The following is a 57,671-nucleotide window of genomic DNA, read 5'->3' as shown; positions in this document are numbered from 1 at the left end:
GCGTGCAGCTCGGACTGGAGCCTGGCCTGCTGCTCGGCGTGCTCCTGGAGGATGCGCTGGGTCTGCGCACGGGCCTCGCGCAGCTCCCGCTCGGCGTCCGCGCGCAGCTGGTCGGCCTGGACCTGGGCGTTACGGAGCATCTGCTCGGCCTGATAGCCGATGTCCGCGCTGTCGTAGGCAGGGCGGGACGCGAGGTTGCGGCGCGCCTCGTGCAGCTTGGCGCGCAACACCTCGACCTGGTAGCCGAGGTCCTCGGCGTGCTGAACGGCCTTCTCCCGATCAGTCTTCAGCCGGTCCATCTCGGCCTCGAACCGCGAAAGACTGTCGGTCTCAGCCCGCGAGCTCTCTTGGCGTTCGTAGCCCCGCACTGCGCGGTCCCATCCGTCCCCTGGTCGAAGTCTCCAACGAGCCTCGTTCATCCGCCGAACGAGGCCCCCGGGGGAATGGTGTCAGATCAACGGCGGAGCATGGGTTGCTGCCCCGACGCTCGTCCCCCGAAACCCGGACCCCGGCACGCGGCCGCCCAGCCTTCGGACGGCCTGCCGCCCCGACTTCGGACGGCCAGGCGCTAACCCTACCGGCCCGGATATACGGAGGTCAGTGCTCCTGGGACTCGGAGGGCGCCGAAGTGACGAGTTCGGTGAGGACACCGTGGCAGTCCTTGGGGTGGAGAAACGTGATCCGCGACCCCATGGAGCCGGTCCGCGGCTCGTCGTAGAGGACCCGTACGCCCTTGTCCTTGATCGCGGCGGCGTCGCCGTCCACGTCCGCGGTGCCGAAGGCGATGTGGTGCACGCCCTCGCCGTTCTTGGCCAGCCATTTGCCGACCGCGGAGTCGTCGCGGGTCGGTTCGAGCAGTTGCAGGTAGGAAGCGCCTCCGTCACTCGTCTCGTTAATCTTGAGCATGGCCTCCCGCACGCCCTGCTCCTCGTTGACTTCGGTGTGGAAGACGGTGAACCCGTACGTCTCCCGGTAGAACTCGACGGTCTTGTCGAGGTCGAAACAGGCGATCCCGATGTGATCGATTCGCGTCAGCATGTTTCAAGTGCAGCGCCTCGCACGGTGATTACGCAACGTGCGCGCGATCACACTCGTCGGCCGGTGACGGGCGGGGTACCGCTCAGTACATTCAGATAAACCCTCGTTAACTTCTCCTCCCAAGGGGCCGTGGCACATGTCTGGAACGACCGGTACCACCTCAGTGATCGTCGCGGGCGCGCGCACGCCCATGGGCCGCCTGCTCGGCTCCCTGAAGTCCTTCTCCGGCGCCGATCTGGGCGGCTTCGCGATCAAGGCCGCGCTGGACCGCGCCGGCATCGGCGGCGACCAGGTCCAGTACGTGATCATGGGCCAGGTGCTGACGGCCGGGGCGGGGCAGATCCCGGCGCGCCAGGCGGCGGTCAAGGCCGGCATCCCCATGAACGTCCCGGCACTCACCGTCAACAAGGTGTGCCTCTCGGGCCTCGACGCCATCGCCCTCGCCGACCAGCTCATTCGCGCGGGCGAATTCGACGTCGTCGTCGCCGGCGGCCAGGAGTCGATGACCAACGCCCCGCACCTGCTGCCCAAGTCCCGCGAGGGCCACAAGTACGGCGCGATCGAGATGCTCGACTCCATGGCGTACGACGGCCTGACCGACTCCTTCGACGGCGTCGCGATGGGCGAGTCGACCGAGAAGCACAACACCCGCCTCGGCATCCGCCGCCCCGAGCAGGACGAGGTGGCCGCGCTCTCGCACCAGCGCGCCGCCGCCGCCGAGAAGAACGGCCTGTTCGAGGCCGAGATCACCCCGGTGGAGATCCCGCAGCGCAAGGGCGACCCGGTGCTCTTCGCCAAGGACGAGGGCATCCGCCCCGAGACCACCGCCGAGTCGCTCGGCAAGCTGCGCCCCGCCTTCGCCAAGGACGGCACGATCACCGCGGGCACCTCCTCGCAGATCTCCGACGGCGCCGCCGCCGTGGTCGTCATGTCCAAGGCCAAGGCCGAGGAGCTGGGCCTGGACTGGATCGCCGAGATCGGCGCCCACGGCAACGTGGCGGGCCCGGACAGCTCCCTGCAGTCCCAGCCGTCCAACGCCATCAAGCACGCCCTGAAGAAGGAGGGCCTGGCGGTCGAGGACCTGGACCTCATCGAGATCAACGAGGCCTTCGCCGCGGTCGCGGTGCAGTCAATGAAGGACCTCGGGGTTTCCCCGGAAAAGGTGAATGTCAACGGCGGCGCCATCGCCCTGGGCCACCCGATCGGGATGTCCGGCGCCCGCGTCGTGCTGCACCTCGCCCTCGAACTGAAGCGGCGCGGCGGCGGCGTGGGCGCGGCGGCGCTGTGCGGCGGCGGCGGCCAGGGCGACGCCCTGATCATCAAGGTGGGCAAGAGCTGAGCCACCCTCCCGCCGTCTCGTACGCAGTGAAGTGAACGGAGCTGTCACATGCAGGACGTCCCCTCCCTGGTGGCGCGGGCCCGCGAGGGCGGGCCACGGGCCGTGGCCCGGCTGATCTCCCTGGTCGAAGGGGCGTCGCCGCAGCTCAGGGAGGTGATGGCGGCGCTGGCCCCGCTGGCGGGCAACGCCTATGTGGTGGGCCTGACGGGATCGCCCGGCGTCGGCAAGTCCACGTCGACGTCCGCGCTGGTCAGCGCCTACCGGCGGGCGGGGAAGCGGGTCGGCGTGCTCGCCGTGGACCCCTCGTCGCCGTTCTCCGGCGGCGCGCTGCTCGGCGACCGGGTGCGGATGTCGGAACACGCCTCCGACCCCGGCGTCTACATCCGCTCCATGGCCACGCGCGGCCACCTCGGCGGGCTCGCCTGGGCGGCCCCGCAGGCGATCCGCGTCCTGGACGCGGCGGGCTGCGACGTGGTGCTGGTGGAGACCGTCGGCGTCGGCCAGTCCGAGGTGGACATCGCCTCGCAGGCGGACACCTCCGTGGTCCTGCTCGCGCCCGGCATGGGCGACGGCATCCAGGCGGCCAAGGCCGGAATCCTGGAGATCGGCGACGTGTACGTCGTCAACAAGGCGGACCGCGACGGCGCCGACGCCACCGCCCGCGAGCTGAACCACATGCTCGGCCTCGGCGAGTCCCGGGGCGCGGGCGACTGGCGGCCGCCCATCGTGAAGACGGTCGCGGCCCGCGGCGAGGGCATCGACGAGGTCGTCGAGGCGCTGGAGAAGCACCGGGCCTGGATGGAGGAGCGGGGCGTCCTCACCGAGCGGCGGACCGCGCGGGCCGCGCGCGAGGTGGAGACCATCGCGGTCACCGCGCTGCGGGAGCGGATCGGCTCGCTGCACGGCGACCGCAGGCTCTCCGCGCTCGCGGAGCGGATCGTGGCCGGGGAGCTCGACCCGTACGCGGCGGCGGACGAACTGGTCGAGGGCGTCACCGCGGGCTGACGCCACGGGCCGGGACATGGGCCTGGACATGGACCGAGGGGCGGCGTCAGTGACGCCGCCCCTCGGGGGTGGTGCGGGGGGCTGCGGGGGCCTGTGAGCCCCGCGCGGCCGGCCAGGGGGGTCCTGGGTCCCGGAACGTCAGTCGTCCGAGCCGTCGTCGTCCGAGCCGTCGTGGTCCTGGCCGTCACGGTCGTCGTGGCTGTCGGAGCGGTCGGCGGTGACCTTGCCGTTCGTCAGGCCGACGTGCCAGTCGGCCTCGGCGCCCTTGGCGCCGGTCGTCTCCACGTCCCAGACACCGGCCTTGCCGTCGTCGTCCAGGTCCACGGAGGTCACCGTGCCCTTGTCGGCGGCGGCCCGCGCGGCGTCGGCGGCGCTGGTGGACGCGCCCTTGAGCGCGGAGTTCACCCGGGCGGCGTCCGCGGCGTCGTCACCGTCGTCGTCCTTGTCCACCCAGGACCCGAGGACCTTGCCGGTGCCGGGGTCGACCTCGACGTTGTGCCAGGCGCCGCCCTTCAGTACGTCGACGTCCCAGACCAGGCCGCCGTCCTCGTCGTCGAGCTCGGCGGAGACCGCGGTGCCGGAGGTGTCGGCGAGGGCCGCCTTGATCGCGTCCGCGGCCGTCACCTTGGCGGCCTTGGCCTCGGCGGTGTTCTCGGCGGCGTCGTCGCGGTCGTCCTTGCGGTCGTCGCGGTCGTCGTCCTTGCCGTCGTCGTCCTTGCGGTCGTCGTTCTTCAGCTGGACGCTCGACTTGGCCGCAGCGCCGTCGTCGTCACCGCCGGTCGCGAAGGCGGTGGCGGTGCCGCCGCCGATCAGGGCCGCGGCGGCGACGGTGGCGATGACGAGGTTGCGCTTCATGAGGGTCCTCCCGAGAAAGTGGGCGGTACGGGCGGCGGCCGGGGCCGCTGCCGTTCGCTTTCGACATGGACCAATCTGGCGGACCGACCCTGAACCGGAGCTGAAGCCGCCTGAAGGACTCTTCAGGTTGGCTCTGACACCCTGGGGCCATGCGCCCACCCGCCTCCCACCACCACCCTGCCGGAGGCGCCACGCGCCACACCTATCGACTCTTGATCGTGGAGGACGAGAAGCGGCTCGCCCTGTCGCTCGCCAAGGGCCTGACCGCCGAGGGCTTCGCCGTGGACGTCGTCCACGACGGCCTCGACGGGCTGCACCGCGCGAGCGAGGGCACGTACGACCTGGTCGTCCTCGACATCATGCTCCCCGGCATGAACGGCTACCGGGTCTGCGCCGCGCTGCGCGCGGCCGGGAACGACGTGCCGATCCTGATGCTCACGGCGAAGGACGGCGAGTACGACGAGGCGGAGGGCCTGGACACGGGGGCCGACGACTACCTGACCAAGCCGTTCTCGTACGTGGTGCTCGTGGCCCGCGTGAAGGCGCTGCTGCGCCGCCGCGGCACCACGGGCCCGTCCCCGGTCCACACCCTGGGCGACCTCAGCGTCGACACGGCGGCGCGCCGGGTCATGCGGGGCGAGGACGAGATCGCCCTCACCGCCAAGGAGTTCGCGGTCCTCGAACAGCTCGTGCTGCGGGCCGGGGAGGTCGTCTCCAAGGGCGACATCCTGGAGCACGTCTGGGACTTCGCCTACGAGGGGGACCCCAACATCGTCGAGGTGTACGTGAGCACCCTGCGCCGCAAGCTGGGCGCGGCCCTCATCAAGACGGTGCGCGGCGCCGGCTACCGCCTGGAGGTCCCGCGATGAGGCGGGCGTTCGCCTCCGTCCGGGCCAGGGCCACGCTCGGCGCGAGCCTGGTCGTCGCCCTCGCCCTGGTCGCCGCGGGCGCCGCCGTGCTGCTCGCGCTGCGCGCCAATCTGACGGCGCAGGCGGAGGGCCGTGCCGACTCCGCGGCCCGCGAGGTCGCCACGCAGCTCCTGGCGGGCCGGCCGTACGCGGAACTCGACCTGCCGGAAGAGGACGAGAACCCCGTACAGGTGGTCGACGACCGGCGCAGGCTGCTCGCCGCGAGCGAGGACCTGGAGCGGATCAGCGGCGCCGGGACGGCGGCGGTCAAGCCAGTGGCGGGCTCCGGCGGCGACGGCACGCGCGACGGACAGGCCGACGGCACGCGCGACGGACAGGCCGACGGCACGGGCCACGGGGACGCGGACGAGGCGTCCGAGCCCGGTGAGATCGATGACGACGTCGAGTACAGCTCCGGCTCGGCCACCGTCGACGGCGACCGCGCCGACTACCGCTTCGCCGCGGTCGAGGTGAGCACGGAGGACCGCGGCGACCTCACCGTCTACGCGGGCGGCTCGCTCGCCGACGAACAGAGCGCGGTGTCCACGGCCCTGACGTCGATGCTGATCGGCTTCCCGCTGCTGCTCGCGGTCGTCGCGGGCGTCACCTGGCTGGTGACGCGCCGCGCGCTGCGGCCGGTGGCGGCCATCACCGCGGAGATGTCCGCGATCACCGCCTCCGAGGACCTGGCGCGCCGGGTGCCCGAACCGGACACGCACGACGAGATCGCCCGCCTGGCCCGTACGACGAACGAGACGCTCACCGCCCTGCAGACCTCGGTGGAGCGGCAGCGGCGCTTCGTGGCGGACGCCTCGCACGAACTGCGCAGCCCCATCGCCTCGCTCCGCACCCAGCTGGAGGTGGGCGCGGCGCACCCCGCGCTGCTCGACGTCGAGGGGGCGGTCGAGGACACCGTGCGGCTCCAGGAACTCGCCGCCGACCTGCTGCTCCTCGCCCGCCTCGACGCGGGGGAGAAGCCCGGCGAGGCGCGCGTGGACCTGGCGGCCCTCGTCGGCGAGGAGCTGTCGCAGCGGACACGGGACCGCGTGGAGGTGCGCACGGAACTGCGGAGCGTGGAGGTCTCGGGGTCCCGGAGCCAGCTCGCCCGCGTGCTCGGCAACCTGCTGAACAACGCCCAGCGGCACGCCCGCTCCCAGGTCACGGTCGCCACCAGGGCCGATGGCGCGTGGGCGGTCCTCGCGGTGTCCGACGACGGCGAGGGCGTGCCGCCGGACGAACGGGAGCGGATCTTCGAACGGTTCGTGCGCCTGGACGATGCCCGCACCCGTGACGAGGGCGGGGCCGGCCTCGGTCTCGCGATCGCCCGGGACGTGGCGGCACGGCACGGCGGCACGCTCATGGTCAGGGAGGCGCCGTCCGGTGGTGCGCTCTTCGAACTCCGGCTGCCGGGACCGGCCGTCACCCGTCGGTGAACCGGGGCGGGTGGAGGCGGGCGCGGCGGTCCTGCCGGGTGGTCAGGGCTTGCCGCGCTGGGACCGCAGATGCTCCGCGATCGGCGTCAGGGCCTTGTGCAGCTCGCTGAGCGCCTCGGGCGAGACGAGGTCGACGAAGTGCCGCCGGACGGAGGCGACGTGGTGCGGGGCCACCCTCCGCATGGTCTCCATGCCGTCCTCGGTGAGGACGGTGTAGAGGCCGCGCCGGTCGGACTCGCAGTTCTCGCGGCGCACCAGGCCCGCGTTCTCCATGCGGGTGATCTGGTGGGACAGCCGGCTCTTGGACTGGAGGGTGGCGGCGGCGAGATCGCTCATCCGCATCCGCAGCTCGTCCGATTCGGAGAGGTGCACGAGAATGTCGTAGTCGTTCATGGTCAGGTTGAACGGCTGGAGGTCTTTTTCGAGCTGATACGTCAGCATCCTGTTGACCTCTACGTGGGTGCGCCAAGCGCACTGTTCCTCGTCGGTCAGCCACTGCGGGGCCGTCTCGGTCTCCATGGAATCGATTCTACCTAAGAAGTTGAAAGGTGAACGAACGGGGAAATGTGACACGGCTCGCACCCCAGTCGGCACTGAGGCGCACAGGCGTTCGCCGTCACACTCCGCAGACTACCGCTCACAGCCCGAAGCGACGCTGGAGGTCCCCCAGTTGTCCGGGAAGACGCGGTGCGCCGCTTTGCTGTCCCGCTCCGCCCGGCGCGCTCCCCGCGCCCGGCACGCCCGCCTGCCGCGGTACCTCCCCGGACGCCTGCTCGGGCAGCAGCGCCTCGGTGGACTGCAGCAGCACGGTGCCCGCGCCGACGAACTCGAATTGGTGCTCCTCCCCGGACGTCCCCCCGATGCCGGTCAGTGCCCGCACGCCGCCGATCACGCCCGTCAGGTAACCGTGGTCGTAGTGATGGCAGGGCGAGGGGCAGTCGGCCCAGCCCACCAGGGCCTGGGGGTCGACCCGGATCGGCGGTTCCATGAACACCACGGGACCGTTCGACGCGGCCACGAACTTGCCCGTCCCGATGAGCGTCAGGAAGCCGGGCACGATCGATTGCTTCAGCGCGAGAGTTGGCTGAAAAGCGAGGAGGTTGCCCGAGCGAATGGTCAGGTTGCCCTCATCGAGGTCGTACGAATTCACGTCGAAGGCCCGGTCGGCGAGGAGCATCTTGCCCTGGCCCTCCGCCACCACCCAGTCACTCGCGTGCAGCGGCGAATGAAAACTGGTCCGGACCAGCCGGTCCAGACGGCCGTGCCCGATGCCGTTGAACTCCATCCGCCCGTAGTAGGCGATCATCTTCCCCTTCTGCAGGAACCACTGGCTCCCCTTGAGCTCCACGCAGAAGGTGTACGCGTTCACGTTGTCGTCGCTCGGCAGCGTCATCGGGTCGAAGACGGCCGGGGCGCCCGCGGGGGTCGAGACGTTCGGGTTCACAGCTTCTCCTCCGAGGCCTGCACATACACCGAGCCGGCGCCCGACAGCTCCAGCTGGAACGCCTCGCCGGAGCCGCGCCCCACCATGTCGCGCCAGCCGAGCGCCGTGGACAGCCGGTTGCGGATGTCGCCGTGGTGCGCCACATACGCCTGCGGGTCGACGTGGACCGGGCGCTGGGGGGTGATCGGCACCTCGACGACTCCGCCGTGCGCCATGACGGCCACCGCGCCGTGCCCCTTCAGGGTCGTGGTGAACAGGCCCTGGCCGCTGACCTGGCCGCGCACCATGCCCATGACGCCGCCCTGGGAGCCCATGAACATCGTGCCCTGCTGGAGCGTGCCGTCGAAGGCCAGCAGCCGGTCGGCCTCCACATAGAGGGTGTCCCCGGCCAGGGTGATCACCTGGATGTGGTGGCCGCCGTGCCCGAAGAGGACCGTGCCCGCGCCGTCCACGGTCATCAGGGGCGTCGCCTCGCCCGCGGCCCTGCGGCCGATCATGGACATCAGGCCGCCCTGTCCGCCCTGGATGTTCGGGGTGAAGGAGACGTCGCCCTTGTAGGCGAGCATGGCGCCGCGCTGGCTGAAGATCTTGGCGCCCGGCTGGACGGTGGCCTCGACCATCTTGGAGTTGATCTCTCGGAAGGGCATGTCAGACGTCCCCCGCGATCGTGGTGCGCTCACTGGGCTGGACATAGACGAGGCCCTCGCCCTCGAAGCGGATCTGGAAGGCCTCGCCGCCGCCCTCGCCCATGAAGGTGCGGAAGGTCACGCCGGACTGGAAGCTCTGGCGCACCTCCCCTTGGTGGGCGATATAGGCGCCGGGGTCCACCGTCAGCGGATACTGCCGCGAGACCCGCAGCACCACCGCCGGACCGTCGGAGACGATCGCCGCCTGGCCGGTGCCCTCGACGGTCGTGGTGAACAGGCCGTTGCCCTGCGAGGCGCCGCGCAGCCCCGTGAAGCTCGTGCCCGTACGCAGGCCGGCGTCGGCGCACAGCAGATTGCCCGCCTCCACGTACAGCTTGTCGCCCTGGAGCCGCACGAGGTTGATCTCGGTGGCCCGGTCGGCGAACCAGCAGGTGCCGTGCCCCTTCACCTCCATCACCGTCATCTGCTCGCCGGTGACGCGGCGCGTGACCATGCCGCGGATGCCCTCGCCGCCGCCGGTCATCTTCTTGAAGGCCATCTGACCGTCATAGGCGATCATCGAGCCGTTCTTCGCCTTCACGGCGTCGCCGGTCATGTCGACGGCGAGCACTCTGCTCCCTTGGAGCCGGAACGTAGCCACGAATCGACGGTAGCCGCCGCGTGCCCACGCGGAACAGGGTGAAGGGCCCTGAGCGCACCCCGAGAAGACCCCGATGTCACAATGGGGGTCGCTTGTGCGTCCGTTCACAAGATCAGGTCGCCGAGCCCCCGCCCTCTTCCGCCGCCCCTCACCGAAGGTGACCCGTGGACATCAAGACTGCCGCTGCCCTGCACCGACTCCGACTCGTCTCGATCCCGGAAGCCATCTCGTTCCCGATCCTGCTGGTCTGCTCGGTGCTCAAGCGGACCACCGACTTCAACGGGGTCCCGGTGATGGGATGGATCCACGCGATCCTCTTCCTCGCCTACGTCGTCTTCCTGCTCGACGCCTGGAACCGCACGAAGTGGCCGTGGAAGACCGCCGCGGTGTACTTCCTGCTCGCGATCCCGCCCTTCGGCGGCATCTTCGCCGAGCGCAAGCTGAAGCGTGAGGCCGAGGCCGCGGTCATCGCCTCGCGCGCCCGCCGCGAGGGGGTCGTGAACGCATGATCGTCGCTTTCTCCGTGACGCCCCTCGGCGTCGGCGAGGACGTCGGGGAGTACGTGGCCGACGCGGTGCGCGTCGTCCGCGAGTCGGGGCTGCCGAACCGGACCGACGCGATGTTCACCTCCGTCGAGGGCGAGTGGGACGAGGTCATGGACGTCGTCAAGCGCGCCGTGGCGGCGGTCGAGGCGCGGGCGCCCCGCGTCTCCGTCGTCATGAAGGCGGACATCCGCCCCGGCGTGACCGACGGCCTCTCCGCCAAGGTCGCGACCGTGGAGCGCCACCTCTCCGCGTAGCACCCCCGCCCCCCGGCCAAGCCCCCGTCTCACGGCGGGGGCTTTCGCGTGCCCGGCGGGCGCGCCCCGCGGGAACGAGCAGAAGCCTGAGCCCCTCGCAACCGCACCAAAACGGCCCAACCTAAAACCCCTCACACGGACGCGCCCGGTTCGACACGCCGGTCAAACTCCACTTCTGTGTGGTTATCGGATCGTTCTGAATCGACGTTCGACGACGCAACCTGGAGGGCGCTGTGCGGCAGCCGGAGGGCTACGACTACGAGACCCACAGCATGCTCGCGGGCGCGCTCACCGAGCCGGGCCGCGGCACGGGCAAGGGCAAGGGGGACGGCGCAGGCGCCTACCAGGTCCAGTACCGCAAGCTGCTCGCGGGCGAACCGCACCGGATACGGGCCGTGCTCCTGATGACGCTGGCCCCGGTGCTCACCGGCCTCCTGCTCGTCTACCTCGTCTGGCCCACCCACTGGACCGAACGCGAGGGCGGCGAGAGATGGCTCGTCGGCCTGGACGTCACGATGCTCGTGGCGATCGGCCTGATCGAGCTGTTCATGCTGGTCAACGTCGTGTCGATCGCCCACGCCACGATGGTCGCGCGGGACCCCGTCCCGGTGTTCCCCGAGAAGGGCACCCGCGTCGCGTTCCTCACCACGTACGTCCCCGGCAAGGAACCCCTCTCCATGGTCCGGGCGACCCTGGAAGGCGCGGTGCGGGTCCACCACACCGGCCCCCTCGACGTCTGGCTCCTGGACGAGGGCGACGACCCCGGCGCCAGGGCCCTCTGCGCGGAACTGGGCGTCAAGCACTTCACGCGCCTCGGCGTGCCGGAGTGGAACCGCGACAAGGGCCCCCACAAGAAGCGCACCAAGCACGGCAACTACAACGCCTGGCTGGCGATGCACCACGCGGAGTACGACTTCTTCGCCTCCGTCGACACCGACCACGTACCGCTCCCCAACTTCCTGGAGCGGATGATGGGCTACTTCCGCGACCCCGACGTGGCGTTCGTCGTCGGGCCGCAGGTCTACGGCAACTACGAGACGCCCGTCACCAAGGCCGCCGAGTCCCAGCAGTTCCTCTTCCACGCGCTCATCCAGCGCGCGGGCAACCGCTACCGCGCGCCCATGTTCGTCGGCACCAACAACGTCGTACGCATCACGGCGCTCACCCAGGTGGGCGGCCTGTACGACTCCATCACCGAGGACATGGCGACCGGCTTCGAGCTGCACCGCCGCCGCAACCCGCTCACGCGCAGGCACTGGCGCTCCGTCTACACCCCCGACGTCCTCGCCGTGGGCGAGGGCCCGGCCTCCTGGACGGACTTCTTCACCCAGCAGATGCGCTGGTCGCGCGGCACCTACGAGACGCTGTTCAAGCAGTACTGGCGGGCGCCCTTCTCGATGCCGCCGGGGCGGCTCCTCTCGTACACCCTGATGCTCGTCTACTACCCGATGACGGCGGTGAACTGGCTGCTCGGCGTGCTCAGCTGCGTCCTGTTCCTCTGGTTCGGCGCGTCGGGCACGCAGGTGGCGGCCTCCGTGTGGCTCATGCTCTACAGCGACGCCGCCGCCCTCCAGATCTGCCTCTACCTCTGGAACCGCAGGCACAACGTCTCCCCGCACGAGCCCGAGGGCTCCGGGGGCCTCGCCGGCATGGCCATGTCGGCGCTCTCCGCGCCCGTCTACGCCAAGTCCCTCGGCGCGGCCGTCGTGCGCCGCCCGAGCCGCTTCGTCGTCACCCCCAAGGGCGGCGACGCGAGCCCCGACCGGCTGCTGACCTTCCGCATCCACCTCTTCTGGGCTGCGGTGCTCACCGTCTCGCTCGCCGCCTCCTTCGCCCTCGGCCACACCCACGCCGCCATGCGCACCTGGGCCGCCCTCGCCCTCGCCATCTCCCTGGCGCCGGTCTCCGTCTGGCTCTGCACCCGGTTCACGGAGGGCAGGGCGGACCGGCGGGCCCAGCAGGAGCTGCGGGAGGCCTCCGCGCGGACGGCCGCGAAGACGGACGGAGAACCGGAGCCGGCGTTCGCCACCGGCACCACCACAGGAGGGAACTGAGCCATGGCCTACCGGCCCTCGCGGCGCACCAGGAAGACGCTCATCGGAGTCGGCGCGGGCACCCTGCTCGTCGGGCTGAACGCCCCCGCCGCGCTCTCCTTCGCCGAGGAGCAGTACCACGAGTACAAGATCGCCCAGCCCGGTTACAAGGCGAGGTACGGCTCCTGGAAGCAGGTCGACATCCCCGAGGAGTTCCGCACCAACGCCATCCACGCCGCGCTGCTGCACACCGGCAAGGTGCTGATCGTCGCGGGCTCCGGCAACGAGCAGAAGAAGTTCGACGCGGGCTCCTTCGACACCGTCCTGTGGGACCCGAAGAACAACACCTTCAAGAAGATCCCGACGCCCGAGGACTTCTTCTGCTCCGGGCACGCCCAGCTCCCCGACGGCCGCCTCCTCGTGGCGGGCGGCACCGCGCGCTACGAACTGCTCGACGGCGAGGTGGAGCGGGCGGGCGGCGGCATGCGGGTCAAGAACGAGAACCCCGACAAGGCCGTCGTCCTCAAGAAGGGCACGCGGTTCCGCTCGCCCTCGGGCATCAGTTACGTCAGCAAGTTCGACGTGCACGTCCCCAAGGCCACCCGGGACTTCGAGATCAAGTACTCCGAGTCCGGCGCCATGAAGCCCTGGAAGACGAAGATCAAGGCGAGCGAGGCGCGGGTCTTCGTCGAGGCGCTGGAGCCGGGCGAGGAGTCGGTCAACGACAAGTCGGCCCAGTACGAGATCGAGGGCCTGACCGGGGACGAGGCCGACAACACGTACGGCATCGCCGAGAAGATCGACATGGAGAAGCAGGACTTCCAGGGGATCAAGGCGGCGTACGAGTTCGACCCGCGGGCCGAGAGGTACGTCCCGGTGGAGCCGATGAAGAAGGCCCGCTGGTACCCCACGCTCGTCGGCCTGGAGGACGGCAAGGTGCTCGCGGTCTCCGGGCTCGACGACGTGGGCATGATCGACCCCGGGGACAACGAGATCTACGACCCGAAGACCAAGAAGTGGACGGACGGCCCCAAGCGGTACTTCCCGACCTACCCCGCCCTCTTCCTCACCAAGGGCGGCAAGCTGTTCTACCCGGCCTCCAACGCGGGCTACGGCCCCGCCGACAAGGGTCGCGAGCCGGGCCTGTGGGACCTGGAGACCAACACGTTCACGAAGGTCCCCGGGCTGACCGACACGGACCAGACCGAGACGTCGGCCTCCGTGCTGCTGCCGCCCGCGCAGGACCAGAAGGTGATGATCCTGGGCGGCGGGGGAGTGGGCGAGTCGGAGAAGTCGACGGGGCGCACCGCCGTGATCGACCTCAAGGAGGAGAACCCGTCCTTCAAGACGGGGCCCGATCTGCCGCAGGGCACGCGCTACCTGAACAGCGTGATCATGCCGGACGACTCGGTGTTCACCTCCAACGGGTCGTCGGACTACCGCGGGCGCGGCGCCAGCAACATCCTGAAGGCGCAGTTCTACGACCCGAGGACCAACTCCTTCCGCGCGGCGGCGTCACCCAAGGTGGGCCGCAACTACCACTCCGAGGCGCTGCTGCTGCCCGACGGCCGCGTGGTCACCTTCGGCTCGGACCCGCTGTACGACAACGAGCAGAACACCAAGCTCGGCCACTTCGAGCAGCGCATGGAGGTCTTCACGCCGCCGTCGCTGCACAAGGGCGGCAAGAACCGCCCGGTGCTCGGCGCCGGACCCGAGCAGCTCGCGGCGGACGGGCGCGCGACGTTCCGCACCGAGCGCCCCGGGGACATCGCGTCGGCCCGTCTGATGCGCCCGAGCGCCGTGACGCACACGACGGACGTCGAGCAGCGGTCCATCGCCCTGCGGCTCACCCGCGGCAAGGGCGAGGTGACGGTCGACGTGCCGCGCGAGGACGCGGCGCTGGTGCCGCCCGGCTGGTACATGCTGTTCGTCACGGACAAGGACGGGACGTCGTCCGAGGCCAAGTGGATCCACGTGGGACCGAAGAAGTGACCCGGCGGCGGGTCTCGCCGGCGACGCCGCCGGGCGGCCTCACGCCTCCTTGGCGTTGCGGGCGAGGCCCAGCGCGTAGTCCGGCCACCACTGGCCCGCCTCCGGGCCGCCCCGGCAGGGGCCGTCGGAGTCGCCGGGGCGCTTGATCCACAGGACGGCGTCGAGCAGCGGGTCGTCCGTGCGGTCGGTCGGCGGGGTGCCGAGGCCGCGTCCCGGCGGGTTGCACCAGGCGTCCTGCCGGTCGCCGGCGAGCGGGCCCCTGCCGTTGCGGCTGGTGTCCATGACGAAGTGCTTGCCGCCGACCGCCGCCGACAGCGTGTGTCCGTACGCCTTGGTGGTCCGGTCGCTCTGGAAGTTGGAGACGTTCAGCGAGAAGCCGTCGGCCTGGGCGACGCCCGCCTGCCGGAGCGGCTCGGAGAGCTTGTGCGGGTCGGTGATCCAGCCGGGGTTGCCCGCGTCGAGGTACACCTTCACGTCCGGCTGCCGCTTGAACCGCTGGATCGCCTCGGAGAGCAGCTGGTAGCGGTCGGCGTGGTACTCCTGCGGGGTGCAGCCGTCCACGATGTGCGGGATCGCGTCGGGTTCGAGGATGACCAGCGCCGGGGCGTCGCCGATGGCCTCGGCGAAGCTGTCCACCCAGCCCCGGTAGGCCTCGGCGCTGCCCGCGCCGCCCGCGGAGTGCTGGCCGCAGTCGCGGTGCGGGATGTTGTACGCGACGAGCACGGCCGTGCGGCCCTCCTTCGCCGCGCCCTCGGTGGCCGCCCTGACGTCGGACGCCGGGTCGTCCCCCGCGGGCCAGATGGCCATGGGCCGCTCGGAGATCCGCCTCAGCGCCTCCGCGTCCCGCTCGCGCCCCTCGCGCCGCCACTCCTCGACCTGGCGGGCCGCGGGGCTGTCGGGGTCGACCCAGAACGTGCTCGGCGGCGCCTTCGACCCCTCGGCGGCCGGGCTCGTGGCGGCGGCGCCCTCGGGCCGCGCGGCACCGGCCTCGGCCCCGGGCCCCGACGAGCAGCCCGTCGTGAGGGCGAGGGCGGTGAGAGCCGTGAGTGCCGTGAACGTGGGGAGCAGCCGGTGCATCCAGACCCCTTGGGCGACGTGACGGGCGGCGTGGGCGGGCGACGCGAGAGCGGGCGACGAACGGGCGGTGGCGGCCGACGGGACGGGCAGTCGGCGTGACGGGCAGTCAGCCCGGCAATCGTTGCACAGCGGGACATTTCTGACCTTGTGCCACACCGGCGGTGCGCTCGATGCCGGGGTGGGTCCGCTCGTGCGCGCCGGGGCCGGGCTCCGGGCGGGCCTTCCGAATCGCGAGACGGGGCTGACCACCATATGACCGGCGGGTAAGGTCTTTGGCGTGCCGAAGCCGCTCAGCCTTCCCTTCGATCCGATCGCCCGCGCCGACGAGCTCTGGAAGCAGCGCTGGGGATCGGTGCCGGCCATGGGCGCGATCACCTCCATCATGCGCGCGCACCAGATCCTGCTCGCCGAGGTCGACGCCGTCGTCAAGCCGTACGGACTGACCTTCGCGCGCTACGAGGCGCTGGTGCTCCTCACCTTCTCGCAGGCCGGCGAGCTGCCGATGTCGAAGATCGGCGAGCGGCTCATGGTGCACCCCACCTCCGTCACCAACACCGTCGACCGCCTCGTGAAGTCCGGCCTCGTCGACAAGCGGCCGAACCCGAACGACGGCCGCGGCACCCTCGCCTCCATCACCGGGAAGGGCCGCGAGGTCGTCGAGGCCGCCACGCGCGAGCTGATGGCGATGGACTTCGGGCTCGGGGCGTACGACGCCGAGGAGTGCGGGGAGATCTTCGCGATGCTGCGCCCGCTGCGGATCGCCGCGCGGGACTTCGAGGAGAAGTAGAGCCGTCCGCTCCGTTCCGCCGGGGGCGGCGAAGATCGCGCGAGACGGGCCGTTACGCTCGTACGCATGAAATCCAGCGTGCTGACCCGCTACCGGGTGATGGCCTATGTCACCGCCGTCATGCTCCTCATCCTGTGCGCCTGCATGGTGGCCAAGTACGGCTTCGGCACGGGTGAGGGCCTGACCCTGGTCGTCTCCCAGGTCCACGGTGTCCTGTACATCATCTATCTGATCTTCGCCTTCGACCTGGGCTCCAAGGCGAAGTGGCCGTTCGGCAAGCTGCTGTGGCTGCTCGTCTCCGGCACCATCCCGACCGCCGCGTTCTTCGTCGAGCGCAAGGTCGCGCGCGAGGTGCAGCCCCTGATCACCGACGGCTCGCCGGTCGCCGCCAGGGCGTAACCGCCCCGGATGACACCGCCACGGGCAACCCGTGGCGGTCAGCCATCGACTTTTACTAGGACGTCCTAGTAAATTCAGGGGTATGGACGCTGACGCGATCGAGGAAGGCCGCCGCCGCTGGCAGGCCCGTTACGACAAGGCCCGCAAGCGTGACGCGGACTTCACCACGCTCTCCGGCGACCCGGTCGACCCGGTCTACGGGCCGCGGCCCGGCGACACGTACGAAGGGTTCGAGCGGATCGGCTGGCCGGGGGAGTACCCCTTCACGCGCGGGCTCTACCCCACCGGGTACCGCGGCCGGACCTGGACCATCCGCCAGTTCGCGGGCTTCGGCAACGCCGAGCAGACGAACGAGCGCTACAAGATGATCCTGGCCAACGGCGGCGGCGGCCTCTCGGTCGCCTTCGACATGCCGACCCTCATGGGCCGCGACTCCGACGACCCGCGCTCGCTCGGCGAGGTCGGCCACTGCGGCGTCGCCATCGACTCCGCCGCCGACATGGAGGTCCTCTTCAAGGACATCCCGCTCGGCGACGTCACGACCTCCATGACGATCAGCGGGCCCGCCGTGCCCGTCTTCTGCATGTACCTGGTCGCAGCCGAGCGCCAGGGCGTCGACCCCGGCGTCCTCAACGGCACGCTCCAGACGGACATCTTCAAGGAGTACATCGCGCAGAAGGAGTGGCTCTTCCAGCCCGAGCCGCACCTGCGCCTCATCGGCGACCTGATGGAGCACTGCGCGCGCGACATCCCCGCGTACAAGCCGCTCTCCGTCTCCGGGTACCACATCCGTGAGGCGGGCGCGACGGCCGCTCAGGAGCTGGCCTACACCCTCGCGGACGGCTTCGGATACGTGGAGCTGGGGCTCAGCCGCGGCCTCGACGTGGACGTCTTCGCCCCCGGTCTCTCCTTCTTCTTCGACGCGCACGTCGACTTCTTCGAGGAGATCGCGAAGTTCCGCGCGGCCCGCCGCATCTGGGCCCGCTGGCTGCGCGACGAGTACGGGGCGCGGACCGACAAGGCCCAGTGGCTGCGCTTCCACACGCAGACCGCCGGCGTCTCGCTCACGGCCCAGCAGCCGTACAACAACGTCGTGCGGACGGCCGTCGAAGCCCTCGCGGCCGTCCTCGGCGGCACGAACTCCCTGCACACCAACGCCCTCGACGAGACCCTCGCCCTGCCCAGCGAGCAGGCCGCCGAGATCGCGCTGCGCACGCAGCAGGTGCTGATGGAGGAGACCGGCGTCGCGAACGTCGCGGACCCGCTGGGCGGCTCCTGGTACATCGAGCAGCTCACCGACCGCATCGAGGCCGACGCGGAGAAGATCTTCGAGCAGATCAAGGAGCGGGGACGGCGGGCCCGCCCCGACGGGCAGCACCCGATCGGTCCGATCACCTCCGGCATCCTGCGCGGCATCGAGGACGGCTGGTTCACCGGCGAGATCGCCGAGTCCGCCTTCCGGTACCAGCAGTCCCTGGAGAAGGGCGACAAGCGCGTCGTCGGCGTCAACTGCCACGAGGGCTCCGTCACCGGTGACCTGGAGATCCTGCGGGTCAGCCACGAGGTGGAGCGGGAGCAGGTCAAGGACCTCACGGCGCGCAAGGCCGGGCGGGACGACGCACGCGTGCGTGCCTCGCTCGACGCGATGCTCGCGGCGGCGCGGGACGGCTCCAACATGATCGCCCCCATGCTGGAGGCGGTCCGCGCGGAGGCGAGCCTCGGCGAGATCTGCGGGGTGCTCCGCGAGGAGTGGGGCGTGTATGTGGAGCCGCCGGGGTTCTAAGGGCTCGGGTCTCCTGCGGGCCGTGGGGGCTTGTCGCCCAATTCCCCGCGCCCCCGGGAGCCGCTGCCACCACCGGCACCGAGGGCCGCGCCCGAAGGGGCGCGGGGAACTGCGCGCTCAGCCCCCACGGCCCGCGGTGAAAGAGGGACACAGGGACGGGCGTCGCGGCCCCCAAGGGCCGCGGCGCGAAAAGGCAGGTTTAAGGCCCCCGGTCCAGGGCAGGCGCTCGGCCGGTCAACCGCCCCCGACCCTGGAGTAACCGTGACCTCGACCGGCCACGCCCGTACCGCCGCCGTCGCCATAGGAGCCGCCACCCTCACCGTCCTCGGCGCGCTCCTGGTGGGCGGCTCGGGCGAGGTCAGCGCGAGCCCGCCGCCCGAGCCGAAGGTGCAGGACGGCTTCGACTCGCTCGGCCCCGAGGTGCGGGCGGCGAGACTCGCCGGTGGACGGACGGCGCACTATTCGGACACCGGCAACGAGGACGGCCGCCCCGTCCTCTACATCGGCGGCACCGGCACCAGCGCCCGCGCCTCGCACATGACGGACTTCTTCCGCACCACCCGCGAGGACCTGGGCCTCCGCCTGATCTCCGTGGAGCGCAACGGCTTCGGCGACACCGAGTTCGACGCCGGCCTCGACAAGAGCGACTACGCCGAGGACGCCCTGGCCGTCATGGACCGCCTGAAGGTCGAGGACTTCACCGTGGTCGCCATCTCCGGGGGCGGCCCGTACGCCGCCGAACTCGCCGCCAGGGCCCCCGACCGCGTCTCGGCGCTGCACCTCGCCGCGGCCCTGCCGCCCTACGGCGCCGAGCCCGCGTTCTGCGCCATGGGCGACGAGGCGCTCGCCGACGCCGTGCGGGACCAGATCAAGGACCCGCGCAAGTGGTGGGCCTTCCCCGACGACAGCCCCGTGAAGTCGATACCGGGCTTCGCCGACACCGCGTACGAGGAGGGCGCGCGGACCTACAACCAGCGCGGCCAGCAGTCCGACCCGGCGCCCCAGGTCCACGAGCAGCGGCTGTACTGCGAGCGCCCGGGCCCCGACCTCTCCGGGCTGGATGCCCCCGTCTACCTCTACGGCGGCGAGAAGGACACCACCGTCCCGCCCGAGACCCTGAAGGCCTGGCAGCGCGAGCTGCCCGAGGCGCGCAAGGTGCGGACGTACGCCGACTCCGGCCACGACGTGCAGTACCGGCACTGGGACCAGATCCTGGTCGACATGGCGGGGCACGACGACCGCACGGTCGTCTGCAAGGACGGCGGCAAGGGCAAGGGCGGGCGCACGCGCGTGCTCGTCGCCCAGGAGGCGGACCGCCTCCTCGACAAGGGCCGTGCCACGCTCGGCAGCTGCGCCTGGGCGGAGAAGTGACCGGGCGGGCGTAGCCCAGCGGTGAAGTGACCGGCCGGGGGCGGCGGCGCCCCCGGCCGGTCACTGCGTCGCGGCGGCCGCCGCCAGGCCGTCGAGCAGCAGCAGCGTGAAGCGGCGGGCCCACTCCTCGTCGACGGGCTCCGCGCTGACCAGGGCCCGGTGGACCACCGCTCCGGCGATCACGTCGAAGATGAGGTCGGCCGTGCGCGCCGCCGCGACGCCGTCCGGCTCCGCGGGGAGTTCGCCCCGCGCCTGGGCCCGCTCGCGCCCCGCGAGGACCAGCCGCTTCTGACGGTCCACGATGGACGCCCGGATGCGGTGCCGCAGCGGCTCGTCCGTCGTGGACTCGGCGACGACCGCCATGAGGGCCGTCTTCGTCTCGGGCCGCCCGAGCAGCAGCGCGAACTGCAGGACCACGCCCTCGATGTCCGCGGCCAGGCTGCCCCTGTCCGGCAGCTCCAGCTCGTCGAAGAGCTCCGCCACCGCGTCCACGACCAGCTCGCTCTTGCCCGCCCAGCGCCGGTACAGCGTCGTCTTGGCGACCCCCGCCCGGGTGGCGACGGCGCCGAGCGTCAGCTTCGACCAGCCGATCTCGACGAGGACCTGCCGGGTCGCCTCCAGGATCGCGGCATCGGCCGCAGCGCTCCGCGGACGGCCGCCGGGGCGGTGGGCAGGCGTGGGGGGACTCTGCATGCCCGCGACCATACCGGCCAGTACGCACGGCTTCGGGGAGCCGAGTGAGGGAGATCACCGAGAGCGTCTTCCCAGGTCCGCGGCGCGCCAGTTACGCTACGACCCGTAGCGAAAGCTGTCCGGCGGCGGAAGCCGCCGGTGAGCACGGAGCGCGACCACACACGGAAAACAGAGCGCGACCACACACGATCACGCACGACCCAAGGCACGGGGTGGGGACCCCGGGCCGACCACCGGTCCTCCTCGGGACCTCGAAGCCGTGCCCCCTTGGCCCCCGTAATCCGGCGGGGAGTCACGGACGGGCACGGTTCGCCCACGGCTTGGGGGAGGATGTACTCATGCAGCCACGGAACATGTCCATGAGCGGAGTCGTCGACCTCGCCGCGGTGAAGGCGGCCCAGGAGGCCAAGGCGAAGGCGGAGCAGGCGCGCGCCGAAGCGGCCCGGCAGGGCGGGGGCGCGGCGGGCGCCGCCGTCTCCCCGTCGAGCCTGGTCATCGACGTCGACGAGGCGGGCTTCGAGCGAGAGGTCCTGCAGCGGTCCACCGAGGTCCCGGTCGTCATCGACTTCTGGGCCGAGTGGTGCGAGCCGTGCAAGCAGCTGGGCCCCCTCCTGGAGCGGCTCGCGCAGGAGTACAACGGCCGTTTCCTCCTCGCCAAGGTCGACGTCGACGCGAACCAGATGCTGATGCAGCAGTTCGGGATCCAGGGGATTCCGGCCGTCTTCGCGGTGGTCGCGGGGCAGGCCCTCCCCCTCTTCCAGGGTGCGGCGCCCGAGGCGCAGATCCGCCAGACCCTCGACCAGCTCATCCAGGTGGGCGAGGAGCGCTTCGGCCTGACGGGCCTCACCGTCGACCCCGCGGCCGAGGGCCAGGAGTCCGCCGCGGCGCCGGAGGCGCCGCCGGGTCCGTACGACGCGCTGCTCGAAGCGGCCGTCCAGGCGCTCGACGCGGGCGACCTCGCCGGCGCCGTCCAGGCGTACAAGAACGTGCTCAGCGACGACCCGGCCAACACCGAGGCCAAGCTCGGCCTCGCCCAGGCCGAACTGCTGGAGCGCGTCCAGAACCTCGACCCGCAGCAGGTCCGCAAGGAAGCCGCCGACAAGCCGGCCGACGTGTCGGCGCAGATCGCCGCCGCCGACCTGGACCTGGTGGGCGGTCACGTCGAGGACGCCTTCGGGCGGCTCATCGACACGGTGCGCCGCACGGCGGGCGACGACCGCGACAAGGCCCGGGTGCGCCTGCTCGAACTCTTCGAGGTGGTCGGCGGTGACGACCCGCGCGTGATCGCCTCGCGCACGGCCCTCGCCCGCGTCCTGTTCTGACCCCCGCGGGTGACCGGCCACGGACGTGCGCCGGCCCCCTCGGTCCCGGCTCTCGGCTGACCAGTCGCTAAACGCCGGGGCATGTGACACCGGAGTGAAGACGTCGCCCGCAGGGCGACACAGTGGCCGTGCTTTACCAAAACTTGGTAAACACGGCCACTGTTACTCCGAGTAAGGCGTGAACTTCCTTCTGGGCGCTTTCACCCACGCCTGTCCCGTTTCGCTCCCACCACGTGAGACACCGTCCGTGGCCGACCGATACCGCGCGGTCGCGGGCCGGTTATCCGGCCGTTACCAGCGAGTAACGAACCCCCTTGTGCGGCAGCCGAGAATGCACCACGATCGGCGACGCTCGGTCCTGTGACCCGCAGCCTCGACAGCCACTCGGGGAGCGGGCTCCGAGGGTCCCCACCGAGCAGACCGGTGACGCCGTCGCCGGTCTGGACAGGGGGGTCTCTGCCGCCCCGGCAGGGCCTGTCCGTGAGGTTGTGCGTGATGCGTCAGGCGCGACCAGTGGTTGTCGCTCGGGGGTGATCGCCGGTGATGTGTGGTGCGGTAAGCGCCTCGAAACAGGCGCTCTCCTTCCCGAGGACGTAGCACTTCTCCCATCCCTGCCCGGCTGAGCCGCCCGAACGGGAGCAGTCAGGGCCGGAGATGTACGTCCGAGAAGGAGGAAAGTCATGGAGTCCGTGGCTCGTGGCGGAACCAGATGGAAGCGGTTCGCCGTGGTCATGGTGCCGAGCGTCGCGGCGACAGCCGCGATAGGCGTCGCCCTGTCCCAGGGTGCGCTCGCGGCATCGTTCAGTGTGTCCGGTCAGCAGTTCAAGGTGACTGCCAAGGAGCTCGACGGTACGGGATTCGTCCAGTACGGAGCGATGGACAGCGGCAAGTCGGGTAACCACCCGGTGGCCGTCGTCGGTCTCGAAGAGGCCACGATCACCAACCTCTGCCAGTCCGTGGTCGTGCCGGTCCCGGTCTTCGGCGATGTGTCGATGACCCTCAAGGCCGGCGGCAAGGGCAGCCCGAAGGTAGAGGCCAAGAAGCTCTACATCGACGCCGACGACCTGAAGGCCAACGCCACCTTCAACAAGGTGGACATCGGCGTCTCGATCGACAGGACCACCAAGGGACCGGGTCCGGCCGCGAACGACAAGTACGTGCCGGACTCGTTCGCACAGCAGGCCGAGTCGGTGAACTTCACCGATGTGAAGCAGCGCGCGTGGGCGACCACCGCCGGCACCTTCAAGCTGTCCGGCCTCGCGATGTCGGTCAAGAAGGGCAAGCACGAGTGCTACTAGGGCGATAGCCGCCCGGTAGGTCGTACGCAGTTCGGTACGCACTCGCTGCGATGAACGGCCGGGCGCGGGGGCGCGACGGCACTTGACGACAGCCGTCCCCGTGCCCGAATCCGCACGACACACAGAACCAACGCCATTCCCGAGGAGCTGTACGACATGAGCGCCGAAGCGCAAGTGGGACTGGGCGACAAGCTCGGCCGGATGCGCCGATCGTTCCGAGGGTGGCGCGGTCAGCGCCCGTTCTGGGGTGGTCTGCTGACGCTGCTCGGCGGCATCCCCATCATGTATTTCCCGTACGCGAACCTCACGCTCGGCACGATGACGATCCGGATGGCGACCACCGCCGGCGCCGGGTCGCTGATCATCGGTGTGCTGTTGGTCGTGCTCGGCCTGACCATGTGGTTCCAGCCGCACTCCCGGGTCTTCGCGGGCGTCGCGGCGATCCTGCTCGCCCTGGTGTCCCTCGTGGTGTCCAACTTCGGCGGCTTCGTCATCGGCTTCCTGCTCGCCCTGATCGGCGGCGCCCTCGGCGTCTCCTGGGCGCCCGCGAGGCCTGCCGGTGAACCCGCGAAGGGACGCGAGACCCAGGGGTCCGGCGACCCCGTGGACGACGGGGCGCCCGGGGCCCCCGCCGCGGCGGCCGCGGGTGGGGTGAGCGGCGCGCAGGACGATCTGTCAGGAACGAGCCCGACGAACGGGACGAACGGGAGGCACCGTGCCGGCTGACGAGGTGCACCACGAGAGCTCCGCGGGGGAGCCTCGTGCGAGAACCGGGCCGCGCCACGCGGCGCCCAAGAAGCCGCTGCTGACCCGCCTTCAGGTGCCCGCGGGCAAGGCGATAGCCATCGCGGCCATGCCGACCGCGGTCCTGATGGGCATGGGCCTGACCCCGACGCTCGCGCAGGCGAAGCCCGGGGTCCCCGAGAACCCCTTCCAGGACGGTCCCTGCGTCACCGCGCCCGACAAGGACGCGGAGGACGAGGCGGCCCAGGACGCCGGCGAGGCCCAGGACAAGGCCTCTCAGAAGGAGGCTCGGGACGCCGCCGGGCAGGACGCGGGGGACAAGGCGTCCGATGGGGACGAGGACGCGCGGGGTGACGACGCGCCGGGCGAGGGGACGCCCTCCGCGACCGCTTCGCCCTCCGCCGGGGATTCGGCCGGGGGCCAGGCCGACGAGGGCGAGGACGATGACGAGTCGGCCGCCGGACCGTCCGCCGGCGGGGCGGACGCGAAGGACGGGGCCGACGAGCCCGAGCCCGCGGAGACCAAGAACCCCTGGGACCCGCTGGGCCTCGGCGATGCCCTGAAGGACGCCTTCACGCCCGACGAGAAGGAGAAGGAGAAGCAGGAGGAGGAGCGGAAGGAGTCGGAGAAGCAGGCGCCCACGCCTTCCGACGCGGACCCCGATTCGGACTCCGATGCCGACTCCGGCTCCGGGAAGACCACGTCACCCGAGGACGAGCCCGAGGACAAGGCCGACGGGGCCGGGTCCGACGGGACCGGGGACAAGGTCACCGATCCGCTCGACGACGCGATCGGCAAGGCCGGGGACGGGCCGGAGAAGGACACGGACGCGGCCGGGGAGCAGGACGGGACCGCGGACGAGGACGGGACCGGGGCCGAGGACGGGGCCGAGGACCCGATGGCGCCGGATGCGAACGGCAAGAAGCCCTTCCCGTGCGTGGTCGAGAAGAAGGTCGAGGGCAAGGGCGAGCAGACGCCCGTCCCGATCCCGAACCAGCCGTGGCACCTGGAAGCCAGCTCGCTGACGCTCAAGGGCGCCGACTACCAGGGCGTCGTGAACCTGACGATGCCCGACGGCAGGACCAAGCAGGCCCTGAAGTACGTCGTGCAGAACACCGACATCGGCGACCTGCACCAGATCGTCGAGGGGCCGGGCGGCAAGAAGTACCACGTCGAGGCGGCCAAGGGCTCCACGTCCACCATCAGGGGCGGGGAGACCACGATGTACACCGAGCGGATCTCGGGCAAGCTGTTCGGGCTCATCCCGATCACCTTCGACCCCGAGCACCCGCCGCCGCTCAACATTCCGCTGATCTACTTCACGGACGTCAAGGTGCAGCAGGCGGGCCAGTTCGGGGGGAACCTCACGATCCCCGGCCTGCACCAGTCGGTCACCGACTGACCCCCCGGCCACCGGGAGCCGCGAAAAGCGCCGAGGGCGCCCCTGGGACAGGGGCGCCCTCGGCGTTCGCACGGCGGTGTCGGCGGATCAGGCGTTGCCGTTGCCGCCCAGGTGGTGCACCCGCACCATGTTCGTGGTGCCGGGGACGCCGGGGGGCGAGCCCGCGGTGATGACGACCGTGTCGCCGTCGTTGAAGCGGTTGAGCTTGATCAGCTCGGCGTCGACCAGTTCGACCATGGCGTCGGTGTTGTCGACGTGCGGCACGACGTAGGTGTCCACACCCCAGCTCAGCGTGAGCTGGTTGCGGGTCGACTCGTCGGTGGTGAAGGCCAGGATCTGCTGGGCCGCGCGGTAGCGGGACAGGCGGCGGGCCGTGTCACCGGACTTGGTGAAGGCGACCAGGGCCTTGCCGCCCAGGAAGTCGGCGATCTCGGCGGCGGCACGGGCCACGGAACCGCCCTGCGTCCGCGGCTTCTTGCCGGGCACGAGCGGCTGCAGGCCCTTGGAGAGCAGCTCCTCCTCGGCCGCCGCGACGATCTTCGACATCGTCTTGACGGTCTCGATCGGGTAGACGCCGACACTGGACTCGGCCGACAGCATGACCGCGTCCGCGCCGTCCAGGATCGCGTTGGCGACGTCGGAGGCCTCGGCGCGCGTGGGGCGCGAGTTGGTGATCATCGACTCCATCATCTGGGTCGCGACGATCACCGGCTTGGCGTTGCGGCGGCACATCTCCACGAGGCGCTTCTGCACCATCGGGACCTTTTCGAGCGGGTACTCGACGGCGAGGTCGCCGCGGGCCACCATCACGGCGTCGAACGCCGCGACGACGCCCTCCATGTTGGCGACGGCCTGCGGCTTCTCCACCTTGGCGATGACGGGGACCCGGCGGCCCTCCTCGTCCATCACCTTGTGGACGTCCTTGATGTCGCCCGCGTCGCGCACGAAGGACAGGGCGACCATGTCGCAGCCCATCTTCAGGGCGAAGCGGAGATCCTCGATGTCCTTCTCGGACAGCGCGGGCACGTTCACGGCCGCGCCGGGCAGGTTGATGCCCTTGTGGTCGGAGATGACGCCGCCCTCGACGACGATCGTCTTCACGCGCGGTCCGTCGACCTCGACGACGCGCAGCTCGACGTTGCCGTCGTTGATCAGGACCTGGTCGCCCTTGGAGACGTCGCCGGGCAGGCCCTTGTAGGTGGTGCCGCAGATCGACTTGTCACCGGGCACGTCCTCGGTGGTGATGGTGAACTCGTCACCCCGCACCAGCTCGACGGGGCCCTCGGCGAAGGTCTCCAGGCGGATCTTCGGGCCCTGCAGGTCGGCGAGGACGCCGACGGCACGGCCGGTCTTCGCGGCGGCCGAGCGGACGCGGTCGTACCGCCCCTGGTGCTCGGCGTGCGTGCCGTGGCTGAAGTTGAAGCGGGCCACGTTCATGCCGGCCTCGATCAGCGAGACGAGCTGATCTTCGGAGTCGACGGCTGGGCCCAGCGTGCAGACGATTTTGGAACGGCGCATGGGGCGATCCTATCGGTTTGTTTCGCTACGGAATATTCCGTCTGGTGGAATCTACAAATGGGCGGAAGTGCGCTCAGTCGTTGCGGTCCCGGCCGATTTCCCGATTCACGCTTATGCCGGGTCACTGACCAGGGCGTAAGTCTGGTTCGCGATCTCCAGTTCCTCGTCCGTGGGGACGACGGCGACGGCCACGCGCGCGTATTCCGGCGATATCAGCCGGGCTTCGTCGGATCGTACGGAATTGAGTTCACCGTCCACCGCGAGACCCAGCTCCTCCAGGCCCGCCACGGCCGCCTCGCGCACCGGCGCCGCGTTCTCGCCGACGCCCGCGGTGAACACGACGGCGTCCACCCGGCCGAGCACGGCGTAATAGGCGCCGATGTACTTCTTCAGGCGGTGGATGTAGATGTCGAAGGCGAGCGCGGCCCGCTCGTCGCCCTCGTCGATCCGCCGCCGGATTTCCCGCATGTCGTTGTCGCCGCAGAGCCCGACGAGGCCGCTCTTCTTGTTCAGCAGGTCGTCGATCTCGTCGATGCCCATTTCGCCCACCCGGACCAGGTGGAAGATGACCGCCGGGTCCATGTCGCCGGAACGGGTGCCCATCACGAGCCCTTCGAGCGGGGTGAGCCCCATGGAGGTGTCCACGCAACGACCGCCCCGCACGGCCGACGCGGAGGCGCCGTTGCCCAGGTGCAGCACGATCACGTTGACGTCCTCGGGGGCCTTGCCGAGCAGCTCGGCGGTGGCGCGCGAGACGTAGGCGTGGGAGGTGCCGTGGAAGCCGTAGCGGCGCACGCGGTGCTGGTCGGCGGTGGCCACGTCCATCGCGTAGCGCGCGGCGGACTCCGGCATCGTCGTGTGGAAGGCGGTGTCGAAGACGGCGACCTGCGGCAGGTCCGGGCGGAGCGCCTGGGCGGTGCGGATGCCGGTGATGTTCGCCGGGTTGTGCAGCGGGGCGACCGGCACCAGGCGCTGGATCTCCTTCAGCACCTCGTCCGTCACCACGGTCGGCTCGGTGAACTTCAGGCCCCCGTGCACCACCCGGTGGCCGATCGCGGCCAGCTCGGGGGAGTCCAGGCCAAGGCCGTCGGCGGACAGCTCCTCGGCGACGGCCCGCAGCGCGGCGTCGTGGTCGGCCATCGGCTCCTCGCGCTCACGGGCCTCCGTGCCGCCACCGGTCAGCGGCGTGTGCTTGAGCCGTGAGCCCGCCTCGCCGATCCGCTCGACCAGACCGACGGCGAGCCGCGAGCGGTCGCGCATGTCGAGCAGCTGGTACTTCACCGACGAGGAGCCGGAGTTGAGGACGAGTACACGGGTCGCGGTCACTGATGCGCGCTTTCTGTCGAGGTCGGGGTCGGGGTCAGCCGGTGGCCGGGAGCTGGGTCCGGGCCTGGGCCTGGGCCTGGATCGCCGTGATGGCGACGGTGTTGACGATGTCCTGGACGAGCGCGCCCCGGGACAGGTCGTTCACCGGCTTGCGCAGGCCCTGGAGGACCGGGCCGACGGCGATGGCGCCGGCCGAGCGCTGCACGGCCTTGTAGGTGTTGTTGCCGGTGTTCAGGTCGGGGAAGATCAGCACGCTGGCCTGGCCCGCGACGTCGGAACCCGGCAGCTTCGTGGCGGCGACCGAGGGCTCCACGGCGGCGTCGTACTGGATCGGCCCCTCCACCTTCAGGTCACCGCGGCCCGCGCGCACCAGCTCGGTGGCCCGGCGCACCTTGTCGACGTCCGCGCCCGAACCCGACGTGCCCGTCGAGTACGAGAGCATCGCGATCCGCGGGTCCACACCGAACTGCTCGGCAGTGGCCGCGGCCTGCACGGCGATGTCGGCCAGCTGCTCCGCGTTCGGGTCGGGGTTCACGGCGCAGTCCCCGTACACGAGCACCTTGTCGGACAGGCACATGAAGAAGACGGACGAGACGATCGAGGCTCCCCCTGGGGCTCCGCCCCGGGAGGTGCCCCCAGGCTTGGTCTTGATGATCTCGAAGGCGGGCCGGATCGTCGCGGCCGTGGAGTGCACCGAGCCGGAGACCATGCCGTCGGCGAGGCCCTCCTCGACCATCAGCGTGCCGAAGTAGTTCACGTCGGCCACCACGTCGTGGGCCAGCTCGACGGTGACGCCCTTGTGGGCGCGCAGCTCGGCGTACTTCGCGGCGAAACGATCCCGCAGCTCGGAGGTCTGCGGGTCGATCAGCTCGGAGTCGGCGAGGTCCACGCCGAGGTCGGCGGCCTTCTTGCGGATCTGCTCGACCGGGCCGAGCAGCGTCAGGTCGCAGACGCCCCGGCGCAGCAGGACGTCGGCGGCGCGCAGCACCCGCTCCTCGCCGCCCTCGGGCAGCACGACGCGACGGCGGTCGGAGCGGGCCCGCTCCAGGAGCTTGTGCTCGAACATCATCGGCGTGAGGCGGTCGCTGCTGGGCGCCGAGACCCGCTTCAGCAGGTCCGCGGTGTCGACGTGGCGCTCGAAGAGGCCGAGGGCGGTCTCCGCCTTGCGGGGCGTCGCCGCGTTCAGCTTGCCCTCGAGGGCGAACAGCTCGCCCGCCGTGGGGAAGGAGCCGCCGGAGACGGCGATGACCGGGGTGCCGGGCGCGAGGCGGTCGGCGAGGGTGAGGATCTCCCGGCCCGGCTGTTCGTCCAGGGTCAGCAGGACGCCCGCGATGGGCGGCGTGCCGGCGCTGTGCGCGGCGAGCGAGCCCACCACGAGGTCGGCGCGGTCGCCGGGGGTGACGACGAGGCAGCCGGGGGTCAGGGCCTTCAGGAACGTCGGCAGCATGGCGCCGCCGAAGACGAAGTCGAGGGCGTCACGGGCGAGCCCGGAGTCGTCGCCGAGCAGGACGCGGCCGCCGAGCGCGTGGGCGATCTGCGCGACCGTCGGCGCCGAGAGCGCGGCCTCGTCGGGAAGGACGTGGCTGGGCACGGGCAGGTCGGCGGCGAGCAGGTCGCGGATCTCGTCGCGGTCGGCGGGGGCGACCCGGTTGGTGATCATCGCGATGATGTCGCAGCCGAGGCTCTCGTACGCGCGGTGGGCGTTGCGCGTCTCGGCGCGCACCGACTCCACGGTCTGCTTCCTGCCGCCGACCACGGGGATCACCGAGGCGCCGAACTCGTTCGCGAGCCGGGCGTTGAGCGCGAGCTCGTCGGGCAGCTGGGTGTCGGCGAAGTCGGTGCCGAGGACGAGCACCACCTCGTACTCCCCGGCCACCGCGTGGAAGCGGTCGACGAGCCGGGAGACGAGTTCGTCGGTGCCCTGCTCGGCCTGGAGCGCGGACGCCTCGTGGTAGTCCATGCCGTACACCGACGCGGCGTCCTGCGAGAGCCGGTAGCGGGCCCGCAGCAGCTCGAAGAGGCGGTCGGGGCCGTCGTGGACGAGGGGGCGGAAGACGCCGACCCGGTCGACCTGGCGCGTCAGGAGCTCCATGACTCCCAGTTCGACGACCTGGCGGCCGTCGCCGCGGTCGATCCCCGTCACGTACACGCTGCGCGTCACGCGTGCTCTCCCCTTCTTCGCTGCCCTCTGGAGGTGCCCGGCCCGCCCGCGGGGCGCCCGGTGCGGACCACCGAGCGAGCTGGACAAATTACCCGATATCGCGGCTGTGCCCTCTTGACAATACCTCTGCGGCTGACTAGGCCGCCTGACGGACGGGTGCCCTGGCGGAAGGGCTCCATCCCTGTCGCACGAACATCCCTCACACACATGTGAGCGGCGTCCCCCCTCCGGCCGTGGAACAATCGGACCGGCTCACAAGTACCAGCAGCGAGCAGGAGACACAGCGCGATGCGTATCGGAATTCTCACCGCGGGCGGCGACTGCCCCGGCCTCAACGCAGTGATCCGGTCGGTCGTGCACCGCGCCGTCACGAACTACGGCGACGAGGTCATCGGCTTCGAGGACGGCTACGCGGGCCTGCTCGACGGACGCTACCGCGCCCTCGACCTGAACGCGGTCAGCGGCATCCTCGCCCGGGGCGGCACGATCCTCGGCTCGTCGCGCCTGGAGCGCGGCCGGTTCCGCGCGGCCTGCGACAACGCCAAGGACCTCATCGAGCGCAGCGGCTTCGACGCGCTCATCCCGATCGGCGGAGAGGGCACGCTCACCGCGGCGCGCATGCTCTCCGACGCGGGCGTGCCGGTGGTCGGCGTCCCGAAGACCATCGACAACGACATCTCCTCCACGGACCGCACCTTCGGCTTCGACACGGCCGTCGGCGTCGCCACGGAGGCCATGGACCGCCTCAAGACCACCGCCGAGTCCCACCAGCGCGTGATGGTCGTCGAGGTCATGGGCCGGCACGCCGGCTGGATCGCCCTGGAGTCCGGCATGGCGGGCGGCGCCCACGGCATCTGCCTGCCCGAGCGGCCCTTCGACCCCGCCGACCTGGTCAAGCTGGTCGAGGAGCGGTTCTCGCGCGGCAAGAAGTTCGCGGTGATCTGCGTGGCCGAGGGCGCGCACCCCCAGGAGGGCACCATGAACTACGGCGTGGGCGCGATCGACCAGTTCGGCCACGAGCGGTTCCAGGGCATCGGCACCGCCCTCGCCTACGAGCTGGAGAGCCGCCTCGGCAAGGAGGCCAAGCCGGTCATCCTCGGCCACGTCCAGCGCGGCGGCACCCCCACCGCGTACGACCGGGTCCTCGCGACGCGCTTCGGCTGGCACGCGGTGGAGGCCGTGCACCGCGGGGAGTACGGCAAGATGACGGCGCTGCGCGGCACGGACATCACGATGGTGCCGCTCGCGGAGGCGGTCACGGAGCTGAAGCGGGTGCCGAAGAACCGGATGGACGAGGCGGAGTCGGTCTTCTAGCCCCAGGCCCGTCCGTCCCCCTGTTCCGTCCGCCCTCCGGGGCCGCGTCCCGTCCGCCTACCAGGACTGCGCCCCGTCCTTCCGGGAGTCTGTCCCGTCCGTCGGGACGAGACCCCAGAAGTGTTCGAGGACGCGCTCCAGATAGTCCCGCCCGGCCTCGCCGGAGGCGTCGGGACCCGGCCCCGAGCCCCAGTTCAGGGTCCGTGCCATGCGCGCCTGGTAGTCCTCGTGCATCTGCCGCAGCGCCTTCTCCACCTGCCGCTTCTCCACGGGCAACAGCTTGGTCACGGGACGCACGTACCCCTGCCAGCGGGTGGTGACGGCGCTGCGCAGCAGTTCGGCCAGCGGCGCGGCCCGCCCGGTGACCTCGACGAAGTCGGGTGCGGCCAGCCGCAGGGCGCGGGCCAGGGCCTGGGACTGCCGTTCGTTGCCGCGCCAGGTGTTGGTCTCCTCCATCCGCAGATACGCCTGGAGTTCGACCCCTGCCTGCCGGGCGACGTCGTCCGGGGCGAGCCCGCGCGCGACCCGGTGCTCCCGCAGGGTGCTCGCGGCGCTCATGAGGTCGCCGGGGGAGCACCAGAGCGTGGCCGCCAGCGCCGTCAGCTCGGCCGCGCTGGGCGCCAGCAGCCCGCGCTCCCAGGAGGCGACGGTGTCGGCGGTGACGTAGGTGAGTCCGTACCCCGCCCGCAGTCCGTAGGCGACGTGCCCGTGGGCCATGCCCAGCGCCTCGCGCAGACGGCGGGCGGCCGGGAAGTCGAAGGGCGGAGTGGGCGGCTGCGGCGGTCGGCTCGATTGCACGGGCACACGGTAAGCGGCGGGAGGGCCGGCGACTACGGTGCGTTCCTACGAGGTTGCGGATTGGTGCGAAGGTACGGGCCCCTCGGCTACCGCTCGAACCCCTTCTCCACCTTCCCGATCTCGGTCCAGGTCCCCTTCTCGCGGCGGTCGAACCACACGGGCCAGTCCCGCGCCGAACGCCTCTTCTCGAAGGAGACCTGGTGGAGGGCGCCGTTCACGGAGACCTTCTGGATCTCGCGGTCCAGGATGTGCCGCAGCGACGCGGCCGACGCGCCGTCGGGGAGCTTCCCGAGGGCGGTCGCCAGGGCCGCCGCGCCGTCGTAGAGCTCCTGGTTGCCGCGGGCGGGGAGGTTGTCGTCGGGCCCGCCGGAGTAGTTGCGCGTACGCAGGACGCCGGCCGGGAGGCCCTTGTCCCGTGCCGCGTCCCTCGCGCGCTCCGCGGAGTCGGCGCAGGGGCCCTCCGGGTCGCTCCGGGTGAGCACAGGGCCGTCGAAGCCGTCCGCCCGCAGCTTCTCCGTCCACTTCCGCGCCGGCTCGCCGAACGGCACCACCAGCGCGTCGGCCCGCGCCGCCTCGACCAGCGCGGGCATCCGCGCCGCCGTGACCTCGTGCGGCTCGCCGTCCAGCGCCCGCGCGGTGACGCCGCCCTCGCGCAGACCCGTCGCGATGCCGTCCGGCCGGTCCGCCCAGAGTCTGTCCTCGACGACGAGCACCCGGCGCGCCCCGGTCTCCGAGCGGAGGTAGCGGGCCATCGCCTCGCCCTGGCGCGCCTCGTCCGCCGGGATCGCGAACGCGCCGTCGGCGTGGGCGTACTCCGCGCACGTGCTGATCTCCGGCAGGAACGCCTCGTCCGTGTCGTGCACCCAGGAGAAGTCGGCCGTGTCGCCGATGACCGCCAGCATGTCCGGGTGCTCGGCCAGCAGTTCGCGGGAGCTGACGTCCGGGTCGGCCGACACCGGGACGAGGCGGAAGCGGTCCCCGGCGCCGGCGCCCAGCGTCTCCTTGAACGCGGACTCGACGGTGCGGCGCTGCTGCGTCGTGAACTGCGCGCGCTCCGACCGCTCGTACGTGCCGTCGCCCTCACCGCCGCCCACGTGGCGGTAGCTGTGGGCGACGCCGATCTCGTGGACGGCCTTCGCCCGCGTGGCCCCGGCCGGGGAGTCCGACGCGCCGTCCGGCGCGGCCAGGGCGCGTATGCCGAGGCCCGCGGGGACGCCGACGGCGAGGATCAGGGCCGCGGGCAGCAGCAGACGCCTGGGGCCGCGCCGGGGCCCGGCTGCCGGGCGGGTGTCCGCCTTCGCGACAGGGGCCGCCGCCGGGAGGCCGGGCACGTCTTCCACGCGCACCGCCGCCGGGCGGGCGCCGGACGGAACGGCGTCCGCGGGCGTGGCGGGGGAGGCCGGCGGGACGGCGTCGGAAGGCTCCGGGGTCTCGTCGAGCGGCGCCGGGCCGTGCCCCGCGTCCGGCGCCGGGTCATGTCCCGCGGTCGCCGCCTCGATCCGCTCCAGGACCGCCGCCGCGTCCGCCGGACGGTCCGCGGGGTCCTTGGCCAGCAGGTCGAGGACCAGGCGCTCCACCGGCCGCGTCACCTCGGGGCGGGCCGCGCTCGGGCGCAGGGGCGCGTCGTGGACGTGGTGGTACATCACGCCTGCCGCGGAGCCCGTGAACGGCGGTCGGCCGACGAGGAGTTCGTACAGCACGCAGCCGAGCGCGTACAGGTCGGTGCGGCCGTCGCCCGGCTCCTGGCGGAACCGCTCCGGCGCGAGGTACGGCACGCTGCCGAACGGCAGCTGCCCCGTCCGCGTGAGCCGCGAGCCGTCCGCCACGCCCTCCAGGAACACCGCGATGCCGAAGTCCACGACCTTCGCCGTGCCGTCCGGCGCGATCATCACGTTGCCCGGCTTGATGTCGCGGTGCACGATGCCCGCCGAGTGCGCTGCCCGCAGGGCGCGGCAGACGTCCGCCGCCCAGCGCAGCGCGTCCGCCACCGGCACGCGCACGTCCTCGCGCAGGACGCGGTCGAGCGAGCGGCCCGGCACCAGGGCCATCACCAGGTACGGGGTGCCGCCGTCCTCACCGTGGTCGTGGACGGCGACGATGTAGGGGCTGTCGAGCGAGGCCGCGGCGCGCGCCTCCTGCCGGAAGCGGGCCAGGAGCTGCCGCTGCTCGTCCTCGTCCGCCGCGTCCGACGGGACGAAGACCTTCACGGCCACCTCGCGGCCGAGGCTCCGGTCCCTGGCCCGCCACACCTGGCCCATGCCGCCCGCGCCGATCGGCGCGAGCAACTCATAGCGCCCGCTCAGCAATCGCCCCCGCACGGCGTTCCCCCTTCGACGCCAGTGATCCTAACGGCGGGCCTCAGCCCTTCACCGCGCCGCCGAGTGCGAAGCCGCCGCCCAGACGGCGCGAGATCAGGACGTACAGGAGGATCACCGGCGTCGAGTAGAGGAGGGAGAACGCGGCGAGCTGGCCGTAGACCACGGTGCCCTTGTTGCCGAAGAAGTCGTTGATGCTGACCGACGCCGGCATCTGCTCCGGGGTGAGCAGGAGCATGAAGGGGACGAAGAAGTTGCCCCACATCATGACGAAGGAGAAGACGGTCACCACCGCCACTCCGGGGCCCATCAGCGGCAGGACGATCCGCAGCAGGGACTGGAAGGACGACGCGCCGTCCGTCCACGCCGCCTCCTCCAGCTCCTTCGGCACGCCGTCCATGAAGTTCTTCATCAGCCAGATGGCGAAGGGGAGCTGGGACGCGGCGAAGAAGAAGATCGTGCCCTGCATGGTGTCGATCAGGTCGACCTGCACGAACAGGGCGTACACCGGCACCATGATCGCCGTGATCGGCAGGCTCGTCGCGAAGAGGATCGTCAGCATGAAGGGGCGGTTGAGGCGGGACCGGTAGCGGGAGAGGGGGTAGGCGGCGAGGGCCGAGCAGACCACCGTGAGCAGGGTGCCGCCGCCGCACAGCAGGAAGCTGTTCAGGAGCGGGGTGAAGGTGATCTCCGGGGTGAGGACCTTGTCGTAGTTGTCCAGGGTCAGGCTGTCCGGGAGCCGTACCCGCAGGTCCGCCTTCGGGTCGACGGAGGACAGGACGACCCAGGCGAGGGGCAGCACGAACGCGGCCGCCACGACGAGGAGGCCCGCGTCGGCCGCGAGGCGGTGCTTCCTGCGGCGCGAGCGCGGGGTGCGCGGAGCCCTGGCGCCGCCGGCGCTCTTGGTGACGGGCACTCAGACCTCCGTACGCAGCAGGCGCATGTAGACGAGGGAGAACAGCGAGCCGACCACGAGGAGGAGCAGGGCCACGGCGGTGCCGTAGCCGATCATGCTCTTCTGGAAGGCCTGCTCGTACATGAACAGCGGCAGCGTCTGGCTGCGGTTGCCGGGGCCGCCGCGCGTCATCACCCAGATCAGGCCGAAGACGGAGAGCGTCTGGAGGGTGTTGAGCATGAGGTTCGTGCCGATCGAGCGGCGGATCATCGGCAGCGTGATGTGCCACATGCGGCGCCAGCCGCCCGCGCCGTCGACCTCCGCGGCCTCGGTGATCTCCTTGGGGATCTCGTTGAGGGCCGCGGAGTAGACCAGCATCGAGAAGGCCGTGCCCCGCCAGACGTTGGCGAACGAGACCGCCAGGATCGGCAGCGTGAACATCCAGTTCTGGGACGGCAGGTGGAGGAAGTCCAGGACCGCGTTCAACGTGCCCTCGCGGCGGAAGAACGCGTACAGGAGGAAGCCCGCGACCACCTCCGGCAGGACCCACGCCGTGATGACGACGGCCCCCGTCACCGTGCGCACCGGCTTCGACGCGCGCCGCATGAGCGAGGCGAGGGCGAGACCGAGGGTGTTCTGGCCGATCAGCGAGGACAGGACGGTGAAGACGAGGGTGAGCCAGACGGCGTTGAGGAACCGCTCGTCGCCGAACGCCTCACGGAAGTTGTCGAATCCGATGAAGCTGGACTCGGCCTGGCCGGTCAACTGGAGGTCGGTGAAGGCGATGTACGCGCAGTAGCCGATCGGCCCGGCCATGAACAGCGCCAGGAGGACGACGGCGGGAGAGACCGGCAGGGCCCTGAGCAGGCCCCGCCGGGCGCGGGGAGCCGAGCGGCGGGCGGGCGGCGGGAGGTCGGGGCCCCGTGGCGTCTTGACGACGCCACCCGGGCCCGCGGGGGGTGCGGTGGTCACGTACGGGCACTCGCTCTCTGGTACCGGCACTCATCGGCATGGGGGCGCGCCCACCGGGCGGCGCGCTGCGGGCCGGGCGGGGTGCTACTTCTCGATGACCTCGCCGTCCGTCGCCGACTCGACCTCCTCGTCGTAGCCGCGCGCCGCGTCCGCCACCGAGGCGTCGCCGGTCGTCACCGACTCCATCGCCTCCTGGATGGCGGTGGAGACCTTCGGGTACGCGGGATACGCCGGCCGGTAGTGGGTCGAGGCGACCAGGTCGGTGAAGAACTCGATGCCGGGCTGCGCCTTCACGTACGAGGGGTCGGCCGCGACGTCCTCGCGGACCGCGATGCCGGAGTTGGCCACGTACCACTTCTTGGCGTTGGCCTTCGTCTGCATCGTCTCGATGAACGTGAAGGCCAGGTCGGGGTTGTCCGCCTTGGAGGGGATCGCCCAGGTCCAGCCGCCGGACATGCTCACCTTGCCGGGGGCCTGGCCGGCTTGCGTCGGCATGTGCGCGAGGCCCAGCTTCTTCGACCACTCGGGCCACTCGTGGCCCGCGCCCTCGCCCCAGTCCTGCGGCAGCCAGGAGCCGTCGAGATTGATGCCGAGCTTGTCCTCGGGCAGCAGTTCACCGCGGACGCGGGTGGGGAAGTTGGGGTCGAGGGCGTCGGAGACGTCGGGGCCGAGCTTCTCCTTGAAGACGGTCTCCACGAAGGCGAGGGAGTCCTTGAAGCCCTTGCTGCCCGTGACCCACTTCTTCGCCTCCGGGTCGTACAGCGGGTCCTCGCCGGTGCCGTACGCCAGCATCTCGAAGCCCTGCATGGACGCGGCCTCGCCGACGGGCTTGCCGGTGTAGACGTTGAGGGGGGTGACTCCGGGGACCTTCTTCTTGATGGTGCGGGCCGCGTCGAGGATCTCGTCCCAGTTCTTCGGCTGCCAGTCCGCGGGGAGCCCCGCCTTCTCGAAGATGGACCTGCTGAACCACAGGCCGCGCGTGTCGGTGCCGTCGGGCACCCCGTACGTCTTCCCGTCCGCGGCCTTCGCCGCCGTCTTGGCCGTGTCGATGAACTGATCCCAGTCCTTCCACTTGGCGAGGTAGGGGTCGAGCGGTTTCAGGTAGCCGCTGGTGATGTCCGAGTTGATGAGGAACGTGTCCTCGTAGACCAGGTCCGGGGCGGTCTTGGGGGAGCGCAGCATCTGCTGGAGCTTGGTGTAGTACTCCGCGTCCGGCGCCTTGATCGGCACCAGTTTGACCTTCTTGCCGGGGTTGGCCTTCTCGAACTGCTTCTTGATGTCCGCGAGATAGGTGTCCATGACCCTGATCTCGTTGTCCGTGGACTGTTTGTACGAGATCTTCACGGTGTCGGGGTCGTCGCCGGAGCCACCGCCGCACGCGGAGAGGGCGCCGGCGGTGAGCAGGGTGGCGGCGGCGAGGAGCAGTGGGCGGTGGGTGGGGCGCACGGGCACGACCTCCTACGGGCCGACGCGGCCGGGTCGCCGCGCGGGACTCTGCCCGGTGAACGTAAGGGCGTGCTCCGAGCAAGGTCAATGCCTGTGCCGCCGCTTGGAGGCGCGCCGGTTCACTCCCCCGAGGGCAGCCAGCGGTACACCAGTTCGGGGCGTCCGACATGGCCGTACTGGGGGCTCCGGGCGGCGCGCGCGGTGTCGACCAGGTGCTCCAGGTAGCGGCGGGCGGTGATGCGGGAGAGCCCCGCCGTCTCGGCCGCAGCGGTGGCCGTCAGGCCCTCGGGAGCGTCGCGCAGGGTGCGGACGACGCGCTCCAGGGTGGGCCCGCTGAGCCCTTTCGGCAGGGCGGCGGGGCCGGGCGCGCGCAGCGTGGCGAGGGCGCGGTCCACCTCGTCCTGGCCGGTGGCCTCGCCCTCGGCGGCGGCCGTGCGGAACTCCGCGTACCGGGTGAGGCGGTCGCGGAGAGTGGCGAAGGTGAAGGGCTTCAGGACGTACTGGACGACGCCGAGCGACACGCCCTCGCGGACCACGGCGAGGTCGCGGGCCGACGTCACCGCGATGACATCCGTGGGGTGCCCGGTGGCGCGCAGCGAACGGGCGAGCTGGAGCCCGTGCCCGTCGGGGAGGTGCAGGTCGAGGAGGATCAGGTCCACCTGGGTGCGTTCGAGGGTGCGGCGGGCCTCGGCCGCGGAGTGGGCGGGCCGCTCGATGGCCTCGAAGCCGGGCACACGGTTGACGTAGAGGACGTGCGCGTCGGCGGCCACGGGGTCGTCCTCGACGACGAGCACGCGGATCACCGCGCACCTCCGCGGGCGCCGCTGCCGCCGGGCTTCGCGGCGGCCTCCGTGCCGGCCCGGCCTCCGGGCCGGTGGGCTCCGGGCTCCGGCCCGGATCTCTCCCCGTCGCCGTCGCGTGCTCCCATCGCTCCGTCTCCCTCCCGGTCTCCGCACCGTTCTCCGTACGGCTCTCCGTCGGTCTCCGCGGCTTCCGCCGCGTCGTCCCGGGGCCCGGCGGCCGGGCGGTGCCGGGCGGGGGTGGGCCCGGCGGGTGTCCGCAGGGTCACCTCGAACTCGGCTCCTCCCTCGGGCGACTCCCGCACCGCCAGGTCGCCGCCGTTCCTCGCCACCGTCTGGCGGACCAGGGCCAGGCCAAGGCCCCGGCCCGTCGCCGCCTTGGTGGACCAGCCGCGTTCGAAGACCGACTCCCGTTCGGCGGGGCGCACCCCGGGGCCCGTGTCGCCGACGCGCAGGAGGAGGCCGCGGCCGTCGGCGCGGGCCGTCACCGTGACGCGGGCCGACGGTGAGCCCTGGGCCGCGTCCACCGCGTTGTCGATGAGGTTGCCGAGGACGGTGACCAGGTCGCGGGCGGAGAGGCCCGCCGGGAGCATGCCGTCGTCGATGCTGCTGTCGTCGGAGACGACGAGTTCGACCCCGCGCTCGTTGGCCTGCGCGGCCTTGCCGAGGAGCAGCGCCGCGAGGACCGGTTCGCTCACCGCGGCCACCACCTGGTCGGTCAGCGCCTGCGCCAGTTCCAGTTCGGCGGTGGCGAAGTCGACGGCCTCGTCGGCGCGGCCCAGCTCGATCAGGGACACCACCGTGTGCAGCCGGTTGGCGGCCTCGTGGGCCTGCGAGCGCAGCGCCCGGGTGAAGCCCCGCTCCGAGTCCAGCTCGCCCGCCAGGGCCTGGAGCTCCGTGTGGTCACGGAGGGTGACCACCGTGCCCCGGCGTTCGCCGCCCGTCACGGGGGAGGTGTTGACGACGACCAGGCGGTCGGCGGTCAGATGCAGCTCGTCCACCCGCGGCTCGGAGGCCAGGAGCGCCCCCGTGAGCGGCACGGGCAGCCCCAGCTCGGCGACGTTGCGCCCGACGGGGTCGCCTCGGACGCCGAGCAGCTCCCGGCCGCCGTCGTTGATGAGGGCGACCCGCCGCTGCCCGTCCAGCATCAGCAGTCCCTCGCGCACCGCGTGCAGCACCGCCTCGTGGTAGTCGTGCATGCGGCTCAGCTCGGTGGCGTTCATGCCGTGGGTGCTGCGCCGCAGCCGGGCGTTGATGACGTACGTGCCGATGCCGCCGATGACGAGCGCCGCCGCCGCGACGCCGAGCAGCGCCAGGAGCTGGCCGCGCGCCTTGGCGGTGATCTCCTCGATGGTGATGCCGGCGCTGACGAGCCCGACGATCCGCCCCTCATCGGTGTCGCCCGCCCTGATCGGCGTGACCACCCGCACGGACGGGCCGAGCGTGCCGGTGTACGTCTCCGAGAACGTCTTCCCGCGCAGCGCGTCCGCCGTGTGGCCGAGGAAGCGCTCGCCGATGCGCCGCTCGTCGGGGTGGGTCCAGCGGATGCCCCGCGGGTCCATGATCGTGACGAAGTCGACGCCGGTGTGCCGCTGCACCCGGGCCGCGTACGGCTGGAGCCGCGCCGACGGGTCGTCGCCGGCGATGGCCTCCCGTACCGAGGGGGAGTCCGCGACCGCGCGGGCCGCCGCGGTGGCCTGGTTGCGCGCGCCCTCCTCGGCCTGGTGCTTGTCGCTCAGATACGTGAAGAGCGCGCACCCCGCGACCACGGCGGTCACCAGCACGATCTGCATGGCGAAGAGCTGGCCCGCCAGGCTGCGCGGAAGGCGGCTGCGGCCGGTCGGACGGGTGCGGGACATGGTGCAAGTCTGCCTCTTCGTACAAGTGATCGTATCGGCGCGGCGGCCCCGCGCGGCCGGCTCTCCGGTGCGGCCGGCGTACGCCCGGGCCCGAGGGGCCGGCGGTGCATCAGTGAACCGAGGGTCGTATAAGTGCGAACTAAATGAACGCAAGCGTGACCGGACACACAGGCCGGGAGATAGTCGCCGGGATCCCCGGGACACCGATGAGACATCGGTGAGGGCATCGCCGAGGTACACCGCCCCAGGACGTGAGCCGCACGCACCGCAGGCGCCACCAGGCACCACCAACGCCGACGTCGTCGTTCAAGGAGGGCCCCCGTGACCAGCACGGCCGACCCGCAGAAGGCACCCGCCGTCAAGCGGGACCGCACGCATTACCTCTACATCGCCGTCATCGGCGCCGTGCTGCTCGGCATCGCCGTCGGCTTCATCTGGCCGGACTTCGCCAAGGAGCTCAAGCCGGTCGGCACCGGCTTCGTGAACCTGATCAAGATGATGATCTCGCCGATCATCTTCTGCACGATCGTGCTCGGCGTCGGTTCGGTCCGCAAGGCCGCCAAGGTCGGCAAGGTCGGCGGGCTCGCGCTCGCCTACTTCATGGCGATGTCCGTCGTCGCGCTCGCCATCGGCCTGCTCGTCGGCAACATCCTGCACCCGGGTTCGGGCATGGACCTCACCGAGTCGGTGAAGGGCGCGGGCCACACGGCCGCCGACGAGGCGAACGAGGGCCTCGTCGACTTCGCGCTCGGCATCATCCCGAAGACGCTCGTCTCCGCCTTCACCGAGGGCGAGGTGCTCCAGACGCTCCTCGTGGCCCTGCTCGTGGGCTTCGCCCTCCAGGCCATGGGCCGCTCCGGCGAGCCCGTCCTGCGCGGCATCGAGCACATCCAGAAGCTGGTCTTCCGCGTACTCGGCATGATCATGTGGGCCGCCCCGATCGGCGCGTTCGGCGCGATGGCCGCCGTCATCGGCGAGACCGGCGTGGACGCCCTGAAGGCGCTCGCCACGATCATGATCGGGTTCTACGTCACCTGCGCGCTGTTCATCCTGGTCGTGCTCGGCACGCTGGTCAGGGTCATCACCGGGGTCAACCTCTTGAAGCTGCTCAAGTACCTGGGCCGTGAGTTCCTGCTGATCCTGTCCACCTCCTCGTCGGAGTCCGCGCTGCCGCGGCTCATCGCGAAGATGGAGCACCTCGGGGTCAGCCGTCCGGTCGTCGGCATCACCGTCCCGACCGGCTACTCGTTCAACCTCGACGGCACCATGATCTACCTGACCATGGCCTCGCTCTTCATCGCCGACGCCATGGGTCAGCCGCTCGGCATCGGCGAGCAGATCTCGCTGCTGCTCTTCATGATGATCGCGTCCAAGGGCGCGGCGGGCGTCTCCGGCTCGGGCATCGCGGTCCTCGCGAGCGGCCTGCAGTCCCACAAGCCCGCCCTCGTCGACGGTGTCGGCCTGATCATCGGCGTCGACCGCTTCATGAGCGAGGCCCGCGCCCTCACCAACTTCGCGGGCAACGCGGTGGCCACGCTGCTGATCGGCACCTGGACCAAGGAGGTCGACAAGGAGCGGGTCGCGGCGGTCCTCGCGGGCGAGCTGCCCTTCGACGAGCGGACGCTGATCGACGACGGACACGGCCCCGAGCCGGTGGCCGCGCAGCGGCCCGCCGCCGCGCCGGAGCCGCGGGGCGAGGGCGGCAAGGAGCCGGCGAAGGTGTAGCCGGCCCCGCATCCCCCGCGGGGCGCCGCCCGCGACGCAGCAGCCGATGTGCTGCCGTGTCGCGGGCGGCGCCCCGCTTTCGGTGTGTCCGGGCTTCGCGTGTGGGGGCTTCGTGTGTCCGGGGTCCGAGTGTCGGGCTTCGGGTGGCCGGGGGCGGGCTAGGTCAGCGCCGTGATGATCTCCCGCACCCGCGCCGCGGGGACGCCCGCCGAGAACAGGGCGGTCGACGCGGCGGCCCGGCCCGCGTCCGCGGGGGGAAGGAGACCGTCGTTGACGGCCTCCATCAGGCCGAAGAGCTGCTGCTCATGGACGTACGCGAGGGCGGCGGGCGGCAGCGACGAGGTGAACGACCCGTCGTCGAGGCCCTGCCGCAGCACGTTCACGCACTGCTCGCGCACCGGGGCGAGGCGCTGCCGGATGCCCTCCATCGCGACGCTGCGCTGCGCGAGGGCGACGAGCAGGCGGTAGCCGTCGGCGATCTCCCAGACGGCGACCATGGAGTGCGCGAGCGACTCGGCCGGGTCGTCCGACCGCGACCGCCCCGAGGCGTGGGCCGCGGCGACGTCCTCCACGGCGCCGTCGATGAGCGCGCCGATCAGCGCCTCCCTGCTGGGGAAGTGGCCGTACACGGTCCTGCGCACGACGCCCGCGGCCCGCGCGATCTGGTCCATCGACGCCTCCGGATCGCGGAGGAGCTCGGCGAGGGCGACCTCCAGGATGCGGCGGCGGTTGGCGTCGGCTCGGCTCATGGCCTCCATTCTGCACGCGGCTCGGGGCGGCCCGTCCCGTACCGATTTTGCACACTGGTGTGCAATGGCGTAACTTGCACAATGGTGTGTATTTGCACAGCGCTGTGCAAGCGCGCGCCGGCTGTGCGAGAACGCGATGGCGGAACGGCCGCGCGACGGCTGCGCAGGCGCGCGACAGACGAAACATCCGCAGGGAACAGGGTCGAAAGGGTGAGGCTTCGGTGGCGCTCGTCATGAAGCAACCGGTCGAGAAGATGGAGCAGCCGTACGGGCGCCGCTGGTGGGCGCTGGGGGTGCTCTGCCTGAGTCTGCTGATCATCGTCATGGCGAACACGGCGCTGACCGTGGCGGCGCCCGACATGACCAAGGACCTCGGCCTCTCCAGCTCCGACCTCCAGTGGGTCATCGACGGCTACACCGTCCCGTACGCGGCGCTGATGCTGCTGCTCGGCGCGATCGGCGACAAGTACAGCCGTCGCGGCGCGCTCGTCCTCGGCCTCGTCGTCTTCGGCGCCGGATCGGTCGCGGGCTCCCTCGTCGACAGCTCCACGGGGGTCATCGCGGCCCGCGCCGTGATGGGCTTCGGCGCGGCGATGATCATGCCCGCCACGCTGTCCCTGCTCGCGGCGACGTTCCCGCGCGCGGAGCGGGCCAAGGCCATCGTTCTGTGGACCGCCACCGCCGGCCTCGCGATCGCGGCGGGCCCGCTGGTCGCGGGCGCGCTCCTGGAGGACCACGGCTGGGCGTCGACCTTCCTGATCAACGTGCCGGTGGCCGTCCTCGCCATCCTCGGCGCCTTCGTGCTCATCCCGCCGTCCAAGGCCGGGCACTCCAACCGGATCGACTACGTCGGCGGCCTGCTCTCCGTCGTCTGGACCGGCGCGCTGATCTACATGATCATCCAGGGCCCGCACTTCGGCTGGGACGCCAAGGCGATCTCGGCGGCGGTCGTCGCGGGCGTCGGCCTGCTGGCCTTCGTCGGCTGGGAGCTGCGCCACCCGCACCCGATCCTGAACGTCCGCCGCTTCCTCGACCGCCGCTTCGCGGGTTCGAACCTGGCGGTGGCGCTGTTCTTCCTCGCGGTCTTCGGCGCGTTCTACTACCTCACGCAGCACCTGCAGTTCGTCCTCGGCTACAACCCGCTGGAGACCGGCACGCGCATGCTGCCGCTCGCGGGCGCGGTCTTCGTCGGCTCGGCGCTGACCGGCTTCCTCACCCCGCGCATCGGCATGAAGATCACCGTGTCGGCGGGCATGGTCGCGGGCACGGTGGCGCTCGCGCTGCTCACGCAGGTGGACGCCGGGTCCACGTACGGGGACTTCGTGGCCCCGCTGATCGTTCTCGGCCTCGCCATCGGCCTGGCGCTCTCGCCCTGCACCGACGCGATCATGGGCGCGTTCCCCGAGTCGGAACTCGGCGTCGGCGGCGCGGTCAACGACACGTCCCTCGAACTCGGCGGCTCGCTCGGCATCGCCATCCTCGGCTCGGTGCTGGCCAGTTCGTACTCCTCGAACCTCGCGGACGCGGCGAAGGCCTCCGGCGCCAAGCTGCCCGACGGCACGCTGGACACCGCGCAGGACTCGGTGGGCGCCGGTTACGCGGTGGCCCAGGGCATCGGCGACCAGGCCCGCGCGACGGCCGAGAAGGCGGCCCACGCCGGCTCGCAGCAGCAGGCGGCCCAACTGAAGGGCCAGGCCGAGCAACTGGCGCAGGGCGCCCACAAGATGGCCGACGCGGTCGGCTCGGCGTTCTCCGACGCCGTCTCCCACACCAGCCTGGTCGGCGCGGCGATCCTCGGCGTCGGCACGGTGCTCGTCGCGGTGCTGCTGCCCCGGAAGGGGCGGGACGAGACGGCTCCGGAGACCTCGGACGAGCCCGCGCCCCGGAAGGCGGCCGAGCCGCAGCCGCAGAGCTGACACCACCGCAGGATCATGACCGACGCCCCGGGTAGCCTCGGGGCGTCGGCGTATGACCAGCGCCGTCGGTGACGGGGACAGCCGAGGGACGGGGAGAGCCATGGCCGCCAAGCCGGTGAAGGCCGCCATCGGGGAGATGTGGATCAACTGCCAGGTCTGCGGCTCGGAGAGGTTCCGCGAACGGGACGTGAAGCTGAACAGCTTCGGCATGGAGTTCATGAAGCTGGCCTGGGCCGACGAGACGGCGACCGGGCTGATCTGCTGGCGGTGCGGCTATGTGCACCTCTTCGTGAACCGCGAGATCAAGCTGTACCGCGCGGACACGTAGCGGGCCGTGGGGCCACCGGCCCAGCGAGGCCGTCCCCGCCCCCGGCCCACCGAAGCACCGCGAGGCATTGCGCGGCGGGCGAGTGCGGTGGCGCTCACGAGTCTTGTCGGTGCGTGGCCCTCGGCGCGAGGACGGTTCCGGTGCCGCTGTCACGGCAGGGCCGGGCATGGTCCGCTGCTGATGTCCCGGGGGGCGGCGGTAGCAGCCCCGCATCGCCCCGCGCTGCGCGCCGTCACGTGTTCTCGCCCCGGACGACATGCGTCACGGGCGCCGACCCCGGTCGACGGCCGCAGGAGAAGTGAGGAGCCGTGGGGCTCTTGGTCGCGCACGGCTCCACTCAGGGCGGCGGCGTCGCTTGCGGCTGGCGACTGGATCTCGCGGGTCGCAGCGAAAGCGGTGGACGCTCGGCTCGCGGGCGTAGCCCGAGCGGCAAGCGGGGCGGCACGGATGGCCGGTGGTGCGGTGGCCGTCATGCCGAAAGCCTGGCCCAGTGGCCCAGTGGCCCAGTGGCCCAGTGGCCCAGTGGCCCAGCGGCGCAGTGGCGCAGTGGCGCAGTGGCGCAGCGGTCGGCGGGCCGAATACCTGTCCGGCGGCGCGGTGCCTGACGTCCCGACAGCCCGCCCGGCCGGAGCGGTGGCCGGCGTGCCGACAGCCTGCCGGACGACGCGGTGCCCTCCGGCCGACACCCCTTCCGGCGGCCCAGCGCGCCGCGAGCCGACAGCCTGCCCGGTCGGCGCAGCGCCGCCGTACCGACGGCCTGCCCCCCGGGGGGGGGCGACGCAGGCCGCCGTGCCAGAAGCCTGTTGACACCACTCCAAGTGAAGTACTACGGTCACACCACTTCAATCGGAGTGTTACGAGGGAGCCCCCATGCGAAAGCTCGTCTACTTCATCGCCGTCAGTGTCGACGGGTTCATCGCCGGGCCGGACGGTTCCGACCCGACCGGCCCCGACGGCTTCTGGCCGGTCGGCCAGGACTACGTCAAGCACCTCGCGGAGACGTACCCGGAGACCCTGCCGGCCCCGGCCAGGGAGGCCCTCGGCGTCACCGCCGAGGGGACGCACTTCGACACGGTCCTGGAGGGACGCAGGACGTACATGATCGGCGTGGACGCCGGGCTGCCCAACGCCTACCCCCACCTGCGGCACCTCGTCTTCAGCCGCACCCTGACCGAGAGCCCCGACCCCGGCGTCGAACTCGTCGCCTCCGACCCGGTCGAGAAGGTGCGGGAGCTCAAGCGCGAGGACGGCAAGGACATCTGGCTCTGCGGCGGCGGCGAGCTGGCCGGGGTGCTGCGGGACGAGATCGACCGTCTCGTCGTCAAGGTCGGGCCGCTGACGCTGGGTTCGGGCACACCCCTGTTCTCACAGAAGACGCCCTTCGAGCCGGTGCGCTACGAGCGCACGGACGTCGTACTCCTCGACAGCGGCACGATCTTCCTCACCTACGACAAGCAGAGCTGACGCACGCCGGCACAATCAGCCCGTCCAGCACACCGGCCCATCACCCGCACCCCAGCACACCCCCGAGCCCCCGCGCCCCGGCACTCCCCATCAAGCCGTGCCGAGCCGGCGGCCCTCGCCCGCCGCCGCGCTCAGCAGGACGCCGGACAGCTCATCGGGCACGGACAGCATCGGCCAGTGCCCGGTGGCCAGTTCGAAGAAGGTCGCCCGTGGGTCCGTGAGGTGCTGCACCATCGGCAGGCCCGACGCCACCAGTGCTTCGAGCGCGGCGATGTCCGCCGTGCCGCCGGTGGTGCAGAAGATCCCCGTCGTCGCCAGCGCGGCGACCTTCTCCGAGATCCGCAGCTTCTGCGTGCACGGGCCCAGCGGCATCGGCGAGGACAGGCGCGCCAGCCGGTCGAGGGCTTCGGGGGAGACGCCCGCGAGGTTCCCGTTCTCCAGCCACTCCGCGCGGGTCGGCGCGGGGATGCGCCAGCCGTCCTCGGCCCGCTCCGGCATGCCGAGCGTCCGCTCGCGGGCCGGCGAGGGCGGCATCAGCTCGCGCACCTGGTCGAGCATGGAGTAGCCGTCCTGTGGCAGCGGCGAGTCCAGGTGGACGAGCCGGGCGATGCGGTCGGGCCGCCGGTCGGCGGCGCCCGCGGACGGATAGATGCCGTAGCAGTAGCCGACGAGGACGACCTCGTCCGCCTCGACGTGGTCGATCGTCTGGACGACGTCCTCGATGTGCGTCTCCAGGTCCACCCCGGGCCCCGCCAAGTGGCGCCGGTCGCCGAGGCCCGTCAACGTCACCGCTTGCGCCTCCGCCCCCGACCCGCGCAGCCGTTCGGCCACGTCACGCCAGAGCCAGCCCCCCGTGTAACCACCCGACACCAGCACGAACGCCGTCATGATTCCTCCTCCTGTGTGAGCCCGGACGTGAGCCCGTACGCGAGCCCAGACCCGAACCCCTCCTCCGCGCGGCCCGGCCCTCCGGACCGCCGCTTGCGCCCGTACGCTAAGAACTCCCTCTGAGGGAGGTTCAAGGCATGAGGGCGGAGGACAGCGGCGCGGGCTTCGGTCCCGACGGCCTGTGGAGCATCGGCCGGCTCGCCGAGGAGGCGGGCGTCACCGTGAAGACCGTCCGCTTCTACTCCGACCAGGGACTGCTGCCCGAGGCCGCACGCAGCGGCGGCGGCCACCGCCGCTACGGGCCCGACGCGCTCGACCGGCTGCGCCTCATCCGGTCCCTGCGCGCCCTGGACCTGCCGGTGGCGGAGGTGGGGCGGGTCCTCGACGGGCGGGACGCGCTGGAGGACGTCGTCGAGGGGCAGTTGCGCGAGGTCGGCACCCGGCTGACCGCGCTGCGCTGGCGCGAGGCCGCGCTCCGGCTGCTGCACGACTGCGCCCCCGAGGAGCGCGCCGAACGGCTGCGCCTGGTCGGCGCCCTCGGCACGCCGCCGAGCACGGCCGCGCTCGCCCGGTTCTGGCGGCGCTGGCTGCCCGCGCGGATGCCGGCCCGCGTGGTCTCCACCGTCGTCGAACAGGCGGTCCCGCGGCTCCCCGACGACCCGAGCCCGGCCCAGGTGCTCGCCTTCGCGCGGCTGCACGCGTTCGTCTCGGGGCCCTGCCCCGGCCTCGGACACCCGGAGCGCGGCCGTGATCAGCCCGAGGTGCACCTGCCGGGCAAGGGGTACCGGCCCGCCGTGCTCTACGAAGGCCTGCCCGAGGCCTTCGAACTCGCGGCGGCGCAGCTCAGGGCGGGGCGCTCGCCCCACGGCGGCGAGGCGCTCGACTGCTTCGTCGCCGTCCACGCCGCCGCCCTGAACGCCCGCGACAGCGCCGACTTCCGCCGCGGCCTGCACCGCATGCTCGCCGCCGAGCCGCGTCTCGACCGCTACTGGCAGCTCACCGCCGAGGTCACCCGCCCCCGGACCGGGCCGCCGGAGCCGACGCCGGGCGCGGCCGACGACTGGCTGCGGGCGGCCCTCAAAGCCGCGGTGTAGCGGAGGGCTGGCCTTGACGCCGACGTCAAGGACTACCGTCGGGCCATGCGAATCGGCGAGCTCGCGGCGCGCGCGGGGACGACCACGCGGACGCTGCGCTACTACGAGTCCCGCGGGCTGCTGCCCGCCCGGCGCACCGGCAACGGCTACCGCACGTACGACGAGGACGACGTGCGGCTCCTCGAACAGATCAGGACCCTGCAGGACTTCGGGTTCGATCTGGAGGAGACGCGGCCCTTCGTGGAGTGTCTGCGCTCCGGTCACCCGGAGGGCGACTCCTGCCCCGCTTCGCTCGCCGTGTACCGCCGCAAGCTCACCGAACTGGACGCGCTGATCGGTGAGTTGAACGCGGTGCGGGAGCAGGTGGGGGCGCAGCTCGTGCGCGCCGAGGCGGCGCTCGAAGGCGGCCCCGAGCCGCGGTGTGAACTGACGGGATGAGGAGAGTGGCGGCAGTGAGGGCAGCAGGCGTGGCCGAGGTGACGGACGCGGATTTCGAGGCGGAGGTGCTGCGGGAGGCAGACCGCCCGGTGCTGGTGGAGTTCACGGCGGACTGGTGCGGGCCGTGCCGGCAGCTGGCGCCGGTGCTCAGTGAGCTGGCGCGCGAGGAGGCGGACCGGATCAAGATCCTCCAGCTGGACGTGGACCGGAGCCCGGAGGCCGCGATCGCCTACCGGGTGCTCTCGGCGCCGACCATGATCGTGTTCCGGAAGGGTGAGCCCGTGAAGCAGATGGTGGGCGCGCGGGCCAAGCGGAAGCTGCTCGCCGACCTGGCCGACGTGCTCTGAGAACCACCGCCGTGCACGGGGAGGCGGGACAGCGCACGACGCGCGGCAGCACACGGGAAACGCGAGAACACCCCGGACGAATTGACGTCCGGGGTGTTTCCCTGCGTATAGTGGATTCTTTCGCGAAGCTCTGCCTATTTGCCCGATCGATGAACTGTCGATTCAGGCGTGGCGACCTCAGCGGAATATCTATAAGAGCACTGTAACGGGCAAGGGGCTGAATTGTCAAGCGAGGAATTGCGGGAAGAGCAGCAATTCGTCTCCGGTCTTTACGCGCGCCTGGACGCGCTGCGCGAGGAGGCCGAGGCCGCGGTGCGGACGTCGTTGGCGCAGGTCGGAACCGGATACCAGGCGCGCCTTGAGCGGGACGTCTCGGTGGCGGAGCAGTCCGGGCTGCTCGCCGCCTTCGACTCGGGGGAGAACGGGCTCTGCTTCGGCAGACTCGAATTCCGCGACGGCCGCGACCACCACATCGGGCGTATCGGAATTCGCGCGTCGGACACCGAGCGCACCCCGCTGGTGATCGACTGGCGCGCCGATGTCGCGCGCCCCTTCTATCTCGCGACCGGCCATACGCCGATGGGCCTGCGCAGACGCAGGCACATCACCACCGAGGGCCGCGAGGTCACCGCCCTGCACGACGAGATCCTGGATCTCGGCGACACCCGCCGCACCGGACACGAGGGCGCCGACGCCGACGAGGTGCTGCTCGCCGCGCTCGACTCGGCGCGCACCGGCCGTATGCACGACATCGTGCAGACCATCCAGGCCGAGCAGGACCGCGTCATCCGCGCCCCGCACCGCGGCGTCATGGTCGTCGAGGGCGGCCCCGGCACCGGCAAGACCGTCGTGGCGCTGCACCGCGCCGCCTACCTGCTCTACGCGCACCGCGAGCTCCTCGCCAAGCGCGCGGTCCTGATCGTCGGCCCGAACCCCGCCTTCCTCAGCTACATCAGCGAGGTGCTGCCCGCGCTCGGCGAGACCGGGGTGCTGCTCTCCACGGTCGGCGAGCTGTTCCCCGGCGTCACGGCGACCGGCGCCGACAGCCCGGCGGCGGCCGAGGTGAAGGGCCGCGCGGAGATGGCGGACGTCCTCGCCGCGGCGGTCCGCGACCGGCAGCGGACCCCCGAACCGGGCGAACCGAGGGTCATCGAGCACGACGACGGCGACCTGATCCTGGACTGGACGATCGCCGACGCGGCGCGCGAGGCGGCCCGCGCGGCCGACGTCCCGCACAACCTCGGCCGCCCCTACTTCGCCTTCCACGTCATCGACGCGCTCACCGCTCAGCTCGCCGACCGCATCGGCGCCGACCCCTACGGCGGCCCCAACTTCCTCGGCCCCGACGACATCGCCCAGCTCGGCAAGGGCGTCGCGGCCAGCGGGGAGGTCCGCGCGGCGATCGAGGAGCTGTGGCCGACGCTGACCCCGCAGGGCTTCGTCACCGACTACCTGGAGGAGCCGACGGGCCTCGGCGAGGCCGACGCGGCGGCGATCCGACGCCCGCGCGGCGCGGCCTGGACGCCCGCCGACGTCCCGCTGCTCGACGAGGCCGCCGAGCTGCTCGGGCACGACGACAGCGCCGAGCGGGCGCTCGCCGAGGCCCACCGGGCGGAACAGATCGCGTACGCGCAGGGCGTCCTCGACGTCTCCCGGGCCTCGCGGACGTACGAGTTCGAGGACAAGGACGAGGACGACGCCGAGGTCCTCCTCGCGCACAACATCATCGACGCCGAGCGGATGGCCGAGCGGCAGGAGGAGGCCGACCACCGCAGCGCCGCCGAGCGCGCGGCGGCCGACCGCACCTGGGCGTTCGGCCACATCATCGTCGACGAGGCGCAGGAGCTCTCCGCCATGGCGTGGCGACTGCTCATGCGGCGCAGCCCGACCCGTTCGATGACGCTGGTCGGCGACCCGGCGCAGACCGCGGAGGCCGGCGGCTGCGGCTCCTGGGAGACGATCCTCGCGCCGTACGTCGAGGACCGCTGGGAGTACACCCGGCTCGGCGTCAACTACCGCACGCCCGTGGAGATCATGGACGTGGCGGCGGAGGTGCCGCGTGTGGCGCGGCCGGACTTCCGGCCGCCCAGCTCCGTGCGGTCCACGGGGATACGCCCCTGGGCGCGCCGCGCGGACGACCTCGCCGCCGCCGTGGCCGAAGCGGTGGCCGCCGAGGCGGCGGACGAGGGCCGCCTCGCGGTGATCGCGCCCCGCGAGCTCCACCCGGAGCTCGCCGCACAGCTCCCCGGAGTGACGGCCGGGGAGGCCTTGGACCTGACGCGGCCGGTCGTGCTGATCGATCCGCGTCAGGCGAAGGGCCTGGAGTTCGACACGGTCCTGGTCGTCGAGCCCGCCCGCTACGGCACGAGCGACCTCTACGTGGCCCTGACCCGGGCCACGCAGCGCCTCGGCGTGCTGTACGCCGAGGAGCTGCCGGTCGCGCTCAAGCGGCTCGCGTAGCCCGGAGCCCGCGCTCTCAGACCGGCCTGAGCCACACCGTGGCCAGCGGCGGCAGGGTCAGGCGCAGGGACGCGGGACGGCCGTGCGACGCCACCGGCTCCGGCTTCAGCGGGTCGGGGCTGGTGACGTCGCCGCCGCCGTAGCGGGCCTCGTCGGTGTTCAGGACCTCCTGCCAGGCCCCGAACCCGTCCGGCACCCCGAGCCGGTAGGCGTGCCGCACCACCGGGGCGAAGTGGGAGACGGCGAGCAGCGGCTCGTCCGCCTCGTCGTAGCGGAGGAAGGCGAGGACGTTGTCCTCGGCGGCGTCGCCCTCCACCCAGGCGAAGCCGCCGGGGTCCGTGTCGCGCTGCCACAGGGCGCCCTCACGCCGGTACACCGTGTTCAGATCGCGTACGAGGTCCCGTACGCCCCGGTGGTCGGGCTCGGCGCCGTACGCCGGGTCGAGCAGCCACCAGTCGGGGCCGTGGTTCTCCGACCACTCCGCGCCCTGGGCGAACTCCTGGCCCATGAACAGGAGCTGCTTGCCGGGGTGGGCCCACATGTAGCCGAGGTAGGCGCGGTGGCCCGCGCGCTGCTGCCACCAGTCGCCCGGCATCTTGGAGACCAGTGACCGCTTGCCGTGCACGACCTCGTCGTGCGAGATCGGCAGGACGTAGTTCTCGCTGTAGGCGTACACCATCGAGAACGTCATCTCGTTGTGGTGGTACTTGCGGTGCACCGGCTCCTTCGCCATGTAGCCGAGGGAGTCGTGCATCCACCCCATGTTCCACTTCAGGCCGAAACCGAGCCCGCCGCGTGCCGGACTGTTCGGGGCGCCGGGACCCAGGTGGTGGGTGGCCCGGGTCACGCCGTCCCAGGCGGTGGACTCCTCGGCGATCGTGACGACGCCGGGGCAGCGGCGGTAGACGGTGGCGTTCATCTCCTGGAGGAAGGCGACCGCGTCGAGGTTCTCCCGGCCGCCGTGCTCGTTGGGGGTCCACTGCCCTTCCTCGCGGGAGTAGTCGAGGTAGAGCATCGAGGCGACCGCGTCGACGCGCAGGCCGTCGATGTGGAACTCCTCGCACCAGTAACTCGCGTTCGCCACGAGGAAGTTGCGCACCTCGTTGCGGCCGTAGTCGAACTCCAGGGTGCCCCAGTCGGGGTGCGCCGCCCGCGCCGGGTCCTCGTGCTCGTACAGGGGCCGCCCGTCGAACTCGGCGAGGGCCCAGTCGTCGCGCGGGAAGTGCGCGGGCACCCAGTCCATCAGGACGCCGATCCCGGCGCGGTGCAGCGCGTCGACGAGGTGCTTGAAGTCGTCGGGGGTGCCGAGGCGGGCCGTGGGCGCGTAGAACCCGGTGACCTGGTAGCCCCAGGAGCCGCCGAAGGGGTGCTCGGCGACGGGCATCAGCTCGACGTGCGTGAACCCCAGGTCGGACACGTAGGCGGGGAGCTGCTCGGCGAGCTGCCGGTAGGTGAGGCCGGGCCGCCAGGAGGCGAGGTGCACCTCGTAGACGGAGAACGGCGCCTCGTGGGCCGGCCGTTCGGCGCGGCGCGCCAGCCAGTCCTGGTCGTGCCACTCGTGGTGCGACTCGTACACGACCGAGGAGTTCGCGGGCGGCGTCTCCGTGCGGCGGGCCAGCGGGTCGGCGCGCAGCGTCTTGGAGCCGTCGGGACGGGTGATCTCGAACTTGTACAGCTCGCCCTCGCCGACGGACGGCGCGAACAGCTCCCAGACCCCGCTGCCGCCGAGCGACCGCATCGGGAAACCGGTGCCGTCCCAGTAGTTGAAGCCGCCGACGACCCGCACCCCGCAGGCGTTCGGCGCCCACACGGTGAAGCGGGTGCCGGCCGCGCCCTGGTGCACCATCGGGCGCGCCCCGAGCGCGTCCCACAGCCGTTCGTGCCGTCCCTCGCCGATCAGATGCAGGTCGAACTCGCCGAGCGAGGGCAGGAAGCGGTACGCGTCGTGGGTGACGTGCTCGGCGTCCTCGTAGGTGATGTGCAGCCGGTAGTCGTCGGGCGCGGCAGGCAGCGGGAGCACCGCGGAGAAGAACCCCTCGCCGTCGTCGCGCAGCTCGGCCCTGAGATCGTCGGCGACCACCCGGACGGCCTTGGCGTAGGGCCGCAGGGCGCGGAAGGCGATGCCACCGGCGACGGGGTGCGCGCCGAGCACGCCGTGCGGATCGTGGTGGGTGCCGTCGAGCAGGCGTACGCGGTCCTCGTGCGGGACGGGCGAGGCGGCGACGGGCGCGGGACCCGCGACGGGGACGGACTCGGCCCTGGCGGCGGGCACGGAGCGCGTCCGGGCCGGGGGCACGCTCTCCGTGCGGGCGGCGGGCACCGGCTTCGCGGGCCGCCCGGCCGCGGCCTTCTTCACGGGCTTGGCGGCCTTCGGGGGCTTCGCCGGCTCGGCGCTCCGCACGGCCTTGGCGGGCGTCGCCTTCTTGGCGGCGGCCCCGACGGCCTTGGCGGCCCCGGCGGCCGGGGTGGCCTTCGCGCGCTTCCCGGGCTCGGGGGCGTCCGCGGGCTCGGCGGCCCTCGCGCCCGCCGCATCGGGGCTCGCCCCGCCCGGCGCCGGTGCGCCCTCGTGGGCCTGCGGTTCTTCGGGGGGCCTGGGGCCGGACGGCCGCGCGGCGGTCTCGTCGGACGGTTTGCGGGGACGGCGGGTCACTGGAGGAGCCTCCTGGGAAGGAGCGGTCAAAGGGCGTCGTCGGCGGAACCGGTCCCGGCGAGGCGGCGGGCGGCGGCCAGCGGGACCCGGAGCCAGCCGGGGCGGTGGCGGGCCTCGTAGAGAACTTCGTAGACCGCCTTGTCGGTCTCGTGGGCCCGCAGGAGCACGGGGTCGGTGCGCGGGTCGCGGCCCGAGACGTCGGCGTAGCCCACGCAGAACGCGGCCCGGCAGTCGGTGGCCCACGCGGGGGCCCAGGGTTCGGTGGAGCAGGCCGCGTAGTCGAAGGAGCGCAGCATGCCCGCGATGTCACGGGCCGTGGGCTGCGGGAGCCTGCGCTCGGCGAGCGGGCGTGCGGGCTCGCCCTCGAAGTCTATGAGCGACCAGCCGCCTTCGGGGGAGCGCAGGCACTGCCCCAGGTGCAGGTCGCCGTGGACACGCTGGGCGGTCCACGACTGGCCCTCGCCACCCAGGTCGGCCAGCGCCTCGAAGGCGGTGAGCAGCCCCGGGGCATACGGCCGCAGCGCGGGCACCGCCCGGGCGGTGGCGTCGAGGCGGTCCGCCATGGCGTCGGCCAGCTGTTCCACCTGGGCCCGGCCCAGGGTGACGGTGGGCAGCGCGGCGGCGAGTGCCGCGTGCACCTCGGCGGTGGCGCGGCCGAGCGCCCGTGCCTCGTCGGTGAAGGACTCACCCTTGGCGAGCATGCGCAGGGCCAGCTCCCAGCCGTCCTCGGCGGCGGCGAGATAGGGCTGGAGCACACCGAGCCCGCACTCCTCGTCCGCCGTGCCGGGGCCGGCGCCGAGGTCGGCGAAGAACCAGGCGGCGGGCGCGGGCACCCGCGCGCAGCCCTGCCGGGCGAGGTGGAGCGGGAGCTCCAGGTCGGGGTTGGTGCCGGGCACGACACGGCGGTACAGCTTCAGGATAAACGTATCTCCGTATATCACCGAGGAGTTGGACTGCTCGGCCCTGAGCGGGCGGGGCGCGAGGCCGCTGGGTATCTCCACGTCCATGTCGCGCTCGAAGCGGAGCGGTCCGTGCCGCCCCGGCATCCGCAGCCGTTCGAGGAGCAGCGCCGCGAGCCGGGGGTCGTGCAGCGCCTCGTACACCGTGTGTCCGGCGAGCGGTCCCTCGGTGACGTGGCCGATGAAGGCGCCGGCGAGCTGGGGCGGCAGGGGGCGGCGTACGCCGATGAGCAACTGGTAGCAGTCGCCGGGCCCCCCGGCCGACGCGCCCTCGGGGCCGGGGTCCTGCCCGGAGCCGGGCGGCTGGTGGACCCGCAGGAGCAGGTGCAGCAGGCCCGTCGGGGAACTGCGCGGGAGGAGTTCCGTCACCGCCACCGGCTCGAAGCCGCTGATGGGGCGGCCCTTCCCGGCGAACCAGCGCTGCCGCGGCAGCCACTCGCGCAGGAGCGGGTCGAGCGAGGCGAGCAGCGCGGTGGCGTGGGCGTTGGGGCGGGTGGCGGCTTCCGACATGACGTCGCGTCCTTCCGCGTGGCGGACAGGTCAGTGTGCGGGGGTGCCGGTCTGCGTTGGGTGCCCGGGGCGGGGCGGGGGAAACCGCCCCCGCGCGGGCCTCGCGCGGCCGGAGCCTACGCCGGTTCCTGGCGCAGCCGGAACCAGTAGAAGCCGTGCCCCGCGAGGGTCAGGAGGTACGGCAGGTCGCCGATGGCCGGGAAGCGCACCCCGCCGATCAGCTCGACGGGATGGCGTCCGTTGAAGGCTTGGAGATCCAGTTCGGTGGGCTGGGCGAACCGCGAGAAGTTGTGCACGCACAGCACGAGGTCGTCCCCTTCCTCCTCCGTCGGCGGCGCTTCCCTGAGAAAGGCGAGGACGGCGGGGTTGGAGGAGGGGAGTTCGGTGTAGGTGCCCAGGCCGAAGGCGGGGTTCTGTTTGCGGATCTCGATCATCCTGCGGGTCCAGTGCAGGAGCGAGGAGGGCGAGGACATGGAGGCCTCGACGTTGGTGACCTGGTAGCCGTAGACCGGGTCCATGATCGTGGGGAGGTAGAGGCGGCCGGGGTCGCAGGAGGAGAAGCCCGCGTTGCGGTCGGGGGTCCACTGCATCGGGGTGCGGACCGCGTCGCGGTCGCCGAGCCAGATGTTGTCGCCCATGCCGATCTCGTCGCCGTAGTAGAGGATCGGCGAGCCCGGCAGGGACAGCAGCAGGGCGGTGAAGAGTTCGATCTGGTTGCGGTCGTTGTCCAGGAGGGTGGCGAGGCGGCGGCGGATGCCGATGTTGGCGCGCATGCGCGGGTCCTTGGCGTACTCCGCGTACATGTAGTCGCGCTCCTCGTCGGTGACCATCTCCAGGGTCAGCTCGTCGTGGTTGCGCAGGAAGATGCCCCACTGGCAGCCCGCCGGGATCGCCGGCGTCTTCGCCAGGATCTCGGAGACGGGGTAGCGGGACTCACGCCGCACCGCCATGAAGATGCGCGGCATGACGGGGAAGTGGAACGCCATGTGGCACTCGTCCCCGCCCTTCTCGTAGTCCCCGAAGTAGTCGACCACGTCCTCGGGCCACTGGTTGGCCTCGGCGAGCAGGACGGTGTCGGGGTAGTGGGCGTCGATCTCCGCGCGCACCCGCTTGAGGAGGTCGTGGGTGCGGGGGAGGTTCTCGCAGTTGGTGCCCTCTTCGGCGTAGAGGTAGGGGACGGCGTCGAGTCGGAAGCCGTCGATGCCGAGGTCGAGCCAGAAGCGCAGGGCGGAGATGATCTCTTCCTGGACGGCCGGGTTCTCGTAGTTGAGGTCGGGCTGGTGGGAGAAGAAGCGGTGCCAGTAGTACTGCTTGCGGACCGGGTCGAAGGTCCAGTTGGAGGCCTCGGTGTCGACGAAGATGATGCGGGCGTCGCCGTACTGCTTGTCGTCGTCGGCCCAGACGTAGTAGTCGCCGTAGGGTCCTTCGGGGTCGGTGCGCGAGGCCTGGAACCACGGGTGCTGATCGCTGGTGTGGTTCATGACGAAGTCGATGATGACGCGCATCCCGCGCTGGTGGGCGCTGTCGACGAACTCCACGAAGTCCGCCAGGTCACCGAACTCCGGCAGCACCGCCGTGTAGTCGGAGACGTCGTAACCGCCGTCGCGTAAGGGGGACTTGAAGAAGGGCGGCAGCCAGAGGCAGTCCACGCCGAGCCACTGGAGGTAGTCGAGCTTGGCGGTGATGCCCTTCAGGTCCCCGATGCCGTCGCCGTTGCTGTCCTGGAAGGA

At 71.8% G+C, this 57,671-nt stretch carries 49 protein-coding genes (1 of these 49 running past the window's edge); 25 read left to right on the top strand and 24 right to left on the bottom strand.

Features of this window, described 5'->3' with window-relative positions; translation table 11 throughout:
• Together scy and mce are read right to left on the bottom strand one after the other, a co-directional pair.
• On the bottom strand, window positions 1–368 hold the start of the coding sequence (gene scy / locus DCW30_RS12835) for a polarized growth protein Scy (RefSeq protein WP_119271236.1). The gene continues 3,670 nt to the left of window position 1, outside the view; the window shows 368 of its 4,038 coding nt (coding positions 1–368); the start codon lies at window positions 366–368; the stop codon falls past the left edge of the window.
• 229 nt (window positions 369–597) lie between these two features.
• The gene (gene mce / locus DCW30_RS12830) at window positions 598–1,038 is read right to left on the bottom strand and encodes a methylmalonyl-CoA epimerase (RefSeq protein ID WP_062774097.1); all 441 of its coding nucleotides are present in this window, start codon (window positions 1,036–1,038) and stop codon (window positions 598–600) included.
• Between the two features lie 136 nt (window positions 1,039–1,174).
• On the opposite strand from mce, the gene DCW30_RS12825 reads away from it, so the two are divergent.
• Both DCW30_RS12825 and meaB read left to right on the top strand, forming a co-directional pair.
• Window positions 1,175–2,377: an acetyl-CoA C-acetyltransferase gene (locus DCW30_RS12825; RefSeq protein WP_076684451.1), complete on the top strand. Its 1,203-nt coding sequence runs from the start codon at window positions 1,175–1,177 to the stop codon at window positions 2,375–2,377.
• Between the two features lie 48 nt (window positions 2,378–2,425).
• Entirely contained in the window at window positions 2,426–3,382 is a 957-nt protein-coding gene (gene meaB / locus DCW30_RS12820; protein ID WP_062774101.1) for a methylmalonyl Co-A mutase-associated GTPase MeaB, read from the top strand.
• A gap of 138 nt (window positions 3,383–3,520) precedes the next feature.
• On the opposite strand, the gene DCW30_RS12815 is transcribed toward meaB, so the two are convergent.
• Window positions 3,521–4,237 carry a PepSY domain-containing protein gene (locus tag DCW30_RS12815; RefSeq protein WP_076684449.1) on the bottom strand — a complete coding sequence of 239 codons (717 nt, stop codon included), beginning with the start codon at window positions 4,235–4,237 and terminating at the stop codon, window positions 3,521–3,523.
• Window positions 4,238–4,386: 149 nt separating this feature from the next.
• On the opposite strand from DCW30_RS12815, the gene DCW30_RS12810 reads away from it, so the two are divergent.
• Window positions 4,387–5,106: a response regulator transcription factor gene (locus DCW30_RS12810; RefSeq protein WP_076684447.1), complete on the top strand. Its 720-nt coding sequence runs from the start codon at window positions 4,387–4,389 to the stop codon at window positions 5,104–5,106.
• Window positions 5,103–6,578, top strand: a complete 1,476-nt coding sequence (locus tag DCW30_RS12805) for a sensor histidine kinase (RefSeq protein WP_076684444.1) — start codon at window positions 5,103–5,105, stop codon at window positions 6,576–6,578. The genes DCW30_RS12810 and DCW30_RS12805 overlap by 4 nt, the downstream gene beginning before the upstream one ends.
• 42 nt (window positions 6,579–6,620) lie before the next feature.
• Here the strand turns inward: DCW30_RS12805 and DCW30_RS12800 are convergent, their stop codons facing one another.
• From DCW30_RS12800 to DCW30_RS12785, 4 genes are all read right to left on the bottom strand, one after another.
• Complete coding sequence (locus DCW30_RS12800) at window positions 6,621–7,097, bottom strand: MarR family winged helix-turn-helix transcriptional regulator (RefSeq protein WP_062774110.1); 477 nt, start codon at window positions 7,095–7,097, stop codon at window positions 6,621–6,623.
• A 118-nt stretch (window positions 7,098–7,215) separates the two neighbouring features.
• Window positions 7,216–7,971, bottom strand: coding sequence for an AIM24 family protein (locus tag DCW30_RS12795; protein WP_062774210.1), 756 nt, complete (start codon window positions 7,969–7,971; stop codon window positions 7,216–7,218).
• 47 nt (window positions 7,972–8,018) lie between these two features.
• Window positions 8,019–8,669, bottom strand: coding sequence for an AIM24 family protein (locus tag DCW30_RS12790; protein WP_076684442.1), 651 nt, complete (start codon window positions 8,667–8,669; stop codon window positions 8,019–8,021).
• 1 nt (window position 8,670) lies between these two features.
• Window positions 8,671–9,309, bottom strand: coding sequence for an AIM24 family protein (locus DCW30_RS12785; RefSeq protein ID WP_076684440.1), 639 nt, complete (start codon window positions 9,307–9,309; stop codon window positions 8,671–8,673).
• A 164-nt stretch (window positions 9,310–9,473) separates the two neighbouring features.
• Here DCW30_RS12785 and DCW30_RS12780 point away from each other — a divergent pair, with 164 nt between their 5' ends.
• From DCW30_RS12780 to glxA, 4 genes are all read left to right on the top strand, one after another.
• Window positions 9,474–9,818: a DUF3817 domain-containing protein gene (locus DCW30_RS12780; protein WP_076684438.1), complete on the top strand. Its 345-nt coding sequence runs from the start codon at window positions 9,474–9,476 to the stop codon at window positions 9,816–9,818.
• Window positions 9,815–10,108, top strand: a complete 294-nt coding sequence (locus DCW30_RS12775; protein WP_062774119.1) for an MTH1187 family thiamine-binding protein — start codon at window positions 9,815–9,817, stop codon at window positions 10,106–10,108. Before DCW30_RS12780 ends, DCW30_RS12775 begins: the two co-directional genes overlap by 4 nt.
• Before the next feature lie 272 nt (window positions 10,109–10,380).
• Complete coding sequence (locus DCW30_RS12770) at window positions 10,381–12,162, top strand: glycosyltransferase family 2 protein (protein ID WP_076688880.1); 1,782 nt, start codon at window positions 10,381–10,383, stop codon at window positions 12,160–12,162.
• Window positions 12,163–12,165: 3 nt separating this feature from the next.
• Window positions 12,166–14,133 (top strand): radical copper oxidase GlxA, encoded by a 1,968-nt coding sequence (glxA, locus tag DCW30_RS12765; RefSeq protein WP_076684435.1) that lies wholly within the window; start codon window positions 12,166–12,168, stop codon window positions 14,131–14,133.
• A gap of 39 nt (window positions 14,134–14,172) precedes the next feature.
• Here glxA and DCW30_RS12760 read toward each other — a convergent pair whose 3' ends face one another.
• Window positions 14,173–15,210 carry a glycoside hydrolase family 6 protein gene (locus DCW30_RS12760; RefSeq protein WP_076684433.1) on the bottom strand — a complete coding sequence of 346 codons (1,038 nt, stop codon included), beginning with the start codon at window positions 15,208–15,210 and terminating at the stop codon, window positions 14,173–14,175.
• A 277-nt stretch (window positions 15,211–15,487) separates the two neighbouring features.
• Here DCW30_RS12760 and DCW30_RS12755 point away from each other — a divergent pair, with 277 nt between their 5' ends.
• The 4 genes from DCW30_RS12755 to DCW30_RS12740 all read left to right on the top strand — a co-directional run bounded on the left by DCW30_RS12755 (window position 15,488) and on the right by DCW30_RS12740 (window position 19,550).
• Complete coding sequence (locus tag DCW30_RS12755) at window positions 15,488–15,997, top strand: MarR family winged helix-turn-helix transcriptional regulator (RefSeq protein ID WP_062774126.1); 510 nt, start codon at window positions 15,488–15,490, stop codon at window positions 15,995–15,997.
• Window positions 15,998–16,063: 66 nt separating this feature from the next.
• The gene (locus tag DCW30_RS12750) at window positions 16,064–16,396 is read left to right on the top strand and encodes a DUF3817 domain-containing protein (RefSeq protein WP_076684431.1); all 333 of its coding nucleotides are present in this window, start codon (window positions 16,064–16,066) and stop codon (window positions 16,394–16,396) included.
• A gap of 82 nt (window positions 16,397–16,478) precedes the next feature.
• A complete protein-coding gene (locus DCW30_RS12745; RefSeq protein WP_076684429.1) occupies window positions 16,479–18,179 on the top strand; it encodes a coenzyme B12-dependent isobutyryl-CoA mutase large subunit in 1,701 nt (566 codons plus the stop codon).
• Window positions 18,180–18,440: 261 nt separating this feature from the next.
• A complete protein-coding gene (locus tag DCW30_RS12740) occupies window positions 18,441–19,550 on the top strand; it encodes an alpha/beta fold hydrolase (protein WP_079249997.1) in 1,110 nt (369 codons plus the stop codon).
• Between the two features lie 60 nt (window positions 19,551–19,610).
• Here the strand turns inward: DCW30_RS12740 and DCW30_RS12735 are convergent, their stop codons facing one another.
• A complete protein-coding gene (locus DCW30_RS12735; protein ID WP_103557610.1) occupies window positions 19,611–20,243 on the bottom strand; it encodes a TetR/AcrR family transcriptional regulator in 633 nt (210 codons plus the stop codon).
• A gap of 338 nt (window positions 20,244–20,581) precedes the next feature.
• Between DCW30_RS12735 and DCW30_RS12730 the strand changes: the two genes are divergently transcribed.
• From DCW30_RS12730 to DCW30_RS36670, 4 genes are all read left to right on the top strand, one after another.
• Entirely contained in the window at window positions 20,582–21,565 is a 984-nt protein-coding gene (locus DCW30_RS12730) for a tetratricopeptide repeat protein (RefSeq protein ID WP_076684427.1), read from the top strand.
• A gap of 680 nt (window positions 21,566–22,245) precedes the next feature.
• Window positions 22,246–22,863 carry a DUF6230 family protein gene (locus DCW30_RS12720; protein ID WP_062774140.1) on the top strand — a complete coding sequence of 206 codons (618 nt, stop codon included), beginning with the start codon at window positions 22,246–22,248 and terminating at the stop codon, window positions 22,861–22,863.
• A gap of 156 nt (window positions 22,864–23,019) precedes the next feature.
• Complete coding sequence (locus DCW30_RS12715) at window positions 23,020–23,589, top strand: DUF6114 domain-containing protein (protein WP_062774143.1); 570 nt, start codon at window positions 23,020–23,022, stop codon at window positions 23,587–23,589.
• Window positions 23,579–25,009 (top strand): putative sodium/potassium/calcium exchanger, encoded by a 1,431-nt coding sequence (locus tag DCW30_RS36670; RefSeq protein ID WP_076684424.1) that lies wholly within the window; start codon window positions 23,579–23,581, stop codon window positions 25,007–25,009. The genes DCW30_RS12715 and DCW30_RS36670 overlap by 11 nt, the downstream gene beginning before the upstream one ends.
• 87 nt (window positions 25,010–25,096) lie before the next feature.
• On the opposite strand, the gene pyk is transcribed toward DCW30_RS36670, so the two are convergent.
• The 3 genes from pyk to pta form a co-directional block, all read right to left on the bottom strand.
• Window positions 25,097–26,527 (bottom strand): pyruvate kinase, encoded by a 1,431-nt coding sequence (gene pyk / locus DCW30_RS12705; RefSeq protein WP_076684422.1) that lies wholly within the window; start codon window positions 26,525–26,527, stop codon window positions 25,097–25,099.
• Window positions 26,528–26,638: 111 nt separating this feature from the next.
• Complete coding sequence (locus DCW30_RS12700; RefSeq protein ID WP_076684421.1) at window positions 26,639–27,853, bottom strand: acetate kinase; 1,215 nt, start codon at window positions 27,851–27,853, stop codon at window positions 26,639–26,641.
• Between the two features lie 34 nt (window positions 27,854–27,887).
• A complete protein-coding gene (pta, locus tag DCW30_RS12695; RefSeq protein WP_076684418.1) occupies window positions 27,888–30,014 on the bottom strand; it encodes a phosphate acetyltransferase in 2,127 nt (708 codons plus the stop codon).
• Window positions 30,015–30,302: 288 nt separating this feature from the next.
• Here pta and DCW30_RS12690 point away from each other — a divergent pair, with 288 nt between their 5' ends.
• The gene (locus tag DCW30_RS12690) at window positions 30,303–31,328 is read left to right on the top strand and encodes an ATP-dependent 6-phosphofructokinase (RefSeq protein WP_062774156.1); all 1,026 of its coding nucleotides are present in this window, start codon (window positions 30,303–30,305) and stop codon (window positions 31,326–31,328) included.
• Window positions 31,329–31,385: 57 nt separating this feature from the next.
• Here the strand turns inward: DCW30_RS12690 and DCW30_RS12685 are convergent, their stop codons facing one another.
• The 7 genes from DCW30_RS12685 to DCW30_RS12655 all read right to left on the bottom strand — a co-directional run bounded on the left by DCW30_RS12685 (window position 31,386) and on the right by DCW30_RS12655 (window position 40,413).
• Window positions 31,386–32,126, bottom strand: coding sequence for a transcriptional regulator (locus tag DCW30_RS12685; RefSeq protein ID WP_076684417.1), 741 nt, complete (start codon window positions 32,124–32,126; stop codon window positions 31,386–31,388).
• Between the two features lie 86 nt (window positions 32,127–32,212).
• Window positions 32,213–34,444, bottom strand: coding sequence for a protein kinase domain-containing protein (locus tag DCW30_RS12680; protein ID WP_123985596.1), 2,232 nt, complete (start codon window positions 34,442–34,444; stop codon window positions 32,213–32,215).
• Window positions 34,445–34,484: 40 nt separating this feature from the next.
• Entirely contained in the window at window positions 34,485–35,357 is an 873-nt protein-coding gene (locus DCW30_RS12675) for a carbohydrate ABC transporter permease (protein ID WP_076684412.1), read from the bottom strand.
• The gene (locus tag DCW30_RS12670; protein ID WP_076684410.1) at window positions 35,358–36,308 is read right to left on the bottom strand and encodes a carbohydrate ABC transporter permease; all 951 of its coding nucleotides are present in this window, start codon (window positions 36,306–36,308) and stop codon (window positions 35,358–35,360) included.
• An 84-nt stretch (window positions 36,309–36,392) separates the two neighbouring features.
• On the bottom strand, window positions 36,393–37,754 hold the full coding sequence (locus tag DCW30_RS12665) for an extracellular solute-binding protein (RefSeq protein ID WP_076684407.1): 1,362 nt from the start codon (window positions 37,752–37,754) through the stop codon (window positions 36,393–36,395).
• A 119-nt stretch (window positions 37,755–37,873) separates the two neighbouring features.
• Complete coding sequence (locus DCW30_RS12660) at window positions 37,874–38,557, bottom strand: response regulator (protein ID WP_062774169.1); 684 nt, start codon at window positions 38,555–38,557, stop codon at window positions 37,874–37,876.
• Complete coding sequence (locus DCW30_RS12655; RefSeq protein ID WP_079249996.1) at window positions 38,554–40,413, bottom strand: sensor histidine kinase; 1,860 nt, start codon at window positions 40,411–40,413, stop codon at window positions 38,554–38,556. Before DCW30_RS12655 ends, DCW30_RS12660 begins: the two co-directional genes overlap by 4 nt.
• A gap of 321 nt (window positions 40,414–40,734) precedes the next feature.
• Here DCW30_RS12655 and DCW30_RS12650 point away from each other — a divergent pair, with 321 nt between their 5' ends.
• Window positions 40,735–42,138, top strand: a complete 1,404-nt coding sequence (locus DCW30_RS12650) for a cation:dicarboxylate symporter family transporter (protein ID WP_076684405.1) — start codon at window positions 40,735–40,737, stop codon at window positions 42,136–42,138.
• Between the two features lie 158 nt (window positions 42,139–42,296).
• On the opposite strand, the gene DCW30_RS12645 is transcribed toward DCW30_RS12650, so the two are convergent.
• Entirely contained in the window at window positions 42,297–42,887 is a 591-nt protein-coding gene (locus tag DCW30_RS12645) for a TetR/AcrR family transcriptional regulator (protein ID WP_232626841.1), read from the bottom strand.
• A gap of 221 nt (window positions 42,888–43,108) precedes the next feature.
• Between DCW30_RS12645 and DCW30_RS12640 the strand changes: the two genes are divergently transcribed.
• The 3 genes from DCW30_RS12640 (at window position 43,109) to DCW30_RS12630 (ending at window position 46,595) form a co-directional block, all read left to right on the top strand.
• Window positions 43,109–44,803: an MFS transporter gene (locus DCW30_RS12640; protein ID WP_076684400.1), complete on the top strand. Its 1,695-nt coding sequence runs from the start codon at window positions 43,109–43,111 to the stop codon at window positions 44,801–44,803.
• Window positions 44,804–44,903: 100 nt separating this feature from the next.
• Window positions 44,904–45,131, top strand: coding sequence for a hypothetical protein (locus tag DCW30_RS12635; protein ID WP_076684399.1), 228 nt, complete (start codon window positions 44,904–44,906; stop codon window positions 45,129–45,131).
• Between the two features lie 870 nt (window positions 45,132–46,001).
• Window positions 46,002–46,595 carry a dihydrofolate reductase family protein gene (locus DCW30_RS12630; protein WP_076684398.1) on the top strand — a complete coding sequence of 198 codons (594 nt, stop codon included), beginning with the start codon at window positions 46,002–46,004 and terminating at the stop codon, window positions 46,593–46,595.
• A 90-nt stretch (window positions 46,596–46,685) separates the two neighbouring features.
• Here the strand turns inward: DCW30_RS12630 and DCW30_RS12625 are convergent, their stop codons facing one another.
• Window positions 46,686–47,483 carry an alpha/beta fold hydrolase gene (locus DCW30_RS12625; protein ID WP_076684397.1) on the bottom strand — a complete coding sequence of 266 codons (798 nt, stop codon included), beginning with the start codon at window positions 47,481–47,483 and terminating at the stop codon, window positions 46,686–46,688.
• A 137-nt stretch (window positions 47,484–47,620) separates the two neighbouring features.
• Here DCW30_RS12625 and DCW30_RS12620 point away from each other — a divergent pair, with 137 nt between their 5' ends.
• The 4 genes from DCW30_RS12620 (at window position 47,621) to DCW30_RS12605 (ending at window position 51,822) form a co-directional block, all read left to right on the top strand.
• Window positions 47,621–48,577: a MerR family transcriptional regulator gene (locus DCW30_RS12620; protein WP_076684396.1), complete on the top strand. Its 957-nt coding sequence runs from the start codon at window positions 47,621–47,623 to the stop codon at window positions 48,575–48,577.
• 45 nt (window positions 48,578–48,622) lie between these two features.
• Entirely contained in the window at window positions 48,623–49,015 is a 393-nt protein-coding gene (locus tag DCW30_RS12615; protein WP_062774186.1) for a MerR family transcriptional regulator, read from the top strand.
• Window positions 49,012–49,362, top strand: coding sequence for a thioredoxin (gene trxA, locus DCW30_RS12610; RefSeq protein ID WP_076684395.1), 351 nt, complete (start codon window positions 49,012–49,014; stop codon window positions 49,360–49,362). Before DCW30_RS12615 ends, trxA begins: the two co-directional genes overlap by 4 nt.
• Window positions 49,363–49,584: 222 nt before the next feature.
• Window positions 49,585–51,822, top strand: a complete 2,238-nt coding sequence (locus DCW30_RS12605) for a HelD family protein (protein WP_076684394.1) — start codon at window positions 49,585–49,587, stop codon at window positions 51,820–51,822.
• Window positions 51,823–51,838: 16 nt separating this feature from the next.
• Here the strand turns inward: DCW30_RS12605 and glgB are convergent, their stop codons facing one another.
• The 3 genes from glgB to treS form a co-directional block, all read right to left on the bottom strand.
• Window positions 51,839–54,472 (bottom strand): 1,4-alpha-glucan branching enzyme, encoded by a 2,634-nt coding sequence (gene glgB, locus DCW30_RS12600; RefSeq protein WP_079249995.1) that lies wholly within the window; start codon window positions 54,470–54,472, stop codon window positions 51,839–51,841.
• Window positions 54,473–54,498: 26 nt separating this feature from the next.
• Entirely contained in the window at window positions 54,499–55,941 is a 1,443-nt protein-coding gene (locus DCW30_RS12595) for a maltokinase N-terminal cap-like domain-containing protein (RefSeq protein WP_062774194.1), read from the bottom strand.
• 116 nt (window positions 55,942–56,057) lie between these two features.
• On the bottom strand, window positions 56,058–57,671 hold a 1,614-nt coding region (treS, locus tag DCW30_RS12590; protein WP_129299893.1), incomplete at its 5' end, for a maltose alpha-D-glucosyltransferase.

Source organism: Streptomyces alfalfae, assembly GCF_004127445.1.
Taxonomy (GTDB): Bacteria; Actinomycetota; Actinomycetes; order Streptomycetales; family Streptomycetaceae; genus Streptomyces; species Streptomyces alfalfae.
Note: the sequence above shows the minus strand (reverse complement) of the source record. Positions and strands in the feature narration are given on the sequence as shown.

Coding starts and splice junctions, on each gene's coding strand:
- mce (WP_062774097.1), bottom strand. CDS start 1,038: ATGCTGACGCGAATCGATCACATCGGGATCGCCTGTTTCGACCTCGAC.
- DCW30_RS12825 (WP_076684451.1), top strand. CDS start 1,175: ATGTCTGGAACGACCGGTACCACCTCAGTGATCGTCGCGGGCGCGCGC.
- meaB (WP_062774101.1), top strand. CDS start 2,426: ATGCAGGACGTCCCCTCCCTGGTGGCGCGGGCCCGCGAGGGCGGGCCA.
- DCW30_RS12815 (WP_076684449.1), bottom strand. CDS start 4,237: ATGAAGCGCAACCTCGTCATCGCCACCGTCGCCGCCGCGGCCCTGATC.
- DCW30_RS12810 (WP_076684447.1), top strand. CDS start 4,387: ATGCGCCCACCCGCCTCCCACCACCACCCTGCCGGAGGCGCCACGCGC.
- DCW30_RS12805 (WP_076684444.1), top strand. CDS start 5,103: ATGAGGCGGGCGTTCGCCTCCGTCCGGGCCAGGGCCACGCTCGGCGCG.
- DCW30_RS12800 (WP_062774110.1), bottom strand. CDS start 7,097: ATGGAGACCGAGACGGCCCCGCAGTGGCTGACCGACGAGGAACAGTGC.
- DCW30_RS12795 (WP_062774210.1), bottom strand. CDS start 7,971: ATGACGCTGCCGAGCGACGACAACGTGAACGCGTACACCTTCTGCGTG.
- DCW30_RS12790 (WP_076684442.1), bottom strand. CDS start 8,669: ATGCCCTTCCGAGAGATCAACTCCAAGATGGTCGAGGCCACCGTCCAG.
- DCW30_RS12775 (WP_062774119.1), top strand. CDS start 9,815: ATGATCGTCGCTTTCTCCGTGACGCCCCTCGGCGTCGGCGAGGACGTC.
- DCW30_RS12770 (WP_076688880.1), top strand. CDS start 10,381: ATGCTCGCGGGCGCGCTCACCGAGCCGGGCCGCGGCACGGGCAAGGGC.
- glxA (WP_076684435.1), top strand. CDS start 12,166: ATGGCCTACCGGCCCTCGCGGCGCACCAGGAAGACGCTCATCGGAGTC.
- DCW30_RS12760 (WP_076684433.1), bottom strand. CDS start 15,210: ATGCACCGGCTGCTCCCCACGTTCACGGCACTCACGGCTCTCACCGCC.
- DCW30_RS12750 (WP_076684431.1), top strand. CDS start 16,064: ATGAAATCCAGCGTGCTGACCCGCTACCGGGTGATGGCCTATGTCACC.
- DCW30_RS12745 (WP_076684429.1), top strand. CDS start 16,479: ATGGACGCTGACGCGATCGAGGAAGGCCGCCGCCGCTGGCAGGCCCGT.
- DCW30_RS12735 (WP_103557610.1), bottom strand. CDS start 20,243: ATGCAGAGTCCCCCCACGCCTGCCCACCGCCCCGGCGGCCGTCCGCGG.
- DCW30_RS12730 (WP_076684427.1), top strand. CDS start 20,582: ATGCAGCCACGGAACATGTCCATGAGCGGAGTCGTCGACCTCGCCGCG.
- DCW30_RS12720 (WP_062774140.1), top strand. CDS start 22,246: ATGGAGTCCGTGGCTCGTGGCGGAACCAGATGGAAGCGGTTCGCCGTG.
- DCW30_RS12715 (WP_062774143.1), top strand. CDS start 23,020: ATGAGCGCCGAAGCGCAAGTGGGACTGGGCGACAAGCTCGGCCGGATG.
- pyk (WP_076684422.1), bottom strand. CDS start 26,527: ATGCGCCGTTCCAAAATCGTCTGCACGCTGGGCCCAGCCGTCGACTCC.
- DCW30_RS12690 (WP_062774156.1), top strand. CDS start 30,303: ATGCGTATCGGAATTCTCACCGCGGGCGGCGACTGCCCCGGCCTCAAC.
- DCW30_RS12655 (WP_079249996.1), bottom strand. CDS start 40,413: ATGTCCCGCACCCGTCCGACCGGCCGCAGCCGCCTTCCGCGCAGCCTG.
- DCW30_RS12645 (WP_232626841.1), bottom strand. CDS start 42,887: ATGAGCCGAGCCGACGCCAACCGCCGCCGCATCCTGGAGGTCGCCCTC.
- DCW30_RS12635 (WP_076684399.1), top strand. CDS start 44,904: ATGGCCGCCAAGCCGGTGAAGGCCGCCATCGGGGAGATGTGGATCAAC.
- DCW30_RS12630 (WP_076684398.1), top strand. CDS start 46,002: ATGCGAAAGCTCGTCTACTTCATCGCCGTCAGTGTCGACGGGTTCATC.
- DCW30_RS12625 (WP_076684397.1), bottom strand. CDS start 47,483: ATGACGGCGTTCGTGCTGGTGTCGGGTGGTTACACGGGGGGCTGGCTC.
- DCW30_RS12620 (WP_076684396.1), top strand. CDS start 47,621: ATGAGGGCGGAGGACAGCGGCGCGGGCTTCGGTCCCGACGGCCTGTGG.
- DCW30_RS12615 (WP_062774186.1), top strand. CDS start 48,623: ATGCGAATCGGCGAGCTCGCGGCGCGCGCGGGGACGACCACGCGGACG.
- trxA (WP_076684395.1), top strand. CDS start 49,012: ATGAGGAGAGTGGCGGCAGTGAGGGCAGCAGGCGTGGCCGAGGTGACG.
- DCW30_RS12595 (WP_062774194.1), bottom strand. CDS start 55,941: ATGTCGGAAGCCGCCACCCGCCCCAACGCCCACGCCACCGCGCTGCTC.